This is a genomic window from Billgrantia gudaonensis (assembly GCF_900100195.1).
GTDB classification, from domain to species: domain Bacteria; phylum Pseudomonadota; class Gammaproteobacteria; order Pseudomonadales; family Halomonadaceae; genus Halomonas; species Halomonas gudaonensis.
The window spans coordinates 113,702-170,397 of sequence record NZ_FNES01000007.1 but is presented as its reverse complement, the minus strand read 5'-3'; the positions used below and the strand labels follow the sequence as shown (position 1 = coordinate 170,397).

The following is a 56,696-nucleotide window of genomic DNA, read 5'->3' as shown; positions in this document are numbered from 1 at the left end:
TGTCGGGATTCTGGACGTAGTGGTCCGGGTAATAGGTGATGTTGTCCGGGTCGATCCAGCAGGTGCGCAGCGCCCCATTGGCATCCATGCGCCGCCCGTACCATACCGGCTCGCCCTCCAGACCAACCAGCACGCACTGATGCACGTAGAAGGACCAGCCATCGTAGCCAGTCAGCCACGCCATGTTGGAGGGATCGCTGATGACCAGCACGTCGATCCCGCGACTGGCCATCTCGGCGCGCACTTTCCACAAACGGCTGGCGTATTCCTCTCGCGTGAAGGGCAGGTTTACCTGGGTCATGGGGCCACTCGCCAAAGCAACATCAAGAAAATCGGCCCTCTCGACGAGGAGAAGGCCGGGCCAGGGTGACGGTCACTGACGAGATGCCTGAACGGGTCGCGGGCCGAACAGTCGCACCAGGCAGTGGAGAAAGCTCCCTTTGAGTGGAGGTTACTGCCAACCCACGGTAGGCGGTCAAGCATTTCGTGACGCCATGTAACGCATATGCCGGTCATACTTGTTCACGACCCCAGCCCAGCGCCATGATGAGCTCTCTAACGCGAAGGAGACGACATGAAGATCCTGGTCCATATCGACGATGCCGAGCAGTGGCGGAAGGCCCTCGCCGAGCGCCTCCCCGAGGCCGAGGTCTTCACCAGTGCGGCACCCGCCGAGCAGCGCCGCCAGGCCGACTACCTGGCCGTGTGGAAGCCTCCCGAGTGGCTGCTGCGCGAGCCCACCGACCCCAAGGGCATCGTCAACCTGGGTGCCGGCGTCGACGCGCTGCTGAGCAACCCCGGCCTGCCCGACGGCGTTCCCATCGTCAAGCTGCGCGACGCCGGCATGGCGGAACTGATCGGCGACTACGTGCGCTACGGCATCCTGCATTTCCAGCGCGATTTCGACCGCTACCGCCGCCAGCAGTCTCGAGCCGAGTGGCGCGAGCATGCCGTGGTCGACAAGACTGACTGGCCGGTGGGCGTATTGGGCCTGGGTGCCATCGGCGCCAAAGTGGCCGCCATGGTGGCCGCCGACGGTTTCCCGGTGCACGGCTGGAGCCGATCGCCCAAGTCATTGGAAGGCATTCACTGTCATCACGGCGATGCCGGGCTGGACGAGGTGCTGGCAGAGGCGCGCACCCTGGTTCTGCTGCTGCCGGACACCTCAGCCACGCACCACATCGTCAACGCCGAAACGCTGGCCGCACTACCCGACGCCGCCAGCCTGATCAACCCGGGCCGCGGCACGCTGATCGACGAGGCCGCCCTGCTCGATGCCCTGGGCGAGGGCGAGGTGGAAGGTCGTCTGCGCGGCGCCATCCTCGATGCGTTCACCGAGGAGCCGCTGCCGACGGCAAGCCCGCTATGGTCGCACCCACGGGTGTGGATCACCCCGCACATGGCCGGCCCTACTCCGCTGGGCGAGGCGCTGAACCAGGTCGCCGAAGCGCTGCGAGCTTTCGCGGCAGGCGACCCCATCGACACCGTCGACCCCGACGCCGGCTACTGATGGGCAACGCCATGGCAGCGAACGGCCGGGCACCGGGCCCGGCCGTTCATGACTGGCTAGCGACGAGAGTTCAAGCCGACGGCAACAGATTCGTCACGCTGCGTCCATAGAGCTCCGTGGCGACCTTGAAGCGCCCGATCAGCCCCGACATCTCGCCTGCCTGGCCGTCCAGCGAGCGGCTGGCAGCCGCCACCTGTTCGACCAGGGCGGCGTTCTCCTGGGTGGTCTGCTCGAGCTGAGAGACCGCCTGATTGACCTGCTCGATGCCCGCCGACTGCTCCTCGGTGGCGGCCGACATGTCGCTGACCAGGTCGGCGACTTGGCGCACCTCGCGGGTGATCTCCGCCAGGGCCTCATGGGTCTGGCTGACCAGGTCGTCTCCTTTGGCCACACGCTGGGCGTTGTCGCCGATCAGATGGCGAATGCGTTCGGCCTCTTCAGCACTGCGGCTGGCCAGTTTGCGCACTTCTCCGGCCACCACGGCGAATCCCCGTCCGTGTTCCCCGGCTCGCGCCGCTTCCACGGAAGCGTTGAGCGCCAGCAGGTTGGTCTGGAAGGCGATGCCGTCGATCGCCTCGACGATGGCATTGATCTGGCGATTGGCCTCGTGGATCTCGCGCATGGCCTCGCGAGCCTCGGCCGCCACATGGCTGGCCCGGTCGGCACAGCCCGCGGTCTGCTCGGTCTTGCTGCGCGCCTCGCGAGCATTGTCCGCCGACTGGCGCACCGTGGAGGTGATCTGCTCCATGCTGGTGGCGGTCTCCACCAGCGACGAGGACTGCTCCTCGGTGCGGCTGGCGAGGTCTTCGTTGCCCTGGGCGATCTCGCCGCTGGCCGAGGTGACGCCGGAGGCGCCTCGCTGAATGCTCGCCACCAGCGCCTCCATGCTCTCGGTCGAGGCATTGAAAGCAGCGTAGAAGCGCGAGAGTTCGTCGGTTCCCGGCACCGGCAGGCGCTGGGTCAGGTCGCCATCGCGCTCGGCAATCTGCTGCAGCGCATGGCGCAGGGGCACCACGATGCTGCGTACCAGCAGCATGGCCAGCACCAGGGCGACCACGACGGCCAGCACTGCGAACACCACGAAGCGCCACAGCTCATTGCGCGCCCCGGCCGCCAGGCTTTCGGCATCGGCCAGCACACCGCTGGCCATGGCTTCCTCCACGCCCTTGAGACGCTCGATCTTGGCGGTCTGGGCGTCGAACCAGCGTGCCGCATCGATGCCGTAGCCGCCGTTAATGCCCTGGTTGACGGCGATCTGGCGCATCATGGTCAGACGTCCGGCATCTTCGTGTTCCGCCGTGGCGTTTCGGTAGCGCTCGACCATCGCCGGCGAGGCCTGCATGCGAAAGCTCTCCTCGAAGGCCGATGCCTCGCCGAGGAGTTCCATGAAACGGTAGTAGGTTTGCGGCGCCATGCGGTTGGCCGAAAAGGCGCCGGCCAGCATGGCGCGCTCGATGCCCGCGGTCTCCTTGAGTTCCTTCAAGGCCGCATAGGCACCCAGGTCGCGCGAAAGCTCTCCCGCCGCGACGCGTGCGGTGAGTCGCCCGGCCATCTCCAGCAGAGTGCCGTTGAGACCGCTGTAGTAGTCCAGCGACTCCGTCGGCTTGACGTCCTGAGCGTCGATCGCCTCACGCATCGAGGGCAGTTCGTCCAGGGCGTCGTCGATCGCCTGGCCGAGTTCTGCGATCCGCGGGTCGTCGTCGGCATCCACCGCCGACCGGGACGCCTGGAACGCCTGCAAGCGCTCGTCGGCCTGGCGGCGCCGCTCGGCGAGGCGCTCGCCGAACGCCTCGCCTCCGCTGCTCAGGTAGCCCGAGGAGAGGCCGCGTTCCACCTGGAGTTCGTGCACCAGATCGCCAGCGCGGTTGGAAAAACGGGTCATCTCCTCGACCTCGGCCATGTCGGCGGCCAGACGCTGGCGCTCGAGGATGCCGCTGGTGGCCAACCAGGCGATGACGAGAATGGGAAGTGCCAGCGCTAGCAGAAACTTGCGCGACATGGGTATGCGATGAAGGAAGTGGGTCATGGCGTATTTACCTGCCGAAGCTGAGTGGTGACAACAATATCGGGTGTCGTGAGTCTGGGTGGATGCGATTGTTGTTGTGCTATCAGCCGGCTGTCTTGCTAGGTAGGAACCGTCTACGGGCAGCAGTGGCTGCGCTGACAACAAAAATGTCGGCGTGCATGGCACCGGCTTGAATGCCACTGTCGTGAAATCGCCTGAAATTTGACGGGCATCATCTTTTTCTGTCCATCCGGTCAATTCCCGTGCTGGTCGACCGCGGGGGTTGTGCTCCGGCTACACGAACCGCACATCTACCGATAGGCTGATAGAGACTTACTCATCGCCACCACGGAGGTACGCCATGACAACGCACATCGACTATGGCCCGCAGGACGCCCTGCTGGTGGTGGACATGCAGAACGACTTCTGCGAGGGAGGCGCCCTGGCCGTATCCGGCGGCAGCGCGCTGGTACCCGGTATCAACGCCCAGATCGCGGCCGCCCGCCAAGGCGACGCCCTGGTGTTCGCCTCGCGCGACTGGCATCCCGTCGACCATGCGAGCTTCGAGCACCGCGGCGGCCCCTGGCCGGTGCATTGCGTGCAGGATACCCCTGGCGCAGCCTTCCACCCGGACCTCGTGCTGCCCGACGATGCCATTCGCGTCAGCAAGGCCACCGCCTTCGACGCCGACGCCTACTCGGCCTTCGACGGTACGGGGCTGGGCGGCTATCTGCGCGACCGCGGCATCCGCCGCGTGGTGGTGTGCGGCCTGGCCATGGATGTCTGCGTGCAGGCCACCGCCAAGGACGCTCGTACGGAAGGATTCGAGGTCGTGCTGCTCGGCTCGCTGACCGAGCCGGTCGACCCGCAGGGGCGGGAGCGCTGCCAAGAGGCGCTCGAGCAGGCGGGTGTCGAGGTCCGCGCATGAACCAGCACCCGCACTTTTCCGTCGACGATGGTGACCTGGCGCTGCTCACCGACCTCTACCAGTTGACCATGCTGCAGGCCTACTGGAAGGAGGGCATGGACGAGCGCGCCACCTTCAGCCTCTACTTCCGCAAGCTGCCGCCGACGCGGCGCTTCATGCTCGCCTGCGGCCAGCAGTACGCCGCCGAGCTGGCCACCCGACTGCGCTTCACCGATGCCCACCTCGCCAGCCTGGCCGAAACCGGCACCTTCGACGATGCCTTTCTCGACTGGCTGGGCAACTTTCGCTTCTCAGGCGATATCTGGACGCTCCCCGAGGGAACGCCGGTGTTCGAGAACGAGCCCTTCATGGAGGTGGACGCACCCATTGCAGAGGCGCAACTGCTGGAGAGCCTGGTCATGAACCTGGTACAGCTGGAGACCGTGCTGGCCTCCAAGGCGGTGCGCATCGTGAGCGCCGCACGCGGTCGGCCGGTGGTCGACTTCGGCCTGCGCCGCATGCACGGCATCGATGCCGCGGTGCGCGGGGTGCGCGCCTACCGCACCGCCGGACTCGCCGGCACCAGCAACGTGCTGGGCGGGCTGCGCCACGACCTGCCGCTGCGCGGCACCATGGCGCACAGCTACATTCTCGCCCACGACGACGAACGCGAGGCGTTTCGTGCCTTCGCCCGCCACTACCCCGACACCACCCTGCTGGTGGATACTCACGACACCCTAGCAGGCGTCGACAAGGTGATCGAGCTGATGGCCGAGGAACCTTCGCTTCGCGTCGCCGCCATTCGGCTCGATTCCGGCGATCTCGGCGAACTCGCCCACCGCTCCCGCGAGCGGCTCGACGCAGCCGGCCATGCGGACGTGAAGATCATCGCCAGCAGCGGCCTCGACGAACACGAGATCGCCGCTCTGCTGGACGACGACGCACCCATCGATGCCTTCGGCGTGGGCACCGAAATGGGCGTTGCCGCCGACGCCCCGGTGATCGATCTCTCCTACAAGCTCGTCGAGTATGCCGGCAAGCCTCGAGTCAAGCACTCCACGGGCAAGATCAACCTGCCCGGCCGCAAGCAGCTCTATCGGCATCACGACGACGCAGGCCGGATGACCGGGGACGTCATCGCCCGGCGCGACGACGTCATCGAGGGTGCCGAACCGTTGCTGGTGCCAGCGGTCAAGGAGGGACAGCTGGACACTGCCACCATGGCACTCGCCGACGGCGCCCGGGAGCGCGTCGAACGCGCGCTCGACGCCATGCCAGAAACCTTGAAGCAGATCGAGCCGGGCAAAGCCGACTATCCGGTCGAACTCAGCCCGGCGCTCGACCGGCTGCGCTCACGCACCTGACTGATGCCAAGCCACGACAGCCGGCCGTCACGTCACGGCCGTTCCTCAGCTCAGCAGGGCGTGGAACTGGCGTAGCCACTCCGGATGGGCCGGCCAGGCCGGTGCCGTCACCAGGCGCCCTGAGGTGACGGCCTGGTCGACGGCGATCTCCGCGTAGTCGCCGCCGGCCAGGCGCACTTCCGGGGCGCAGGCCGGGTAAGCGGAGACTCGATGCCCCGCGAGCGATACCGCTGCCGCCAGCAGCTGAGCACCGTGGCAGATAGCGGCGATCGGCTTGTCCTGTTCGACGAAGTGACGCACCTGATCGAGCACCCGCTCGTCGAGGCGCAGGTATTCCGGCGCCCGCCCGCCGGGAATCACCAGGGCGTCGTAGTCGGCCAGCTCCACCTCGGCGAAGGTGGCATTGAGGGTGAAGTCGTGTCCCGGCTTCTCGGAGTAGGTCTGGTCGCCCTCGAAGTCGTGGATGGCGGTACGCACCTTGTCGCCTTCACGCTTGTCGGGGCACACGGCATCCACGCTGTGCCCCATGGCCTGCAGAGCCTGGAAGGGCACCATGATCTCGTAGTCCTCGACATAGTCACCGGCGATGAGCAGTAGTCTAGCCATGGGGTTCTCTCCTTGCGCGGAAGCGCGTCGTGTATGAGGTGTCGGTCTGCAACCGCAAGCCTAGCCACGCCACCGAACAAATTCCACGCGGAACGGAACCGCCAACCGCCGAAGTGACTCTCACTTCCGACACCTCGCTCGTCGACGCCGGGAGTCCTCCATGCCATTCGCTCGCCTTCCTGGCCTCCCGCTGGCGGCCCTGATGCTGTTCGCAGCCTGGTCAGCGGACCTGGCGTTCGCCAGCAGCGAACCCACGCCTTTTTCCGCTCGCTATCACCTCGAGGTGAGCGGCTGGCCCGACGTCACCATCGAGCACCGGCTGGCTCAGGAGGGTCACTACTGGCTCAGCGAGATGCAGGCATCCATTGCCATGGCCAGCGGCGATGAGCGCAGCCGGTTCATGGTCGACGACACCGGTGTGCAGTCGCTGCATTACTCCAGCGGCTACTCGCTGCTGGGCATCGGCGACCGCTACTCGCTCGCATCCGAAACCCTACGCGAAATCCCCGACCGCCAGACGGCGCTCTTCGTTCTCTCGCAACGAGCCCATGACGACCAGTGCGCCGCCACCTGCCGGCTCACGTACCAGGACCACCGGGGCGACCGGGAAAGGCTGCAGTTCCGGGTGCTGCCTCGTCAGCGCCTGAGCGTCCCGGCCGGCGACTTCGAGGCGCTGACGATCGAGGCCACCAACCCCGACGAACCCGATCGACGCCTGATGCTGCGCTTCCATCCGGAGCTGCCGGGCCTGCTGCTGGCTGCCGACTACCATCGCGATGGCGAGCGCCGCAGCCGCCTGACTCTGACGTCGCTCGAGCACACCTCGCCTTGACACCACCTCGCCATTGGCCCGCCTCGTCGGTTCGGCTAAAGTGTGGCGGTTCGGGCTGCCCGCCGGCAGCCCGAAGACGCTTTGGAGAAGGGAGTCTCGATGCTGAGCGGTCTGCTGCTCGTCCTGCTGCCGTTGCTGCTGGGCTATCTGGTGCCGGTGCATCACACCGGCGCAATGGATGTCATCAACCGCAGCGTCAACGCCGCCATCTACGTGATCCTGCTGTTGATGGGTGTGGGCCTGGCCGGCCTCGACGACCTGGCCAGCCAGCTCTCGCGCATGGGCAGCCAGGCACTGCTGCTGTTCTTGCTGCTCTCCGCCTGCAACCTGGCGGCATTGGCCTGGCTGGCCCGACGCCTGCGGATGCGCATCGAACCCGGCCGCTCGGTGGCCGACGCGCCGACCAGCAAGCTCGCGGCCCTGGCCGGCTCGCTGGCACTGGTGGGGGTGGTGATCGGCGGCGTGCTGACGGGGCTGGTCGCCAGCGGCCTGAGTGCGGGTGAAGGGTTTTTCAGCGGTGCCGAAACGCTGGCCGAAGGTGTGCTCTACCTGCTGTTGGCGCTGATCGGCTGCCAGCTGCGCAACTCCGGCATGCCACTGCGCCAGATTCTGCTCAACCGCCGCGGCCTGGCCATTGCCGCCACCCTGGCGGCCAGTTCGCTGGTGGGTGGGCTGGTTGCCGCGCCACTGCTCTCCCTCGCCTGGAACGAAGGGCTGGCGCTGGCTGCCGGCTTCGGCTGGTACTCGCTTTCCGGCATCCTGATCGGCGACGGGCTGGGCGCCCAGATGGGCGGCGTGGCCTTCTTCAACGACCTGCTGCGCGAACTGGCAGCCTTCGTGCTGATCCCGCTGACCATCCGCCGCCACGCCCCGCTGGCCATCGGCTACGGCGGCGCCACGGCCATGGATTTCACCCTGCCAGTGATTCAGCAGCACGGTGGCGTGGCTTGCGTACCCGTCGCCGTGGTCTCGGGCTTTCTGCTCTCGCTGCTATCGCCGCCGTTGATCCTGTTTTTCCTGTCATTGTGAGAGCACGGGCTTGCACCGAACGTGCACCTTTGCTGACCATTGGCTGCATCGCCGTCGGCGACACTGCCCCGACCACCTCACCGCCGAGAGCCGTCCATGGCCCCACGCCTGCCCCGCCCTACCGTCTCGCGCCTGGGCATCAAGCTGTTCCTGATCATCCTGCTGGTCAACGTGGTGATCGCCGGCCTGGTGTTCCTGTCGGTATCGCGCAGTCTCGACCGCGGCTTCATCGAATACCTGGAAACCACCCAGGCGAACCGCGCCGAGAGGCTCGCCGAAGGGCTGGGCGAGGAGTGGGCGCGACGCGGTGGCTGGCAGTGGCTGCGCAACTCACCGCCGGCATGGCATCGCCTGGTGCGTCAGCAGCTATGGCCCGGTGAACGTCGCCCACCCCACGGTATCGAACGGCGCCTGGGCGATGCCCGTGACTTCGTGCTCCACGATGCCGAGGGTCTGCCGGTGATCGGGCTGCCACCCGACAAGCGCGAGCATGGCGATGCCACCGATCTCGAGTGGCTACCCATCGTCCACGATGGCGAGCGGGTCGGCACTCTCGGCTACCGTCCACCCCGCCAGCTCCTGGCCCGCATGGAACATGTCTTTCTGAGTCGTCAGCAGCGCAACCTCGGCATCGTCGTCGCCGCACTGGGACTGGCCTCGCTGCTGCTGGCCGGCGGCCTGGCCTGGTGGCTGGGGCGCCGCACCCACGGCATGGCGCTCGCCACCCAGCGCCTGACCGAGGGCGACTACAGCACGCGACTCCCCGAGCGCGGTCGCGACGAACTCGCGCGACTGGCACACGACTTCAACGTCCTGGCCGCCACCCTCGAAGCGAGCCGCGAGGCGCGCAGCCGCTGGGTTTCCGACATCGCCCATGAGCTGCGTACGCCGCTCTCCGTGCTGCGCGGCGAAATCGAAGCGATGCAGGACGGCATTCGTACGCTCGATGCCAACGGCCTGCACTCGCTGGGCCAGGAGGTAGGTCAGCTCGAGCGTCTGGTGGCCGATCTGCGCCTGCTCTCGCAGAGCGATGCCGGCGCCCTTGAAGTCCAGTTGGCGCCATTGAACCTTGCCGACAGCCTGACGAGCCGCCTGGATGAGGCGCGTGGCTGGCTAGCCGACAGCGGCCTTACTCTGACCACCGACATCCCCGGTCCGGCGTGGATTCGCGGTGACGCTCGACGCCTGCGCCAGCTGTGGACCAACCTGCTCGACAACAGCTGTGCCTATACCCACTCGCCGGGGCGGCTGGAGGTACGCCTCGAAGGCCTGGCGGACCGGGTACGGATCGTCTGGGAAGACAGCGCTCCCGGGGTGCCCGAGGCGTCACTGCCCAAGCTCACCGAGCGTCTCTACCGCGTGGAGGACTCACGCAGCCGCGCCAGTGGCGGCAGCGGCTTGGGGCTTTCCATCGCCGGCGCCTTGATCAAGGCCCACGGCGGCACTTTGACGCCCTCGAACTCGCCGCTGGGTGGGCTACGCTGGACCCTGGAATTCCCGCGGCTCGACGCCGCCGGCTGACAAGGAAGAACGCCATGCAAGACGTTGTCCCCCACCACGACCGCGTGCTCATCGTCGAGGACGAACCCAAGATCGCCCGACTGGTTGCCGACTACCTGGAAGGCAGCGGCTATCCCAGCGAGCACCTGGATCACGGTGACGCCGTGCTGCCCTGGCTGCATCAGCAGGCCACTGCCGATGACCTGCCTGCCCTGGTGCTGCTCGACCTGATGCTGCCGGGCAGCGACGGCCTGACGCTATGCCGCGAGATCCGCCAGCGCTGGCCGGCCGTCGCCATCATCATGCTCACCGCCCGCGTCGAGGAGGTCGACCGCCTGCTCGGCCTCGAACTGGGCGCCGACGACTACATCTGCAAGCCGTTCAGCCCCCGCGAGGTGGTGGCCCGGATCCGCGCCGTGCTGCGCCGCAGCCACGCCAGCGCGGAACCCGCCAGCACCAACGGACTGGAACTCGACGACGCCGGCTGGCGGGCACTGGCCGACGGCCGGGATCTGGGGCTGACCGCCGTGGAGTTCCAGTTGCTCAAGGTGATGATGCACTCGCCGGGGCGCATCTTTTCCCGCGAGCAGTTGATGGATCACATGTACCGCGACCACCGCATCGTTTCCGAGCGCACCGTGGACAGCCACGTCAAGAAGCTGCGGCGCAAGATCGCCGAGGCGTGGCCCGAACGCGAAGTGATCCGCTCGGTCTATGGCGTCGGCTACAAGTACCAGCCCGACGAGTGAGAGCGTCGTCACCGGCGATGGCCGGTGACGCATGCACCACCTTTGCACACTCCCTGCAAGGGCGTTGCACAACTCGGCGAGAGACTGAGAACGTCAATCCAACCGCCAGGAGCCATGACATGACCTTCTCTGCTTTCTCACACCGTTTGCTGATGCCCACCCTGTTCGCCGTGGCCATCGCCCCGCTGGCCCTTTCCGCCAACGCCTTCCCGGGCAAGGGCGGTGAGTGGTCCGAACAACGTCAGGAACAGTTCGAAGAGCGTCGCCAGGCACTGTTCGAGCGCGCCGGGATCGACGCTGCAACCCGCGAGGCGCTGACCGAAGCCCGCGAGACGCATCGCCAGGCCATGCGCGACCTTCACGAGCAGCACCAGGAACGTCTCGACGAGCTCCTCAGCGACGAGCAGCGTGACGCCTTGCAGGATGCCCGCCGCGAAATGCGTGACGAGTGGCGCAGCGAGCGCCGCGAAGCCATGCAGCAGCGCCTGACCGAACTGGTCGACGGCTGGGAGCTCAGCGACGCCGAACGCGACGAACTCACCGAGCTTCGCGAATCGCTCTACGCCGACATGCAGGACCTGCGCGACCAGGAGTTCGACTCCCGCGAGGAACGCCGCGAGGCGTGGCAGGCACTGCGCGAAGAGCACCGTGCCGCCCTGGGCGAACTGCTCTCCGACGAGCAGATCGCCGAGATGCAGGCGACCATGGCTCCCCACGGCAAGCCGGGCTACGGCAAGCATTGCCGCGGCAACCGTCAGGGCGAGCAGTCTGGAAGCAAGCTCGACCGCCGCTGAGCCAGCTTCCATCGCATCCATCTGGCCCACCCTTGCGGTGGGCCTTTTCGTCACCCGTTGCGGGTTACTCGAAAACGGCGGGGTACTGCCGTGCTGAAAGCGTCGATCATGCGCAGGCCGGCTCATCGCGGCGAACGAAGCGTGCCAGTTGGGTCGGCTGGCCCAGCTCCGAATGCCACTCACCGATGCCGGACACGGTAACGCGGTAGCCGTTGCGCTTCGCCACTCCCTGGACCCAGTGGCGAAAGCGTGCCCGGTCCCATTCGAACTGGTGGTCGGGATCGCGAAACTCGCCCGGTGCCATGTCGAACAGCGGGTTATACTCGTGGTTAGGCGTGGTCATGACCAGCAGGCGGGGGCGCAGCTCGGCGAAGACCACCTTCTCGACCCGCGACAGGGAAGCTGGCGGCACATGCTCGATGGTCTCGACCATCGCGGCGGCATCGAAGCCGGCCAGCCGGGGCTGGGATTCGGCATAGGAGCCACACACCAGCTCCACGCGCCCCTGCTGAGCCACTCCCGAGGGCTCGAGTCGCAGCTTGGCCTGAGCCAGCAGCTCACCGGACTGCTCCAGTCCCACCAGGGTGTCGAATTGGGGCTCACGCAGCAGGTAGTGCAGCAGCCCCCCAGTGCCACAACCCAGGTCGAGAACGCCGCGGGCGCCGCTCGCCTTGAGCAGGGACAGCACCTCTTGCAGCCGCTGCTGGTGAAGGTCGGGAGCCTCGCGGTGCATCGCGTAATGTCCTTCTCATCGAATGGGGGGCCACGATGATGCCGCAAAAGCCGGCGAAGGTGTAGATGAAAGACGGGGCGCGACTCTCGTCGCGCCCCGCGTTTCAACAGACGCTTCCGGTTCAGCCCATCATGTCCAGCACGATTCGGCCCTCGATCTTGCCATCGATCATGCGCTGGAAGACGTCGTTGATGTTTTCCAGCTTCTCGGTGGCGATGGTGGCTTCGACCTTGCCTTCACCGGCAAAATCCAGCGCCTCCTGCAGATCCTGGCGAGTGCCGACGATGGAGCCGCGAACGGTGATGCCATTGAGCACCGTATCGAAGATCGGCAACGGAAAGTCGCCGGGCGGCAAGCCGTTGAGCACCAGGGTTCCGCCGCGACGCAGCATGCGCTGAGCCTGATCGAAAGCCTTGGGCGACACCGCCGTGACCAGCGCGCCATGGGCACCGCCGATCTCGCGCTTGAGGGTCTCGGCCGGATCGGCCTTCAAGGCATTGACGACGACGGTGGCTCCCAGGCGCTCGGCCAGCGCCAGCTTGCCGTCGTCGATATCCACCGCGGCCACGTTGAAGCCCATGGCCTTGGCATATTGCACCGCCATGTGGCCGAGACCACCGATACCCGAGATCACCACCCACTGGCCAGGACGGGCATCGGTCATCTTGAGTCCCTTGTAGACCGTCACGCCGGCACACAGCACCGGAGCGATCTCCAGGAAGTCGACGTTGTCGGGCAGTCGCCCCACGTAGCCGGCATCGGCCAGGGTATAGTCGGCGAAACCGCCGTTCACGGAGTAGCCCGTATTCTGCTGCGACTCGCACAGCGTTTCCCAGCCGCCCAGACAGTGCTCGCAGTGGCCGCAGGCGGAATAGAGCCAGGGTACGCCGACACGGTCGCCCTCCTTGACGTGCTTGACGCCCTCGCCTACCGCCACGATATGGCCGACGCCCTCGTGGCCGGGAATGAAGGGTGGGCTGGGCTTGACCGGCCAGTCGCCATGGGCGGCATGCAGGTCCGTGTGGCAGACCCCGGAGGCCGCCACCTGGACCAGGATTTCACCCTGCTGCGGCCGCGGTGTAGCGACCTCCTCGATCGCCAGCGGTTCGCCGAACTGGCGCACCACGGCGGCTTTCATCGTCTTGTCCATATTGTATCTCCTCGGTTGGCGGGCAGTCGTATACCGCCCGCGTGCCCTCAGGCTCGCCGGGGGATCGTGGAGCGGTGAATCCGCTCTCGCTTGAGTGGGAATGGATAGGAAGCCGCCCGTGCCGGGGCAGGGGCGGCTGAACGCTGGCTTAGAAGAAGCCCATGGGGTTGGTGTCGTAGCTCACCAGCAGGTTCTTGGTCTGCTGGTAGTGCTCGAGCGCCACCTTGTGGGTCTCGCGACCCACCCCGGACTTCTTGTAGCCGCCGAAGGCGGCATGCGCCGGATACTGGTGGTAGCAGTTGGTCCACACCCGACCGGCCTGGATACCACGGCCCATGCGGAAGGCGACGTTGATGTCGCGACTCCAGACACCGGCGCCGAGGCCGAACTCGGTGTCGTTGGCGATGGCCAACGCCTCGGCCTCGTCCTTGAAGGTGGTCACCGCCACCACCGGGCCGAAGATCTCCTCCTGGAAGACGCGCATCTGGTTGTGCCCCTTGAGCAGGGTCGGCTCGATGTAGTAGCCCTTGTCATAGGCCGGATCGAAGCTCGCCTTGTCGCCGCCGGTGAGGAACTCGGCGCCTTCCTTCCTGGCGATCTCCATGTAGGACATGATCTTGTCGAACTGCTCCTGGGAGGCCTGGGCGCCCACCTGGACGTCTGTGTCCAGCGGGTTGCCGCGCTGGATCTGCCCCACTTTCTCCATGACCTTGGCCATGAAGGCGTCGTACATGGATTCCTGGATCAATGCCCGGGACGGGCAGGTGCACACCTCGCCCTGGTTGAAGAAGGCCAGCACCAGGCCTTCGGCCGCCTTGTCGATGAACTCCGGCTCGGCATTCATGATGTCGGCGAAATAGATGTTGGGCGACTTGCCGCCCAACTCCACGGTGGACGGGATGATGTTGTCGGCGGCGCACTTGAGAATGTGGGCGCCCACCGGGGTGGAACCGGTGAAGGCGATCTTGGCGATGCGCTGGCTGGAAGCCAGTGCCTGGCCGGCCTCGGCACCGTAGCCGTTGACCACGTTGACCACCCCCGGCGGCAGCAGGTCGCCGACCAGCTTCATCAGCTCCAGGATCGAGGCCGGGGTCTGCTCGGCGGGCTTGAGCACCACGCAGTTGCCGGCGGCCAACGCCGGGGCGAGCTTCCAGGTGGCCATCAGCAGCGGGAAGTTCCAGGGAATGATCTGCCCCACCACGCCCAGCGGCTCGTGGAAGTGATAGGCCACGGTGTTGGCGTCGATATCGGCCGCCGTGCCCTCCTGGGCGCGGATGCAGCCGGCGAAATAGCGGAAGTGGTCCACGGCGAGCGGGAGGTCGGCGTTGAGCGTCTCGCGCACTGCCTTGCCGTTGTCCCAGGTTTCGGCCACGGCGAGCATTTCCAGATTCTGCTCGATGCGCTCGGCGATCTTGAGCAGGATGTTCGAGCGTTCGGCGGCCGAGGTCTTGCCCCAGGCCGGGGCGGCGGCGTGGGCGGCATCGAGTGCCTTGTCGACATCCTCCGCGGTGGAGCGCGGAATCTGACAGAACACTTCGCCGTTGACCGGACTGACGTTGTCGAAATACTGGCCCTTGACCGGCGCGACGAACTCACCGCCGATGTAGTTGCCGTAACGTTCATCGAAGCGCGCAACGGCACCGGACTGGCCGGGGTTGGCATAGATCATGGCGTGTCTCCAGCTGTTGTGGTTGTATTGGTGCACTACCCAGTCTTGGCGAACCGGAGGGGCAGCGCCATCCTGCCGTGGCAGGAGAGCGGCTCGTCCCTTGGTAGGAGACGACAGGGAGATTCACCATGCCTACCTTGATGGTCGCCGATGACCATCCGCTGTTCCGCGAGGCCATTGCCGCCGTGATCGATGCGGGGCTTCCCGGCAGCCGAATGCTGGAAACCGACAGCCTGGAAAGCACCTTGCACCAGGCCGAGCGGCATGCCGAAGAGCTGGATCTGCTGCTGCTCGACCTGGGGCTCCCCGATGCCGACGGGCTGGCGGGGCTCGCCCGCCTGCGGCAGGCCCTGCCGCGTCTGCCGGTGGCCATCGTTTCGGCCGAGCAGGATCGCCGCGTGGTACTGGAAGCCATCGATCTGGGCGCGGTGGGCTACATCCCCAAGTCCACGCCGCGCGAGGCCCTGCTGGCCGCCTTGCAGCGCATTCTGGAAGGTCAGGTCTACCTGCCGCCGGACATCATGCGCCGCCCCCGTGAGGCCGCCACGCCGACGCCGGGCTCCACTCCTGATGCTACGCTGAATGCCCGCCTCGGCCGTCTCACCGACAAGCAGCTCGAAGTGCTCGAACGCATGACCCGCGGCGAATCCAACAAGCGCATCGCCCTGGCCCTGGACATCGCCGAAACCACCGTGAAGACGCACGTATCGGCCATCCTGCGCAAGCTGGAGGTGGCGAGCCGCGTACAGGCCATCCTGGTGGCCGGCGAGATCGACCTGGCCGAGCAGATCGCTGCCCGCCGTCAGCGCTGAGCGAGCAGGCTGGTCAGCAGCATGCGCAAACGCAGCGGCTTGACCGGCTTGAGCAGGCAGTCGTAGCCGCGCCGCCGCGCCTCGGCCGTGACCCCGGCGTCGTGATTGGCGGTCACCACCACCACAGCCAGCTGAGACTGGCGGCGCTGCAGTTCGGCAGCAATGGCCAGCCCGTCGCCCATGGCCGAACCGAGATGGTAGTCGACCAGCAACACATCCGCCGGCGCCGCACCGATCTCCGCCTCGAGTTCGGAAAGCGAGCGGGCGGTGACCACGCGGCACCCCCACCCCTCGAGCAGCGCCCGCATGCCGTCGCCCACGTCTGGGTCATCGTCGATCACCCAGATGCGCGCACCGGCCAAGGCGTGAGACGCCGGGTCTGCCTCGTCGGCCTGACGGCGAGCCGTCAGTGCTGCAGGCGAACCGTATGGCACCCGCACAGAGAAGCAGGCACCGTGCCCCGGCTGTGAGGCCAGCGCCAGCGGATGGCCGAGCATGCCGCTGATACGATCGACGATGGCCAGCCCCAGCCCCAGGCCCCGATCCTGTTCGCGGCGCGGACCGACACGGCGGAACTCCTGGAAGATCGCTTCGCGCTGGGCCGGCTCGATGCCGGGACCGGTATCGCCCACCACGATCTCCAGCCCGTCGGGCCGGCGCCGACAACCGAGCAGCACCCGCCCCCGTTCGGTATAGCGGATGGAATTGCTGAGAAAATTGCGCACCACCCGGGCCAGCAGCGCCAGGTCGGACTCGACCACAACGCTGCTGGCCACGTAGTGCAACGCGAGCCCACGCGCCGCCGCCATCTGCCGGTACTCTTCGGCCAGCGCATCCAGTAGTTCGCCCACCCGAAAGGTGGCCACATCGGGCGCGAGCACGCCGGCATCGAGCCGTGAGATATCCACCAGGGTACCGAGCAGCGCTTCGACGTCCTTGAGCGAACGACCGATCTGGCCGACCAGGCGCCGTGACGGCTCGGGCAGCCGCTGATCGTCGAGCGCGCTGGCGAACAGGCGTGCCGCATTGAGTGGTTGCAGCAGATCGTGGCTCACCGCCGCGAGGAACTTGGTCTTGGACAGATTGGCCGCCTCCGCCTCGGACTTGGCCCGATGCAGCGCATCCAGAGTGTGCTGCAGCTGTTCGGTGCGCTCGCGCACCTGTTCGGCCAGCAGCACGGAGTGCTCGAAGGCGGCGTAGGGCGCACCGCCGCCCATGCCGCCGGCCTCGACCCGCTCCATCAGCGCCTGGCAGATGCGCCGCAGACGGGCGTTCTCCTCACGCAGCGCGTCTTCGCGAGCCGTTGGATCGGCAGGCCATTCAGTCTCGCGGGCGAGATCCAATGGCAACGCCGGTGAAGGTCTGGTTGACGTGTCGGCCATGGTGCTGTTCCCCGTAGGTATTGAAGCCGATGACGCCCTCACGGCCCAGCAGCCGCGAGGCCTGAGCCACCTGGCCGAGGGACTCCAGTTCGAGCCGACGCAGAAAGCAGTCGCAGCCGATGATCAGCGCCGGCTCGCCGAGCCGCTCGTGCAGCCCGGCCAGCACGTCGCGCAGGTCGTCGAGCAGCGGCTCAGGCTGCATGGCGGTGAGCACGATGCCGTTCTCCACCGCACAGTAGAAGCTCAGGCTGCCATCGGCATTGACGCACTGAATGGAGCGCACGTAGTGCGCTTCGCCGAGGCGCACGGCCAAGGGGTGGCGAGCGAACACGGCCGGTGTCAGCTCCGCCACCGGCAACCCCACCAGGCGGGCATACTCCTCGGCGGCGGGGGCGGCATTGAGTTCCAGAACACGGCGGCGGTCGCGGTCGACTCGGGTCACCACCAGCTTGGTGTCGCGCGGACGCAGATGGTGGGTGGTGAACACCTCGAAGGGCAGACGCGTCTCGACCATCACCACCACGGCGGCCTCGCTGTGAAAGCGTCCGCCACTGTAGACGTGGGTGTGGGCCAGGCGGTTGTCGTCGCCGGCGCTGCCGCCGAAGCTGGGAATCGCCCCCAGGGCCGCATCGAGGGTGGCCAGCACCTGCTCCTCGCTGCTGGAAAGACCATCGAGCAGGGTCAGAACGAAACGGTTGCCGCCTTCGCCATCCCGCGCGACACGCCGACAGGCGGCCAGCAGCTCGCCGGTGAGACGCTGAGCCTGCAGCAGATCGAAGCCTTCCAGGTCGTCGATCAGCGCCTGAGCGACGGCGAAAGCACGCCGGTCGAACCCGATGGCCACTACGCAGCCACGGCAGTAGCCGGCCGGAGTGATCTCCCCGGCGGTGGTGCAGCCCGAGACGGTGACGCCGGCAAAGGCCGCTTCCAGGGCCTCGCCCAGCTCGGCCAACGGATACTCGGCACTGCAGAAGAAGAGCACGAACCCCAGGTCGGCGTGATACAAGGACCGCGCCAGCTCGGCAGCGGCGCCTGCCGGCTCCCGGCAATGGCTGCTGGCCGTGCGCAGCGGCTGCTGCCGCACGGATGTCGCTTCGATCTCATCGACGACGGACGATGGCATGGCGCTTTCCGATGGCTGCATGATCCCTGGCAGTGTAGGCGCCTCGACATGGCAGCCACAACGCGGCTTTAGGGCAAGTCATGGCGATGGCGAACGGGCCCGGCGAGCCGCAAGCCAGCGCTCCAGGGCATCGAGAGCCATGGGCAGGGCCGCCTCGAGCTCACGCACACGCTGCATGGCGCGGTCATGCTGCCCCGCCCGGGCACTCGCTTCCAGGCGTCGCGCACACGCCGACAGGCGTTGCACACCGAGGCTTACCGATTCGCCCTTGAGGCGATGCGCCACATCGCCCAATGCCGCCATGTCACCTATGGCTGCGGCGTCATGCAGGGTCGCACCGTGACGTTGCAGCTCGCGGCAGTGGGTGACGATCAACGAAGCCAACTGCGCTTCGCCCAGCGCCTCTCCCAGCGCCTCCAGAACGGATACGTCGAGCTCCGGCTCGCCTGCCGCAACGCACGGAGCCGGTGCGGCATCGGCGCTCGCTGCCGTGGTAACCGGCAACCTGCGTGCCAGACAAGCCTCCAGCTCCCGGCGAACGAGCGGTTTGCCCAGGTAGTCGGTCATTCCGGCAGCCAGACAACTCGCTGCATCGGCCCCAGGCCCTCCCGCCGTCATTGCCACGATGGGAACCTCGGCGCGCCAGCCGCCGGCCGCGCGCAGGCGCTGGGTGACGGCCAGGCCATCCATGCCCGGCATCTGTACGTCCATGAAGATCACCGCGAAACGCTGTCTGTCGGTCAACGCCAGTGCCTCGGGGCCGCTTTCGGCCAGCGTTACCTGGCAACTGAGATGTTCGAGCAGCGCCTGGGCGACCTGCTGATTGACGGGATTGTCCTCGACCACCAGCACCTGCCCCGCAAAGACCGGCGACGCCGTGCCGACCACGGCTGTGCTGCGAGGGAGAGCGGCAGCTTCCAGCGGCAGACGAACCCAGAAACGACTGCCCTCCCCGGGACGGCTATCGACGCCGATGTCGCCGCCCATGGCCGCCACCAGGCGACGGCAGATCGCCAGTCCCAGCCCCGTACCCCCATAGCGGCGCGCGGTAGAGGCATCCCCCTGCCGGAAGGGTTCGAAGAGGCGCTCCTGCTGGCCGGACGCAATGCCCGGGCCGGTATCGCTCACCGCCAGGCTCAGTTGCCCATCCTCTGCCACTCCCGCCTCGACGCGGACTTCTCCCTGCTCGGTGAACTTGATGGCATTGGCCAGCAGATTGAGAATCACCTGGCGAAGGCGGGCTGGATCGCCCATGACGGCAGGTGGCAGCTCCCGGCCCAGGCGGGTGACCAGGGCGACTCCCTTGGTTTCGGCGCGCGGCGCGAAAAGCTGGCGCGACTCCTCGATCAGGGCTGGCAAATCCACCGCCTGATACTCCAGCTCCAGCCGTCCCGACTCGATCTTGGAGAAATCGAGTATGTCGTTGATCATCTCCAGCAGGCGCTGTCCGCTGGCACGCAGCGTCCGCGCATATTCGTTGGCACGTTCGCTCAGCGGCTGTTCCAGCAGCAGCTCGCTCATGCCGATGACACCGTTGAGCGGTGTGCGGATCTCGTGGCTGACCGTGGCCAGGAACTCGGACTTGGCGCGACTGGCCGACTCGGCGCTGCGCGCGGTGGCCTGAAGCTCGCGGCTGAGCGACTCCAGGGAGTGCCGGGCCGTGGCGTTGTCGCGCGCCTCACGGATCAGGAAAGCCACCACCAGCAGGCCGGCCAGACTCATGGCCAGGATCAGTGCCAACAGCAGGGCATAGAGCCCCTGCAACACTTCCCGGTCGCGGGTCGCCTGCTCGGCCAGGTGCCCATTGATGGCAATGATCAACTGCTCGGTCATGCCCCCCAGCGGTTCGAGGCGCTCGCCGAGATTGCGCCGCTCGATGCCGCTCAGGCTACCCATGGCATCCAGCTCGGCCTCCACGCTGTCCAACGCCTCGACGAGAGCCGGCAGCAGGCGGCGCGCCGAGGGAATCCGCTCGATGAGCGCCGTCACATCACCGCGCTGCAGCAAATTGACGCGGCTGTAGATGAGTTCGAAATGCAGGCGCAGCGCATCGAGGTTGCGCGCCGCACCGTCGGCATGGGCCAGATCGCTGCGCAGCTCCACGATGTCGCGATCCAGCTTGTAAGCATGCCAGGCCGTATCCCCACCGACACTCTGGTGCAGGCCCTCCTGGCGCCACGCCGCCAGCCCCACCACCACCAGGGCGGCGGTGAAAAACAGCAGCACCGCGATGGCGCCGGCCTTGAGTCGCAACGGATGACGCAACATGGCTCGTCTTGGCCCCGACGTCAGTACGGCTCATGGCACATGGATGCTCTCCACGTGCCACACCGAACGAAAGCGGATGCTTTCGGTGAGCAGTTCCGGATGCTCGTCGAAAGGATACAGCACCTGCAGGGGCCCGAAGTCTCGCACGGCGATGGGGGAGCCGTTGCGTTCCAAGGCGAGAATGACATCGTAGTCATGGAAATCCGCCACGGGAATTTCCGCTTCGTAGTCATTCAACGCCCGCACACGGACATGCTCGGCCCGTGCGCCAGCCGCCGCCAGCACGGCGCGCAGCAAGGGGCCTTCGAACCGGAACGTCCCCTGCGCCCAGGGAATTCGCGTCTCGATCACCCGCGAGGGCAACTGCATCAACTGCTCGCGATCGAGGTGCAGCTCATCCCCGACGTTGGGGTGAGCGATATCGCCTTCCACGCGCAGCAGAACATCGCCTTCGGGGGGCGGCAGGTCGGCCGCGATGGCCACGGCAGGTAAGAGGGCATACAGCAATACCGGTCCCACGAGTCGTCGCAGGCACTGGGGAAACTCTCGAAACATGGCGGCAGTTCCGGTGGCTAACGGAGTCTGCCGCCAAGGGTACGCGATCGGCCGGAAAAGGTCAGGCAGGGCCTTGGTAAGAGCCCAGCCCGACGCGAACGTCATCAGACAGTCGCGTTGTCCACGGGTTCGCAGCGCACCAGATCCTCATAGGCGTGCCAGCTGGCATGCCCCAGCACCGGCAGGATGAGCGCCAGCCCGATGTAGAAGGTCAACACGCCCACCAGTACGCACCCGGTGAGAATCGTCGCCCACAGCAGCATGGGCCGGAAATTGCGCGCCACGGCGCGCACGCTGGCTTCGATACCTTCCATGAAGGTGAGGTCCTGGTCCATCAGGGTCGGGATGGCCACCACGCTGATCGCAAAGGCACCGAAGGCCAGTACGGCACCCACGGCACTGCCGACGGCGATCATGCCCAACCCTTCGGGAGACGTGAGCAAGGCTGCGTAGAGATTGGTCGGGTCGGGCGCCTCGAAGCCGAAGAAGAGCGCAAACAACAGTGTGGCAACACGAATCCACGCCAGGAAGAAGATCATCATCATCACGCCCATCATCGCCAGTTGGCCCGCATGGGGCCGCCAAGCGTTGAAGGCATCGCCCAGGTGAGGCGCACGGTTGGCCTCCAGCGCACGGCTGATGCCGTACGAGCCCACCGCCACCAGCGGCCCCACGAACATGAAGCCGGCGACCATGGGCAACAACCAGTGCCACAGGTCGAGAGTGATGGCGCCGACGGTGACCGCAATGCTCAACCCGACCCAGAACATACCGTAGGCCAGGCTCACCGCCGTGGCCTGCCGAAAATCCTCGAAGCCGGCCGCCAGCCAGGCGCGGGGCCTGTCCATGCCGATCGGGTTGATGGTGATCCGCACGGTAGGAACCGCAGACTGCCGAGAGGAGCGTGTTGTTGCGTTCATTGGCATACCCCGTATTTCGTCTTGGGAGGGGACGAAGGAGAGCGTCATTCCAGCCAGCCGGCCGGACAACGTCTTGTTCTCTTCATGCATCACTACTGTAGTTGACCTGGAGCAAGCCTGCCGATAGGCAGCGTGGATACGACGACGCCCGCACCAACGGTAGGCGCGGGCGTCGCAACGGATGGCCAGCCCATGAGCATCAGCGCACGATCATCACCGATATCTTGGAATGGTGCACCACATGCTCGGCGTTGGGGCCGAGCACGTAGTCGGCGAACTTGCGCTTGTTGTGAGAAGCCATGACGATCAGGTCGGCATCGATCTTCTTGGCAACCTTGATGATCGACTCCCAGGGTGAGCCATCGACGATCACGCTCTGCACCTGGACGTCGTCCGGCACGTGCTCGGCAATGAACTGATGTTGCGCCTCGGAAACCGCCTCATGCGCCTTCTTGGCAAAACCGCTGGGAAAGTAGGAGCCCACCAGCGGCATGCGAAAATCCGGCAGCACGGTCACCACGTGCAGCGAAGCACCGAAGGTACGGCACAGCGTAATCGCGGTGGGCAGCGCCTTGTGCCAGGAGCTCTCTTCGTTGAGATCCACCGGCAATACGATCTTGTGATACATGGTCATCGCCTCCATCACGCCGCTTCGGCCATCGAGCCCGGTGTCTCACGGCGCCGTCGCTGCAGCATCACCACCAGGCCAAATATGAGGAAGCCCGGAATCCACATCAGTTCCTTCGGCCAGCGATCCACCGGCGCCATCACGGAGAGAATCTGCTGATCGAAAAAGACCGACCCAAGCCCGATCTGCTCGGCCTGGCTGCCAAACGTCACGTTGTCGACGTAGGTATTGCCGTCTTCGGTACGCAGCTCGAGGCCGAGATTCTCCATGCGCTCGCCGGCTGAATCGCCATCGGGCACCGGTATCAGCAGGAACTGGGTGAAGGTTTCCCCGAAGTCATTCTCATCGAGAATCTCCACGCGCAGGTTGCTGCCCTCATCCACCTGTCCCAGGGCCTCGGAGAATTCGCTGGGCGGTACCGACCGATAGGGATCGTGAACGATATCCATCCAGAAGCCGGGGCGGAACAGGGTGAAAGCCACCAGCAACAGCAAGAGCGACTCGTACCAGCGACTGCGCGTCAGCATGAACCCCTGGCTGCCGGCCGCGAAGATCAACATGGCGATGGTCGCCACCACGAAGATCAACAGCCCCTGCAGGAAGGTCACGTCGATGAGCAGCAGGTCGGTGTTGAAGATGAAGAGAAAAGGCAGTGCCGCCGTGCGAAGGCTGTAGTAGAAGGCCTGGAAGCCGGTGCGCAGCGGATCGCCGCCGGACACGGCCGCTGCAGCGAAGGACGCTAGCCCCACCGGCGGCGTGACGTCGGCCATGATGCCGAAGTAGAAGACGAACAGGTGTACGGCGATGAGCGGCACGATCAGTCCATTCTGCTGCCCCAGGGTGACGATCACCGGGGCCATCAGCGCCGAAACCACGATGTAGTTGGCAGTGGTCGGCAACCCCATGCCGAGGATCAGGCTGAGCACCGCGGTGAGCAGCAGAATCAGCATCAGATTGCCCATCGAGAGCACTTCCACCAGATCGGCGAGCACCAGGCCCACGCCGGTCTGGGAAACCGCCCCCACCACGATGCCCGCCGTGGCAGTGGCGATACCGATGCCGATCATGTTGCGAGCCCCGGTCACCAGGCCGTTCCACAGGTCGAAGAACCCTTCCCTGACGTCCTCGGCCGGCCGGCTGCGACCGCGAAACAGCGCCGTGATCGGCCGCTGGGTAATCATGATGAAGATCATGAACATCGTCGCCCAGAAGGCCGAGAGTCCCGGTGAGAGACGCTCGACCATCAGGCACCACACCAGCACGACCACCGGCAGAATGTAGTGCAGGCCAACCATCACGGTGGGACGGGTCTGCGGTAGCTTGACGACCGGCGAGGTCGGATCGTCGAGTTCCAGCACCGGGTAGTGCGATCCCACCTTGAGCAGCCCCACGTAAACGACCGTCAGAACCACGGCCACTATCCAGGGTGTCGCGTCGCCGAGCAGCGGCTTGAGCCAGCCCAGCCCGTAGTAGACGCCTAGTGCCAACCCCATCAGCAGTAGTAGCCCACCCAGGAAACCGATCACCTTGTTGAGCAGCGGCCGCGCCGGATTGCTCGATTCGAGCCCCTGCAGGTTGGCCTTGAGCGCCTCGAGGTGAACGATATAGATCAGAGCGATGTAGGAGATCAGTGCCGGCAGGAAGGCATGCTTGATCACCTCCACGTAGGAAATGCCCACGTACTCCACCATCAGGAAAGCAGCAGCCCCCATGACCGGTGGCATGATCTGTCCGTTCACGGATGATGCCACCTCCACGGCGCCGGCCTTCTCGGAAGAGAAGCCAACGCGCTTCATCATCGGAATGGTGAAGGTGCCGGTCGTTACCGTATTGGCGATGGACGAACCGGAAATCAGCCCGGTCATGCCCGAGGCCACGACGGCCGCCTTGGCCGGTCCGCCCTTGTAGTGACCGAGCAGTGAGAAGGCGACCTTGATGAAATAGTTGCCGGCACCCGCCTTGTCGAGCAGGGCCCCAAAAAGCACGAATAGAAACACGAAACTGGTCGAAACCCCCAGGGCAATGCCGAAGACCCCCTGTGTGGTCAACCACTGGTGGTTGATCAGACCATAGGGGCTCACCCCGCCATGGGCGAGAAACCCGGGCATCCAACGACCGAACAGACTGTAGGCGAGGAATACCGAGGCGACGATCATCAGCGGCGGCCCCAGTGCTCGCCGCGTTGCCTCGAGCAGTACCAATATCCCCGTCACGCCGACGATCACATCCTGAGTGATCGGTGCCCCCGGGCGTTGGGAAAGCTGATCGTAGAAAATGAACATATAAGCGGCGCAGAAGGCACCCACTGCCGCCAGCACCCAATCCTGGAGGGGAATGTGGTTGCGTGGCGAACGCTTCAGCGCCGGGTAGGCCATGAAGGCCAGAAAGATGGCAAAGGCCAGGTGAATGGAGCGTGCTTGGGTGGCATTGAAGACACCGAACCCTACCATGTAGGGCAGCGGCGACGAGATCCACAGCTGAAAGAGCGACCAAACCGCTGCAATGCTCACCAGTAGCTTGCCGGGGATCCCGGCGGGCTTGCGAGCCCCACTATCGCTCGAGGCGACCATATCCTCCAGGTCGGTCTCATGGCCGCGGAAAACCTCTTTGTCATCCGTCATCGGTTGTATCCTGCACTATCATTGGGACGACCGCTTCCGACTGCCTCTCAGCCTCGGCAACCTTACATGTCGCTTTCCCTACCAAGCAGATGCGCGGACCCTCCACAGGGTCCGCGCATCCAACTCAGTAGGCAAGGACCGTCAGCGACCTTGCACTGACATCACTCGATCCAGCCCTGCTCGCGATAGTAGCGCTCGGCGCCTTCATGCAGCGGTGCCGTGAGGCCCTGGGAGATCATGTCCTCGGGGTCGAGGTTCTCGAAGGCTGGGTGCAGACGCTTGTAGCGATCGAAGTTATCGAATACCGCCTTGACGGTTTCGTAGACGACGTCCGCATCGATGCCGGCATGAGTCACGAAGGTGGCCGAGACGCCGAAGGTTTCCACGTCCTCGTCGTTACCCCGATAGAGCCCACCGGGAATCACCGACTTGCTGTAATACGGATAGGTCTCGATCAGTTCGTCGATCTCGGGCCCGGTCACCGGAATGAGATTGGCTTCGACGGTGGTGGTGGCCTCCTGGATGGAGCCGTTGGGGTGGCCAACCACGTAGACCATGGCGTCGACGTTGTTGTCGGCCAGGGCTGCGGCCTGTTCGGCAGCATCCAGCTCCGAAGCCAGGGCGAAGGTGTCCTCATCCCAGCCCATGGCCTCCATCACCACTTCCATGGTGTTGCGCTGACCGGACCCCGGGTTGCCGATGTTGACGCGCTTGTCGGGAAAGTCGGAGAAGTGTTCGATCCCGGAATCGGCTCGCGCCACTACGGTCAGCGGCTCACCGTGCATCTTGAACACGGCGCGCATGTCTTCCCAGGCACCGTCGTCCTCGAAATTGGCTTCGCCATGGTAAGCACGGTACTGCACGTCGGACTGTACGACACCCATGTCCAGTTCGCCGCTCTTCATGCCGTTGACGTTGGCCACGGAACCGCCGGTCGAGGGTGCGTTGCAGCGAATGTTGTGGTCGTCGCTGCCGCGATTGACCATGCGACAGACCGACTGGCCGACGACGTAATAGACGCCGGTCTGGCCACCGGTACCAATGGTGATGAAGTTCTCTTCCTGGGCGACGGCCGGGGCCGAGACCATGGCAGCTCCCAGCAAAGCGCCGGAGAAAGCGGCCGCAGTGAATGCGTGGCGTTTCATGAACACACCTCTTGTATCGTTGGGCAATCAAACATTGCACGAGTCGACGGTGGAAACCGGCTTCAGCCGAATACCTTCTGGCAACGGCTTCCACCGCTCCTGACTACTTTAGCGAAAAAAACGCCTGCTTGATGAGGGATTTTTCAACACTCCTGATTCTAGCCGTGCCAAGCGTTTAGTGTGCGTTAATTTTAGGTCGCCTTTGGCGCGTCGCTCAGAGAGTTCGCCTCACAACGCAAGCGGGCTTCCCGCTGACCCACAACGGAAAGCCCGCCAATACCGTGCCATCGCTACCGGCTCACGACGCCTTCATGATCAGCGCCTGCTTCTCGTCCTTCATGGCGGCGAACTCGGCCTCATAGAAGAACTCGCTCTCGCCCAGCGCCGGTTCGAGGTGGTTGAGCCAGGTGGCGGCTTCGTCGTACTTGGCGAAGAACGGCCGCTGCACCCAGTCGTTGTCGCGCCCCTGGATGAAACGCAGCACGAAGACCTTCTCGCCGTGGATCTCGGCGACCCCCTGGATCTCCACCTTGCCGGGATCGGCGGACATTGAGGGCCCACGCGCCGTCCGCGCCAGCCCCGGCACCGCCTTGATCGCCTTGCGGTAGATCTCCCAGGCACGCACCAGCGGCACCTCGAAGTAGTGGCGGGCGCCGGTGTCGCGCTCGACGAACATGTAGTAGGGGATCATTCCCAGGCGCACCTGGGTGGTCCACATCCTCGCCCACTGATCGGCATCGTCGTTGATGTGTTTGAGCAGTGGCGCCTGGGTGCGGATCTCCGCCCCGGTGGCGCGGATGCGGCGGATCGCCTCGCGGCAGATGGGGGTGTCCATCTCCTTCCAATGGTTGAAGTGCGCCATGAAAGCCACGTGCTTGCCGGCCGCGGTCAGCTCGCGGAACAGCGCGAGGATGTCCTCGGCATCGGGGTCGGTGACGAAGCGGTAGGGCCAGAAGGTCAGGCTCTTGGTGCCAATGCGGATGTCCTGGACGTGGTCCAGCTCCGGTGCCATCAGCCCCTCCAGGTACTGACGCAGGTGCTTGGCCTTCATCACCATGGGGTCGCCCCCGGTCATCAGCAGGTCGGTGACCTCGGTGTGCTCGGCGAGATAGCGGTGCAGGGAGTCGGCCTCATTGGAAGCGAACTTGAGGTCCTTGTCGCCGACGAACTGCGCCCAGCGGAAGCAGAAGGTGCAATAGCTGTGACACACCTGGCCCTGGCTGGGGAAGAAGAGCACCGTCTCGCGATACTTGTGCTGCATGCCGGACAGCGGCTCGCCATCGAGCAACGGCAGGTTGAGGTCCATCTGCCCAGCCGGATGAGGATTGAGCTCGGAGCGAATGCGCTCGATCACCGGCTTCATCTCGGCCGCGGACGCCTCGCGGCGCATCATGTCAGCGACCGTGTCGAAGTGCTCGGGGCGCAGCATGCCACGCTGCGGAAAGGTGAGCTGGAAGACCGGATCCCCGGGGATGTTGTCCCAATCGATCAGCTCGTCGATCACATATTCGTTGACGCGAAACGGCAGCACCTGGCTGACCACCCGCATGTCGAAGCGCAGGTCGTCAGGTAGGTTCTGGATCGCCTCGATCTTGTCGAGCTGGCGATGGGTATAGACCTTGAACTGACGGGCCTCGAAGGCCTCCGCGTGCGGGTCGCCAAGATCGATGTTCACACGCTGGTTCATGCCACCTCCTAGCTACTGACACGGCATGCCGGGGGCGCCGACAGCATGACGACACCCACGACCGAGTCGCCGGATCAGCACTCGATAAGCCGTGGTCTTTTCGGGGGTGACTATTGGTACTGGCTTGGCGGGCTAGTTGCAAGCTTCTGCAGCGATTTGCAACGAATGTCACGCAAAGCAACAGCAACTGCAACAATCCAATCGTTCGCCGACGATCATTGAACCTGCCGCCGAACCAGCTTGCCGACCAGCCGCTGTAGGCGTGGTGCACCGATCCAGATCAGCGCGAAGGCCACCGGCCAGGCGATATAGAAAGCACGCCACCAGCGACCCAGGAACCCTTCTCCCAGGCCAGTATTGACCCAGGTGATCACCATGGTCATCAGAGTGACCATGTAGATCGACATCAGTACGGAAAAGAGCAGCGGAGCGAAGCGCGCAGGAATCATCGACCACTCCCAAAGCAACAAAAAAGAATTAGCTTATAACGGAATAGCAATTATACCGGACGGGAAGATCACCACCAGAGGGGCGCGCCATCCTGTCGCGGCAAGGTCGACCTTGAAGGGTGAGCCGAGCATGACCACACTGAATTCAGCGACTTGCCGGAAAATGGGGAGGACGCATGCCGAACTTGAATGCGCGCATTGAATGCCGACAAGGCGATATCGCCAATCAGCCGGACCTGGAAGCCGTGGTCAATGCCGCCAATGCGGAACTTCGCCCCGGCGGCGGCGTAGCCGGCGCGCTGCATCGTGCCGCTGGCCCGGCACTCGATAGTGCCTGCCGCCCTCTGGCTCCCATCAAGCCCGGCCAGGCGGTACTCACCGAGGGTTTCGAGCTACCCAACCGCTACGTGATCCACTGCTTGGGGCCCGTCTACGGTGTCGACGAACCGGCCGACGAACTGCTGGCCGCCTGCTACCGCCATGCCCTCGAACTGGCCGAAACCCATGAGATACGTCGCCTCGGCTTTCCGGCCCTTTCTGCCGGCGCCTTCGGCTATCCCGCTGCGGAAGCCGCACGCATTGCGCTGGCCACGGTGGTCCAGACGCTACCGACCTGCCCGCACGTCGAACGGGTGCGCTTCGTGCTCTTCGACGCCGCCAGCCACGACCTCTTTCAACACACCCTTGAAAGTCTCAAGCCCAGAACCTGACAGCCACGGGCTACGGGCCTCGAGCTCAAGACGGCGGGCGCCGCAGCCCGCAGCCAGTCTAAACGTTATAGCCGAGCACCCTGGGCAACCACAGAGCGATTTCCGGGAAGATAGCCACCACCGCCAAGGCCGAGGCCATGGCCACCACGAAGAGCAGCGCCCAGCCCAGAGTCTGCTCGAGGCGAATCTTCGCCACTTCGGTGGTCACCATCAGGTTGACCGCCACCGGCGGTGTGAACTGCCCGATGGCAATGTTCATCGCCAGCAAGATGCCGAACCACACCGGGTTCCAAGCGAAGTGCTGCATCACCGGAACCAGGATCGGCATCATGATCAGGTAGATGGAGATGGCATCGAGCACCATCCCGGCGGCCAGCACCGCCAGCATGATCAGCACCAGCAGCAGGGTACCGTTGTCGGTGAGAGCGATGATCCACTCCGCCAGATGACGGAAGGTGCCGAGCATGGTGCCGGCCCAGGCGAAGATACCGGCCAGGGTGATGATCAGCATCACCACCCCGGCGATCACCGCCGCCTCGCCGAACAACTCCCATAGGTCGCGCAGCGTAATCTCTCGCGTCAGGAAGAGCCCCACCAGGGCCCCGTAAGCCACCGCCACCACCGCCGCTTCGGTGGGCGTGAAGAGCCCCGAGCGCAGCCCACCGAGTATCAGCACCGGCGCGAACAGCGCCGGCAATGCCTGCTTGAAGGTCGCTCCTACCTCGAGACGTTCGGCACCCTCCACCGGCGTGCCGCCCTCCCATCCGTAGCGCTTCGACACCAGCAACGCCGGCACCAGCAGCGCCAGGCCGGCCAAGACGCCGGGAAAGAGCCCCGCAGCGAACAAGGCCCGCAAGTCGACCCCCGGCACCACGATGGAGTAGAGGATCAATGCCACCGAGGGCGGAATCAGAATCGCAGTGGAGGCCGAGGCAGCGATCAGCGTCGCCGAGAAGGGCCGGGGATAACCGGCCCTGGTCATGCTGGGCAGCATCACCATGGCCACCGCGGCGGCATCCGCCGGCCCGGAGCCACTCATGCCGCCCATGATCATGCACACCAGCACCGCCACCAGGGCGAGCCCCCCGTGTCGCGGGCCGATCAGCGCCTGGGCGAAGCGCACCAGCCGCGCGGCGACACCCGCGCGCTCGAAGATCAGCCCGGTCATGATGAACAGCGGGATGGCGATCAACGGATACTTGGCAATGCTGTTGTAAGTGTTGGTGCCCAGGGTGGCGAGCATCGCCGGCGACAGCCCGGTGAGGATGCCCACGACCCCGGCCAGCGCCAGCGAGAAAGCCACCGGCACGCCAACGATCAGCAGGCCGGCGAAGGCCAGCAGCATCCACAGGTCAGGGCTCATCCTCGAGCCTCCCCGTCAGGCGGTCGCGAGTCTGCTGCACCTGGCGCACCAGCATCACCGCCGAGAGCAGCGGCAGCCACACCAGATACCACCACTGCGGCACTCCCAATCCCGGCGACAACGACTCCCAATGGTACTCCTGCCACGCCATGCGAGCACCGAACCAGGTGATCAGGCCCAGCACCGCAACGCCACACAGCCCCTGGAAGAGAATCAGCACCCGCCGCGGTGCACCAGGCAGAGCGCGTTCCAGCAAGCCAATGCGGATATGCCCATTGCGGCGCAGTGCCACGGCAGCACCGGCAAAGGTGAGCACCACCAGCAGGAACACCGAGAGCTCCTCGGTAAAGGCGAAGGAGCCCCCGGTGAGATAGCGGGTGATCACGTTACCCAGGCTGATCAGCGCAATGACCACCAGGGCCAGGGCGCCTAGCCAGCGCTCAGGGCGCGCATCGGGAGATGGTTTCATGAGGGATCAGCGCGCCTCGATGGCCTCGCGGGCAGTGTCGACGAGCTCCTCGCCGATGCGCGAGGTCCACTCCTCATGAACGTCGGCGGTCGCCTCGACGAAGGCCTGATGCTGCGCCTCGGTGAGCTCCGTGACCTCCACGCCACGCTCCTGAATGGCGGCCAGGCGTTCGCTCTCCTCCTCGCGAGTCATGGCGATCTCCCACTCACCGGCCTCGACGGCCGTCTCGCGCAGCACGCTGCGGTCTTCCTCGGAGAGGCTGTCCCACACCTGCTGGTTGACGGCAAACACCAGTGGATCGTTCATGTAGTTCCACAGCGTCAGGTACTCCTGGCCCACCTGATCGATGCGCGCCACGTCGAACACCGACAACGGGTTTTCCTGGCCGTCCACGGCGCCGGTGGTCAACGCCGGCTTGGCGTCGGCCCAGCTCATCTGAGTGGGGTCGGCGCCCAGCGCCGTGAAGGTGTCCTGGAACAGCGGCGAACCCACCACGCGGATCTTCAACCCCTCGAGATCGGCCGGCTCGTCGATGGGCCCTTGGGAATTGGAGAGCTGGCGGAAACCGTTCTCACCCCAGGCCAGCGGCACCACCCCACGCGACTCGATGGCCTCGAAGACCATTTCGCCGGCTTCGCCGCCAGTCACGGCATCCACGGCCTCTACGTCGGGCATGAAGAAGGGCAGCGAGAAGAGGTTGAGCTGTGGCACCTGGGGCGACCAGTTGATGGTCGACCCCACGGCCGCGTCGATCAGCCCGGATCGCATGGCGGAGAATTCCCGGGTCTGGTCGCCGTTGACCAGTTGGGAGTTGGGGTAGACGCGCAGCGTTAGACGCCCCTCGGTGCGCTCTTCGACCAGTTCGGCCCACTTCTCGGCCGCCTGCCCCCAGGGAAAGGCATCGGGCAGCACGGTGGAAACGGAGAGTTCGCGCGCCTGGGCGGAGAGTGCCGTGGTGAGCACGGCGGCACCGGCCAGTGCGGCGGCGATTCGGGTGAGTCGGCGTGTCGCAATCATGACGTGTCCTTGACAGCAGGGGCGGTCGATTCGACCGCTCGTTATGGTTTTCGAAGCCTGGCTCGACGCGGCAAGGTGCAGCGAGGCGGCTCTCCCTATTCTACGAAGCGCGGCGTTGAATGATAGCCCGATAACGGATATCGCGACGGAAGGGTGGCCTTCCTGCTACCCTCACGGCGCCATGTCAGGGGAAGGAAGGCTGTCACGTGCCACCACGCGACCTGCTGCTGGGCCTGTTGGTCGTCACGCTCTGGGCCCTCAACATCATCGTCATCAAGCTCGGCGTTACGGAACTGCCACCGCTGATGCTCACGACCCTGCGCTTTGCGCTGGTGGCCGCCCTGCTGGTGCCCTTCCACCCGGTGGCCCGCCATCAACTCCCCTTCCTGGCCCTGCTCTCGGTGACCTTCGGCACGCTGCATTTTGCCCTGTTGTTCATCGGCCTGGGCCAGGCGGAAGCCGGAACCGGTGCCCTGCTTGTGCAGATGGGCACCCCCTTCGCCACTTTGCTGGCCGTGGTTTTCCTCGGCGAACGCCTGGACGTCCGCCGCGTGGCAGGACTGGCACTCTCCTTCGGCGGGGTGGCGGTGCTCTCCGGCGGACCCAGCCTGCCCTCGGCACTGCCTCTGGTGCTGCTACTGACTAGCGCCATGGGCTGGGCGGTATCACAGCTGCTGATCAAGCATGGGCCACCGTTGGCACCGATGGCACTGGCCGGCTGGGTGGCGCTATTGGCCGTTCCGCAGGTAGCGCTGGGATCCTGGTGGTTCGAACGGGGGCAGCTCGATGCCCTCGCCCAGGCCGGTTGGCTGGGCTGGGGTGCCGTCTTCTATACCGCTGTGATGTCTTCGATAGCTGCCTATGGCCTGTGGTATGGCCTGCTGCGCCGTCATCCGGTCAACCGCCTGGCACCGCTCAGCCTGCTGGTGCCGGTGGGCGCGGTGTTGCTCGGAGCACTGCTGCTCGGTGAAACGCTCGACCCGCACAAGCTCACCGGCGGCGCCCTGGTGGTCGCCGGTCTGGCGCTGATCGTGGTGCGCCTAGGGCGTCGGCAACCACCGACCGCAGAGAACGACGGAGCGTGAACGCCCCTTCAGTCACGCACTGGCTCGGCCGCGCAGCCGTCGTCCTGGCCGGCCCAGGCAACGCAGTCGCCGATTTCGATGCCGCGTTCGGCAAAGTAGCCGGCGTTGACCTCCAACGCGGCCCGGTAAGGGACGCCAGCCCTAGTGCTCGGGCAGTCGCCGGGATCGCTGGAGTCGCAGGGCTGCATGGTGTGGATGGCGGCGATGCGCCCCTCGGCGTCGAGGAAGGCGATATCCAGCGCGATGCGCGTGCGATACATCCAGAAGCTGCCCCAAGGCGGCTGAAGCCGGTCATAGGAGAACAGCATGCCGGCATCATCGGCCAGCGAATCGCGTGCCATCAGCCCACGGCTGCGCTGGGCCGGGGTGCGTGCCACCTCCACCGTCAGGCGGTGCTGCGTTGCGCCGGCATGGATGACCAGCGGCACGCGCTCGAAGGTCACCGACGCGGCCGACACGCTCATGGCCACCGCCATCAGCCAGACAGCGGCAACCGGCCAATACCGGCGGCCGGCACCGCGCCGTTGGACGCTTTCGCTCATGCCCGCTCCTCGTCAATCGTCGGGTCGACATCCGGCATCAGATGGATGCCGCCGGCGAGCAGCGATACCGTAGCCTGCTCACCGCGTGCCAGGCCGTTGCGCCGCGCCGCATGGGTGGCGATATCGAAACGCAGCGTCTCGCGGCCGTGGTCGAAGCCCAGGGTGATGGAGGTCATGCCACCCAGAACCACCATTTCGATGACCTGACCGGTCACGGGGTTCTCGCGCTCCCCGCGCGAGGGACGACCGCGCCGATGCAGCACCACATCGGAGTCGGGAAGATACCAGGCTATCCGGCTCCCTTCGGCCAGTGCCTCGAGTCCTTCGGCCACCTCCAGCCGGTAGGGGCCCCACTGTAGGTAGCGTTGCCCCGCAACGCTGACCACCTCGCCCTCGAAGACGTTATGGCGGTCGAGCAACCGCGCCACTTCCGGGCTCACCGGATGGCGCAGCAACTCCCCCGGGGCACCGGCCTGCAACGTGCGGCCGCCGTGCAGCACGCACAGCCGGTCGGCCAGCATTACTGCCTCATCCAGGTCATGGGTGACCAGTATGATGGGAATGCGGATTGCCTCGCGCAGCAGCGCCAGTTCGCGCTGCAGGCGCCGCCGGGTTACTTGGTCCACCGCCGAGAAAGGCTCATCCAGCAGCAGCACCTGCGGCTCGCGTGCCAGGGCTCGCGCCAGGGCCACGCGCTGGCGTTGACCGCCGGACAGCTCGACCGGATAGCGGTCGGCGAGCCCATCGAGGCGTACCCGGGCCAGCCACTGTTCGGCACGTGCCGGTCGTGTCTGCGGCTCGAGATGACCCAGCGCGAGACGCACGTTGTCGCGCGCGGTGAGGTGGGGAAATAGCGCATAGTCCTGAAAGACGATGCCTACGCGGCGTTGCTGAGGACGGCACATGATGCCGCTGCCGGTGTCGAGCCATCGCTCGCCGTTGCAGGCGATCACGCCATTCAGGGGACGGTAGAGCCCGGCAATGGCACGCAGCAGGGTGGTCTTGCCGCTGCCCGAAGGCCCCACCAGCGCAAGAAGCTCTCCTGCCGCGCAGTGGAAGTCCGCCGCCAGCGGTATCGGTCCGGGCTGACGAACACTGACCGCCAGGCGCTCTCCTCCCGTCAGCCGCTCAGCCACGACGCCACCGCCTTCGGCCCGCCAGGCCGTAGACCACGCCGATGGTCAGGAAAGAGACCGTGAGCAGCATGGCAGACATCGCCCCCGCTCCGGCTTCGTCGAAAGCCTGCACCCGGTCATAGATGGCGATGGCCAGGGTTCGCGTTTCGCCGTCGATGGCGCCCCCCACCATCAGGATGACACCGAACTCACCCAGGGTGTGGGCAAAGGTGAGCGCCAGCGCCGAGATCACCCCCGGCCACACCAGCGGCAGCTCGATGCGCCACAGGGTCTGCCAGGGCGAAAGGCCGCTGCACCACGCCGCTTCGCGGAGGTTGGGGGGAATCGACTCGAAGGCGCGCTGCACGGGCTGCACGGCGAACGGCAGGTTGGCCACCAGCGAGGCGAGCAGAATGCCGGTGAAGGTGAAGTTGAGTCCCTCTCCGGTCACACGCTGCCACAGCGTTCCCAGCGGCGCTTCGCTACCGAAGCTCATCATCAGGTAGAAGCCGAGCACGGTGGGCGGTAGCACCAGGGGCAGGGCCACGATGGCCTCACACAGCGGTTTGGCATGGAAGCGGGCCCGCGCCAGCCAGCGCCCCAGCAGCAACCCCACCGGCAACAGCAAGAGACAGGTGAATGCCGCCAGCCGCAGCGAGACCGAAAGTGCCGTCCAATCCATCAGTGCGTATCGCCCTCTGCATCGGGCCCGCTGAATCCATAGCGGGCCAGAATCACCTGCGCTTCCTGCTCCTGCAGCCAGGCGTAGAAGGCTCGCGCCGTCTCGCCGGCGCCCTCGATCAATGCCATGCGCTGGACCAGCGGGGCATGCCAGTCGGCGGGGATCAGTACATGCTCGCTGCGCTCCGCCACGGTCGGTGCCAGGGCTAGCGAGTAGGCCACCAGACCGCCGCGCGCGTCGTCGGAGAGCGCGAACTGTGCCGCTTGGGAGACGTTCTCGCCCATCACGCGCAGCGGCGCACTGGCTTCCCACAGGTCGGCGTGCTCGAGAGCCTGGCGCGCCGCCATGCCGTAGGGGGCATGTTCGGGGTTGGCCAGTGCCAGGCGCGGGCGACCCTCCCCGGCTGAGTGGCGTGCGATGGCCTGGCGGACCGCTGCCAGCGGGTCATCGGAGGCCGGCAGATCGCCCCGTCCGACACGTTGCAGCCACGCCAGACGACCCTTGGCGTAAACGACTCCCTCGTCTTCCGTGAAGCCCTCCTCATGGAGAGCCAGAATGCTGACTTCATCGGCGGACAGGAACAGCTCGAACGGTGCCCCCTGGCCAATCTGGCGGCGGAAATTGCCCGATGCGCCGTAATTGATGCGTACGTCGAGCCCGGTTTCGTCGTGAAAGGCCGCCACCAGCTCGGGAAACGCGAATTGCAGCGAGGATGCCACCGCCACGACGGGCATCCCCGCCTGGACAGTGCCGGTCAGCAGTAGCAGCGACAGGGCCAGGCCCCAATGGGTCAGTGCACGCATCACAGCATCCCTGTTCAGAGAAGAAGATGACGCATTGTCGAGCAGCAGACGCAAGGCGTAAAGCCGATTACACGGCGGCGTGGCGTGCGAAAATCGACATCAGGTCGGGGCTGGCATCGCGGCTGCCCAGCTCGAGCCGTTCCTCCAGAGCGTGCAGGTGCCCATGGATGCCCTGCCGCGCTGCCTCGGCCTCGCCGTTGCGTAGGTGGGCAAGCAGTGCCGGATGGTCATCGGGCAGGTAGCAGCTGGCCACCCGCGGGTGCTTGTAAAGGGCGATGACGATGGAGGTGCGCAGGATCAGGTCGGTCAACATCGTGCCCAGCACGCGGTTGGGGGAGCGCTCGGCCAACAGGTGATGGATGGCCAGGGAGTGCTCGATGCGCGCCGTCTCGTCGCTCGCCGCATAGGCCTCGGCTTCGTGCGACACGCGAGCCTCGAGGGTGTTCAACGCTTCGGCATCGAGCCGGCCGGCCAGCAGCGCGACGACCTCGCCCTCGACCAGACGGCGTGCCGCGAACGTATCGCGCGTCTCGGCGACGCTCGGCGCCCGCACGCGGGCCACCTGATTGGGCCGCTGACTGACCACGTGCTCCGCGGCCAGCCGAGTCAGCGCCTTGCGCACCACCGAGCGACTGACGCCGAAGACTTCGCCGAGGGTGGTTTCGGGTAGGCGGGTACCCGGCGGCAAGCGCTGAGCCAACACCGCCTGACGCACCTGCTCGACGATGATTCGGTCGGCGCTCCGACGATCCCGACCCGCGCGGCTGGCGGCCGCTGCGTCCTCCTGCCAGGCACGACTCATGATGGGGGTTCTCCCGCTCTGTCACGAACGCGCACAGCTTGGCAGGTTTCTCGACAGCTGGCCACACCTTGCCACCTTATTGTATACAAAAATCAATTCACGCGATGCTGCTCGCCAATGTCGAGAATCTTCAGGGTATTGGTGCCGCCATGGGCGTTCATGTGATCGCCGCGGGTGAGGATGACATGATCGCCCGGCTCGGCGATGCCGTGCGCCACCAGCCGCGCCAGCGCCTGGTCGTTGAGTTCGTCGGCGGTCATCTCGCTGGTGTCGAAGGGCAGCGATACCACGCCACGGTAGAGTGCCATGCGCCGCTGGGCGATGGCGCTGTGCGCCAGGCCGACGATGGGCAGCCCCGAGCGAATCCGCGAGGCGATCAGCGGCGTGTACCCGGAGGCGGTCATGCAGGCGATGGCCGCCACCCCTTCCAGATGGTTGGCGGCGTACATGGCGGAAAGCGCGATGGTCTCGTCGATCTGCGAAAAGCCCTCGTGGATGCGATGGCCGGACTCCTGGGCAATGCGCTCGCGCTCGGCGCCCAGGCAAACGCGATCCATGGCCTCGATCGTCTCCACCGGAAAGTCGCCGGCTGCGGTCTCGGCGGAGAGCATCACCGCATCGGTACCGTCGAGCACGGCGTTGGCGACATCGAACACTTCGGCGCGAGTGGGCAGGGGCGATTCGATCATCGACTCCATCATCTGGGTGGCGGTGATCACCGCCCGGTTGAGCGTGCGGGCACGCTTGATGATGCGCTTCTGGGTGCCGATCAGCGCCTCATCGCCGATCTCCACGCCCAGGTCGCCGCGCGCCACCATCACCGCCTCGCTGGCCTGGATGATGGCGTCGAGGGTGGCCTCATCGGCCACCGCCTCGGCGCGCTCGAGTTTGGCCACCAGGCCGATGTCTTCTCCCGCTTCGCCGAGCAGACGGCGCGCCTCCTGCATGTCCGCCGCGCTGCGAGGGAACGATACCGCCAGGTAGTCGACACCGATATCCATGGCAGTGGCGAGATCGGCACGATCCTTGTCGGTGAGCGCCGGAGCGGAAAGCCCGCCACCCTGCTTGTTGATGCCCTTGTTGTTGGAGAGCGTGCCGCCCACCGTCACGGTGGTATGGATTTCACGCCCCGCCACTCGGGTCACATCCAGCACCACCCGGCCGTCGTCGAGCAGCAGACGGTCGCCGGCACTGACGTCGTCGATCAGCTGCTGGTAGTCGCAGCCCACTCGTTCGGCATCGCCGTCCTCGCTGCCCAGTGCCATGTCGAGGATGAAGGGCTGGCCTTCTTCCAGCTCGATGGGCCCGTCGCGGAAGCGGGCGATGCGGATCTTGGGGCCCTGCAGGTCCCCCAGGGCAGCGACGCTGCGGCCGAGTCGAGCGGCGATCTCGCGCACCTGGGTCAAGCGTCGGCGATGATCGTCGGCGGAGCCGTGGGAGAAGTTGAGGCGCACCACGTCGACACCGGTGCGAATCATCGCTTCCAGAACGCCCTCGCGGTCGCTGGCCGGTCCCAGGGTGGCAACGATCTTGGTACGACGAATGGGCTCGTGGATGGGGGCGTGGGGGGGATGGTTCATGGTGTCCTCGGTAACAGCAGAATGGCACGAAAGTCGTTGACGTTGGTACGGGTCGGGCCGGTGGCGATCAACCTGCCCAACGCCTGAAAGAAAGTATAGGCATCGTTGCGCGACAGGAAATCGAGCGGATCGAGACCCAGCTCGCGGGCTCGCTGGAAGTCCGGCGGAGAGAACAACGCTCCGGCATTGTCCTCCGAACCGTCGATGCCGTCGGTGTCGATGGCCAGCGCATGGATGCCCGGCGCTCCCTGCAACGCATCGAAGAGGCCCAGCAGGTACTCCACGTTACGCCCTCCGCGCCCATCACCGGCCACGGTGACGCTGGTCTCGCCGCCGGAGACCAGCAGCAGCGGCCTGCGGATTTCCGACTGAGCGGCAAGCGCCTGGCGCCCCTGCTCACGCCCCAGCTCGCGGGCCTCGCCTTCCAGGTCGTCGCCCAGCACGCGCACCGTTACGCCGGCGGCCTCGGCGGCGCGGCGTGCCGCCTCGAGCGCATCGGCGGCGCGGGCGAGCAGCACCGTCTCGTCACGGGCGAATGCGGCATCCGTGGGTGCCGGCGCCGCATGATCGCCGCTCAGGTGGCGACGCACCGCCTCGGGTACCGCGATGGCGTAGCGTTCGAGCACCGCCAGGGCATCCGCTGGCGTGGTGGCATCGGGCAGCGTCGGTCCGGAAGCGACCAGCGAGGGCTCGTCGCCCGGCACGTCGGAGATCAGCCAGGTGATCACCTGGGCGGGGTGGGCCGCCGCGGCGAGTCGCCCGCCCTTGATGGCCGAGAGGTGGCGGCGCACGGTGTTGATGTCGCGAATCGGCGCCCCGCAGCGCAGCAGCTCGCGGTTCAGCGCCTGCTTGTCGGCCAGGGAGATTCCCGGCGCCGGCAGCGTCATCAGCGCCGAGCCGCCGCCGGAGATCAGCGCGATCACGCGGTCATCCTTGGAGAGGCTCCCGACGGCCTCGAGCATCCGCCGCGCGGCCTTCTCGCCCAGGTCGTCGGGCATGGGATGCGAGGCCTCCAGCACTTCGATGCGCCGACACGTCTCCCCATGGCCATAGCGGGTGACGACCAGGCCTTCGAGCGGCGCTTCGGGGCAGCGTGTCTGCCAGGCGCGCTCCAGCGCGGCGGCCATGGCCGCTGCCGCCTTGCCGGCCCCGACCACCACGGTGCGCCCTGGCGGCGGATCGGGCAACTGGTCGGCCACCAGAGTCTCGGGGTGCACCGCGGCCACCGCCACGTCGGCCAACTGGCGAAGCCAGGCAGCGACGTCCGCCGTGGGCTCCAGTTCCGGCAGGGAAGGAAGTTCGCTCATCGGGGAAACACTCCTTGCGAATGGCCGGGAAGTCCGATGATGGACGGTTCGGCACTGGCAAGTCCAGCGCCTACCCTTCCACCTCGTGGTTGGCCAGCCCTTCCAGCGCACGCAGGATGCCGGAATGATCCCAGTCGGCGCCGCCGTGGGCCGCGCAGGCCTGGAACAGCTGCTGGGCGTTGGCGGTACCGGGCAGCGCCAGATCGAGGCTGCGCGCCCCTTCCAGCGCCAGGTTGAGGTCCTTCTGATGCAGCTTGATCTTGAAGCCCGGGTCGAAGGTGCGCTGGATCATGCGCGCGCCGTGCACGTCGAGAATCTTCGACTGGGCCAGACCGCCGAGCAGCGACTCGCGCACCTTGGCCACGTCGGCGCCGGCCTTGGAGGCGAACAGCAGCCCTTCGGCCACCGCCTCGATGGTCAGCGCCACCACGATCTGGTTGGCCACCTTGCAGGTCTGGCCGTCGCCGTGGCCGCCGATGTGAGTGATCGTCTTACCCATCACTTCGAGAATCGGGCGGGCACGCTCGAAGCCTTGGTCGGTGGCTCCCACCATGATGGTGAGGGCCGCGTTGATGGCGCCGCCCTCGCCGCCGGAAACCGGCGCATCGACGTACTCGCCGCCGGCCTCGACGATGCGCCTGGCGAATTCGCGGGTCGGCACGGGCGCGATGGAGCTCATGTCGATCACCAGGGTGTCCGGCTGCAGGCCCTCGATGACGCCGTTCTCGCCGAACAGCACCTGCTCCACGTCCGGGGTATCCGGCACCATGGTGATGACCACTTCGGCCTGCTCGGCCACGGCCTTGGGATGGACGAGCGTCTGCATGCCCTTGTCGGCCAGTTCGCTGGCCAGCGGCTTGCTGCGCTCGACGGTAACGAGCTCGTGCCCGGCGTCCAGCAGATGGCCCGCCATGGGGCGGCCCATGATGCCCAGGCCAATGAATCCGATCTTGCTCATGATGCTTCTCCTTTCAGCTTGTCTTTATGCTTTCTGTACTAAGGCACGTTTTCCACCGGCTTGGGAGATGAGCGCCGGGGGCAAGTCGCAGCGAGGGTCATTTGCCATGGATGGCAAATGTAGCGCCCAGGGATGGGTTCACAGCGCCCTCGCACAGACTTGCCGCCGGGACAGCTCATCGGGCCAAATGCCTTCCGCTCCTCTCAGCGAACGCTATCCAGCCAGCCCAGGCCTTCCTTCGTTGTCGCCGCCGGCTTGTACTCGCAGCCGACCCAGCCGTCGTAGCCCAACCGGTCGAGGTGGGCAAACAGGAACGGGTAGTTGATCTCGCCGGTGCCCGGCTCGTGGCGCCCCGGGTTGTCGGCCAGTTGCACGTGGGCGATGCGATCCAGGTGCTTCTCGATGGTCGGCGCCAGATCGCCCTCCATGATCTGCATATGATAGATGTCGTACTGCAGCTTGAGGTTGGCGCTGCCTACCTCGTCGAAGATCGCCAGGGCCTGCTCGGTGCGATTGAGGAAGAAACCGGGGATGTCGCGAGTATTGATCGGCTCGGCAACCAGCAGAATGCCCGCTGTCTCGAGCCTGTCGGCAGCATAGCGCAGGTTGTCGGCCAGCGTGCGGCGGGCCTCGGCGGCGCCGACGCCGGCGGGCTGGATGCCGGCCAGGCAGTTGACCTGGGTGTTGCCCAGCACCTTGGCGTAGTCGATGGCGCGGTCGACGCCGGTGCAGAACTCCGCCACGCGATCCGGGTGGCAGGCGATGCCGCGCTCGCCGGCGCCCCAGTCGCCAGCCGGCAGATTGAACAGCACCTGGGTCAGGCCGTGTTCGTCGAGCCGGGCCTTGATGTCGGCGGCCGGATAGTCGTAGGGGAAGAGGTACTCGACGCCTTTGAAGCCGGCCTTGGCGGCGGCCGCGAAGCGATCGAGGAAGTCCACCTCGGTGAACAGCATGCTGAGGTTGGCGGCGAACTTGGGCATCTCGAACTCCTTTGGGTCGCTAAACATGTAACGGGGCTTGGTGCAAATGTCAGACGAGGGCAGCGATCGAGGTCGGCGCGTCTTGCTGGTTCTCGGCCAGCGCCTCGAACTCGTTGATGCCGTCCAGGTCGGTGCCCATGGCGATGTCGGTCACCCGCTCGAGGATGATCTCGACCACCACCGGCACCCGATACTCGGCCATCAGCGACCGCGCCTGCTCGAAGGCCGGGCCAATGTCCTCCGGCCGCGTGACGCGTAGCGCCTTGCAGCCCAGACCTTCCACCACGGAGACGTGGTCGACGCCGTACTCGTCGATCGCCGAGCAGTTGACGTTCTCGAAGGAGAGTTGCACCTGGTAATCCATGTCGAAGCCGCGCTGAGCCTGGCGGATCAGCCCCAGGTAGGCGTTGTTCACCAGGACGTGGATCCAGGGCAGCTTGAACTGCGCCCCCGCCGCCAGCTCCTCGACCATGAACTGGAAGTCGTAGTCGCCGGACAGGGCGACGATCTCGGCGTTCGGGTCGGCCCGCCGTACGCCCAGCGCCGCGGGGATGGTCCAGCCCAGCGGTCCGGCCTGGCCGCAGTTGATCCAGTGGCGCGGCTTGTAGACGTGCAGGAACTGGGCCCCGGCGATCTGCGACAGGCCGATGGTGCTGACGTAGCGAGTATTCCTGCCGAAAGCCTTGTTCATCTCCTCGTAAACCCGCTGTGGCTTGACCGGCACCTCGTCGAAGTGAGTCTTGCGCAGCAGGGTCCGCTTGCGCTCCTGGCAGGCCTCGGCCCAGGCACTGCGATCCTTGAGTTTGCCTTCGGCTTGCCACTCGTGGGCCACCTCGAGGAAGAGCTCGAGTGCCGCCTTGGCGTCGGAGACGATGCCGTAGTCCGGCCCGAAGATGCGCCCGATCTGGGTCGGCTCGATGTCCACGTGCACGAAGGTGCGTCCCTTGGTATAGGTCTCGAGGCTGCCCGTATGGCGGTTGGCCCAGCGGTTGCCGATGCCCATCACGAAGTCGGATTCCAGCAACGTGGCATTGCCGTAGCGGTGTGCGGTCTGCAGCCCCACCATGCCGGCCATCAGCGGATGGTCGTCGGGAATGCTGCCCCAGCCCATCAGGGTGGGGATCACCGGCACGCCGGTGAGCTCGGCGAACGCGACCAGCAGGTCGCTGGCGTCGGCGTTGATGATGCCGCCCCCGGCGACGATCAGCGGCCGCTCGGCCGCCTGAAGCATGGCAATGGCCTTTTCCGCCTGGGCACGGCTGGCGGCCGGCTTGTAGACGGGCAGTGGATCGTAGGTGTCGGGGTCGAACTCGATCTCGCTCATCTGCACGTCGATGGGCAAGTCGATCAGCACCGGGCCCGGCCGCGAGGAACGCATCAGTTGGAAGGCGTGCTGGAAGGCGCGCGGCACCTGTGCGGGCTCGAGCACGGTGATCGCCCACTTGGTCACCGGGCCCGCGATGGCCTGGATGTCCACCGCCTGGAAGTCTTCCTTGTGCAACCTGGCGCGCGGCGCCTGACCGGTGATGCACAGGATGGGAATGGAATCGGCGCTGGCCGAGTAGAGCCCGGTGATCATGTCGGTACCGGCAGGGCCGGAGGTGCCGATGCACACCCCGATGTTGCCGGCCTGGGTACGGGTATAGCCCTCGGCCATGTGCGAGGCGCCCTCGACGTGGCGTGCCAGGACATGGTCGATGCCACCGAGCTTTCGCAACGCGGCATAGAAGGGGTTGATGGCGGCGCCGGGCACGCCGAAGGCGACATCGATGCCTTCCTTGCGCAGCACGTGAACGGCAGCTTCGGCAGCGGTCATGCGAGCCATGACGGATCCTCCCGTGAGTGGTGTTGTTATGGGGAACCAGTTTGTGGAAATTATTTCTGAATCCTTTCTATATACGAAGCTAGACAGCCACTGCCTGGCTGTCAATTTTTTATGGAAAATATTTTCACATTATTGAAGAGCCGCAAAAAACCCAGGCTCTATCAACTGCCTGGGCATCGAATGAAGTTCAGAGGAAATCCTCTCGCGGGGTCACTCCAGGGTCACGCGGACCGCGAGTGGATGCTCGTCACAGTTATGGCCCTCGCCGCCGCGGTCGACGACCAGGAACTCGCCCTCGCGCTCCAGCACCGACTGAATGGCGTGCCAGGTCCCGGTGCGGTAGTTGACCCCCTGGCGGCCATCGGTGACGAAGGCGCGCACCTCGCTCGGGTCGATGCTGTCGCCCGGTGGCGCGACAACGATCACGAAGCGCTCCTCGTGCAGCGGCATGAAGGCCTGGCTGCCCAGCGGATGACGCTCGAGGAAGTCGAGTTCCAGGGGCAGCGTCACCGGCCGGCTGACGAAGATGCTGATCAGCGTGCGAGCCTCTTCGCCCAGGGTCTCGACCCTGGCCAGGTCGTGGTAGCGCCGGGTACGTCCGGCGTTGATGTGAAAATAGTCGGCGGTACGCGTGTCGATGACGTCGCCGAAGGGAGCGAAGGCCTCCGGCGTCAGCGGCGCGGCTTTGAGTTCCAACATATAGACTCCATTTCCCAGGCCTTATTGAAACCTTGGATGGCGGAGCGATGCAGCCATCCGAGCGAGAGGCGCCGGGGACAGGGTGGAGAGGGGGTCCGATGCCATGGGTGAGAAGCACTGCTTCGAACGGGCTGGCCATGGATGGCCAGCACCGGTCCTGCAAGCGGAGCAGGACGCGAGAGCGAAGCAGGGCATCGGTAGCGCCCAGGGAGGGGTTCATAGCGCCCCCCTCGAAACCCTGTCGCCGGATCAGCCTCGAGCGGCGAAGCTACTGCAAGCCTCCCACGTCTCAGCGAGCACCCAAGCGCAGCGCCGCGTGGCGGTTCACGTCCTTGTACAGCAAATAACGGAACGGCCCCGGGCCGCCGGCGTAGCAGGCCTGGGGGCAGAAGGCGCGCAGCCACATGAAATCGCCGGCCTCGACCTCGACCCAGTCCTGGTTCAGGTGGTAGACCGCCTTCCCTTCCAGCACGTAGAGGCCGTGCTCCATGACATGAGTCTCGTCGAAGGGAATCACTGCCCCCGGCTGGAAGGTGACGATGTTGACGTGCATGTCGTGACGCACGTCTTCCGGGTCGACGAAGCGCGTGGTGGCCCAGCGCCCCTCGGTGTCCGGCATCTCGTTGGGGGCGATGTCATTCTCGTTGACCACGAACGCTTCCGGCACCGCGATGCCCTCGACGAACTCGTAGGCCTTGCGCACCCAGTGGAAGCGCACCGGGGCTCCGGACTCGTTGCGCAGCTGCCAGTCGCTGCCCGGCGGCAGGAAGGCGTAGCCGCCAGGCACCATGCGGTGGCGCTCGCCGCCGACGGTCAGGGTCATCTCGCCTTCCACCACGAAAAGCACGCCCTCGGCAGCGGAATCGAGCTCGGGGCGTTCGCTGCCGCCATCGGGGCCGACCTCCATGATGTACTGGGAGAAGGTCTCGGCGAAGCCGGAGAGCGGGCGCGCCAGCACCCACAGCCGAGTGTTCTCCCAGAACGGCAGGTTGCTGGTGACGATGTCGCGCATCACCCCCTTGGGGATGACGGCGTAGGCCTCGGTGAACACCGCCCGGTCGGAGAGCAGCTGAGTCTGGGGCGGGTGGCCGCCGTGGGGGGCGTAGTAGGTGCGTTGGCTCATGATATGTCCTGGCAGAAAAATGAAGACCGGAAAAGTCACGTGCTTTGAATCGAGCGGCTCACCGCTCTCGAGGCCGACTATGCCACCCAAGCGAGAGGCGCCGGGGGACAAGGTCGCAGAGGGGGTCCGATGCCATGGGTGAGAAGCACTGCTTCGAACGGGCTGGCCATGGATGGCCAGCACCGGTCCTGCAAGCGGAGCAGGACGCGAGAGCGAAGCAGGGCATCGGTAGCGCCCAGGGAAGGGTTCACAGCGCCCCCTCGTAGACCTGTCGCCGGATCAGCCTCGAACGAGACGTCCGGCTACGATAAAGCTAGCATTCAACGTCCAGGCGCCGGGTGATGCTCCACCCAGTGCCGCGCGATATCGACGCGCCGCGCCACCCAAACCCGGTCGTGCGCCTCGATGTGGTCGAGGAAGCGCTGCAGGGCGCGGAAACGGCCGGGGCGACCGAGCAGGCGGCAGTGCATGCCCACCGAGAGCATCTTGGGCGTCTCCTCACCCTCTTCATAGAGCACGTCGAAGGCATCGCGCAGGTAAGTGAAGAAGTGCTCGGCGGTATTGAAGCCCTGCGGTGCGGCGAAGCGCATGTCGTTGCTGTCCAGGGTATAAGGCACGATCAGGTGGTCGTGTGCCCGGCCCTGGCTGTCCGTCGCGCGCGTCCAGAACGGCAGGTCGTCGCCGTAGTAGTCGCTGTCGTAGAGGAAGCCGCCCTCGTCGAGCACCAGTCGGCGAGTGTTGGGGCTGTCGCGGCCGGTGTACCAACCCAGCGGCTTCTCGCCGTAGAGGCGCTGGAAGATCGCCATGGCCTTCTGCAAATGCTCGCGCTCGACCGCCTCCGGGACCTCCTGATAGTGGATCCAGCGATAGCCGTGGCAGGCGACCTCATGGCCCAGTTCCTTGAAGGCATGGGCCACCTCGGGGTGGCGCTCCAGCGCCATGGCCACGCCGAACACGGTGAGCGGCAGGCCGCGGCGCTCGAATTCGCGCAGGATGCGCCACACCCCCGCCCGCGAGCCGTACTCGTAGATCGACTCCATGCTCAAGTGACGGTCGGGAAAGGCCGGCGCGCCGATGATCTCGGAGAGGAACTGCTCGGAGCCGGCATCACCGTGCAGCACGCAGTTCTCGCCCCCCTCCTCGTAGTTGAGCACGAACTGCACGGCGATGCGGGCATTGCCGGGCCAGTTGGCATGGGGTGGCGTACGGCCGTAGCCGATCAGGTCGCGGGGATAGTCACTGGGAACGGGAAAGACGGGCGAAGAAGACGACATGGCGACGATCCAGATTGTTGTTGACTCGTGCCGCTCTCGGGAAGCGACACGACAGCTCGTGTATACAATACACGCTATGCCGCCTCCCGATGCATTGCAAGACCTGCCGATGTTCCCGCCCCACCCAGCCATCACCCGACCGGCCTGACGTCACGGCACGGTTGGCCGCACGCGCCGGTCCGGCAGTTGCAGCACGCGAAGAGAGCTCCATTCGGCAAGCGCTCGCTAGAACTCCAACCCACTGTTTTCATTTGTCAAAAAACTGATGACGAAGCCCTGCAAAAACGTCCTTGCACTCCAGAGGTCGGCACTCTATCTTTGTGTACAAAACCATCGAATCCTTGTCCACAAAGAACCGAGAGCCCTTGCCATGCGAATTCGGGTCATCAATCCCAACACCACTCACGCCATGACCGCAGCCATGGGAGAGGCCGCTCAGAGCATCGCCGCCCCCGGCACACGGATCATCGCCACTCAGCCGGACAGCGGCCCAGCGTCCATCGAGAGCCACTTCGACGAAGCGGTCGCAGCAGTGGGAGTGATCGATGAGATCATCGAGGGCGAGCGCGAGGAAACGGACGCCTACGTGATCGCCTGCTTCGGTGACCCGGGGCTGCTGGCCGCACGCGAACTGACCCGCGCGCCGGTGATCGGCATCGCCGAGGCGGCCTTCCACATGGCGACCCTGATCAGCACCCGCTTCTCCATCGTCACCACCCTGGGGCGTACCGGCATCATCGCCGAGCACCTGCTGGCGCAATACGGCTTCACCCACCACTGTCGGCGGGTACGTGCCGCGGAGATCCCGGTGCTCGATCTGGAGGAGAGCGGCGACGCCGCCCTCGGACGCATCATCGACGAGAGCCGCCGCGCCCGAGACGAGGACGGCATCGGCGCCATCGTCCTCGGCTGCGGCGGCATGGCGAAACTGACCGGCGAAATCAGCGAAGCCGTGGGCCTGCCCGTGGTGGAAGGCGTCACCGCTGCCATCAAGCTGGCCGAGGCGCTAGTCGGCCTGGGGCTAGGCACCAGCAAGCACGGCGATTTGGCCTTTCCCCGTCCCAAGACCTTCACCGGCCATTTCGAACGCTATGCCAACTCGTCGGCACTCCGCTGACGACGTTTGCACGACCTCAGCGCGCCGTCCGGCGCCCTGCCACGACAACCACAACCGACCCGCGAACACGCCACGCCGCACCAGCAACCGAAGCCCAGCTTCGGCGCATAACCACAACATCCAGCAACGACGTGCGAGGTCTCCGACATGACCACACCCACTACCCATGACACGGCCGCCGAGCCGGCCGCTCACGCTGCCGGCTCGGCCGGCATCACCAAGGCACCCGGCGACGAAAGCCTTGCGCCCCAGCAAACCCGCATCATGGGGCGCTCCTCCTACTTCCTGGCCTGGTTCGGCGGCTGCGTGTCCATCGGCACCTTCGCCATGGGCTCCAGCGTGGTGGGCACGCTGAACCTGATCCAGGCCACCCTGGCCATCGCCATCGGCTGTTTCGTCATCGGCATCGCGCTCGCCGTCAACGGCGCCGCCGGCTACAAATACGGCATCCCCTTCATGGTCCAGGCGCGCAGCGCCTTCGGTTTCGCCGGCACGCGCATTCCAGGGCTGGTGCGTGCCGTGCCGGCCATCGTCTGGTATGGCTTCCAGAGCTGGATCGGCGCCGGCGCCTTGAACATGGTCTCCGCCACCCTGTTCGGCTTCGACAATCTGGTGTTCTACTTCATGGGGTTCCAACTGCTGCAGATCGGTCTCTCGGTGACTGGTTTCCAGGGCATCAAGTGGCTGGAGAACATCGGCAGCGCTTTCATCCTCGCCTCGCTGGTCTACATGTTCTACGCCACGGTGCAGCGCTACGGCGACGAACTCTCGGCGAGCCTGCTGACCATGGAAGGCTCCTGGGGCATGCCGTTCTGGGGCGCCACCATGCTCTTCCTGGGCATCTACAGCACCATGATGCTCAACGTCAGCGACTACTCCCGCGAGCACAAGCACGGCACCGGGCCGGGACTGCTGACCACCATCTACGCCATGTCGATCCTGCCCTGCACGCTGTTCATGGGGTTGATCGGCTTCATGGTCTCCGAGGCCACCGGCACCGCGGATCCGATCCAGGTGTTCGCCAACGCCGTGGACAACACGCCGCTGCTGATGACCACCCTGCTGTTCATCGCTTTCGCCCAGGTGACCACCAACGTGCTCAACAACGTGGTGCCACCGACCTACGTGCTGATGGACGTTTTCAAGATGAAGTATCCGGTCGCTACCGTGATCGTCGGTCTGCTGGCCTTCGCCACCTTCCCCTGGAAGCTGGTGCAGCCGGAATCCGCAGCGGGCCTGCAGCTCTTCGTGCAGACCTACTCCGCCTTCCTCGGCCCGATCTTCGCCGTGCTGGTGGTCGACTACTACGTGATCCGCCGCCGCACCCTGGATCTCGACAAGCTCTACGACGCCACCGGCCCCTACCAGGGCGTCAATCTCGCCGCGGTGATCGCCACCGGCGTGGGCATCGTCGCCGCCCTCGCCTTTTCCGCCGTCTCCTGGTACGCGAGCCTGATCCCGGCCGGCCTCACCTACTACCTGCTGATGAAGCATTGGGCACCCTGCCAGCGCTTCTGCCAGTGATCCAGGCCCGCCGTCCCACCGGACGGCGGGTAGCGTCCGTTCCATACAACGACAAGAGTGACGACCATGAAAGTGAGCGAACTGGACATCCAGACGACCGACTCGACGCTGTACAACGAGGACCTGGCACCGCTGAAGCCCAAGGACCGCAACTGGGGCGCCTTCGAGATATTCAACGTCTGGTCCAACGACATCCAGAGCCTGTTCGGCTATACCCTGGCCGCCTCGCTGTTCCTCAGCTACGGCCTCAACGGCTGGGCGGTGATGGCAGCGATCATCCTGGCCGGGATAATCGTCATGGTCCTGGTCAATCTGACCGGTAAACCCAGCGTCCGGTACGGCATACCCTTCCCGGTGATGGTGCGCGCCAGCATGGGCGTGCGCGGGGCCAACCTGCCGGCCATGCTGCGCGCCATCGTGGGCATCTTCTGGTACGGGGTGCAGACCTACTTCGCCTCCACTGCGGTAACGCTGCTGATCACCGCCCTGGTCGGCGGCGGCGAAGGCGCCACTTTCCTGGGCCTCACCGGGGTCGCCTGGCTGTCGTTCGTGATCGTCTGGGTCTTCCAGATCGCGATCTTCTGGCAGGGGATCGAACGCATCAAGCACTTCCTCAACTGGGCCGGTCCCCTGGTCTATGCCGTCATGCTGGTGCTGATGGCCATCGTCTGGTTCCAGGCCGGTGGCGAGCTGCTGCCAGCGGTGGACACCATCTTCAGTGGCGAGGCGGGAGACGGCGGCACCAACCCGGTCAACGCCTTCCTGGCCATCGTCGGCACCATGGTCGCTTACTTCGCCGCGGTGGTGATCAACTTCGGGGACTTCACTCGCTTCGTGAAGACCGAGCGCCAGATGAAGCGGGGTAACCTCTTGGGTCTTCCGCTCAACGTGGCCTTCTTCTCCTTCATCGCCCTGATCATCACGGCCGGCACCCTGGTGCTGTTCGGCGAGGCGCTGACCAATCCGTCGGACATCGTCGAGCGGGTCGACTCGCTGCCGCTGACCATCGTCGCCGCCCTGACTTTCTTCGCCGCCACCGTGGGCATCAACCTGGTGGCCAACTTCATTCCACCGGCCTATGACCTCGCCAACCTCTTCCCCAGCCGGATCAGCTTCAAGGTGGGCGGGCTGATCACCGCCGTGATCGCCTTCTTCGTCGGGGCGCTATGGATCTCGGTGATCAGCCGGATCGGTGTGCCGGGCTTCGTCAATGCGCTTGGCGCGGTGGTCGCCCCCTTCTACGGCATCATCGTGGTCGACTACTACCTGATCAAGCGCCAGGAACTGGACATGCAGCAGCTGTTCTCGTCCGAGCCGGGCGGCACCTACTACTACAGCCACGGCTGGAACACCCGGGCCCTGCTCGCCTTCGGCGTCGCCGCGGTCTTCTCGCTGTCCACGGTGCTGGTCCCGGCCCTCTCCGACCTGAACGGCTACGGCTGGATGCTGGGTGCCGCGCTCGGCGGGCTCTTCTACTATGGCCTGATGCGCCACCAGGCCGCACCGGCCGCCGCCGCCGGTTGACCCCACCTCCAACCGCCTGCGATGCGACCCCGGGCCGATGCCCGGGGTCTTCGTGCCGGGCTTGCCAAAATGTCAGACATTTAATAGGCTAACCACGACATCACGCTCAGGACCGCTTAGCCATGTCCCTGGATGGCCTTCCCCATCATCGCGGCGGCGCCGAGGCGCTGGCCCGGCTGCTGGCCCGGGCGCTGCTGGCCGGCCGCTGGCAGCCCGGCGACGCCTTCCCGCGGGAGCTGGATCTCTGTACCCACTTCGCGGTGAGCCGCAATCAGGTGCGCAATGCGCTGGCCAGCCTCACCGCCACCGGCCTGATCGAGCGCACCGCCGGGCGTGGCAGCCGGGTGCGCGAGGTCTCCGAGTGGCACCTGCTCGACCCGTTGATCAGTGACTGGATGACCGGCATCGAGAGCCTCGACCCCAAGCTGGTGCGCGAGATTTTCGCCTTCCGCTACTCGGCCGAGCCGGTACTCGCCCGCCTTGCCGCGCAGGCCGCCGAGGAGGCGGACCTCGAACGCCTGGAGGCCGCCTTCCACGGCATGACCCGCACCGCCGCCTCGCCCGAGGCCCGAAACCAGCACGTGGAGTACGACGTGGCTTTCCACGACGCCATCTACCGCGCCAGCCACAACCTGGTATGGCGTCAGATGGGCCACCTGCTGCGCCCCTCGATCATCGCCCTGATCCAGGGTTCCCAGGCCCAGGTCCATCGGTTTCACGACGGGCTGGACGACAGCCTGACGCGCCATGGCCGAGTGCTGGAGGCCATCCGTCGTCATGCCCCGGACGCCGCCGAACGTGCCGCCCGAGAGGTGCTGCGGCGCACCGCCATCGACTTGGGCATCGTCACCGACACCCACCCCGTCATCGCCTCGGCGACCGAGCCCGAGAGCTGAACCGGAGGGAGACACCATGAAGATCACCCGACTCAAGACCTGGCAGGTCCCGCCGCGCTGGCTGTTCCTCAAGATCGAGACCGACGCGGGCTGTTTCGGCTGGGGCGAGCCGGTCGTCGAGGGTCGCGCCGCCACCGTTGAGGCAGCCGTCCATGAACTCGCCGATTACCTGGTCGGTCAGGATCCGCACCGCATCGAGCACCTGTGGAACACCCTGTACCGCGCCGGCTTCTACCGCGACGGGCCGATCCTGATGAGCGCCATCGCCGGCATCGACCAGGCACTGTGGGATCTCAAGGGACGCGACCTGGGCGTACCGGTGCACCAGCTCCTGGGCGGCGCAGTGCGCGACCGAATGCGCATGTACGCCTGGACCGGCGGCGATCGCCCCAGCGACGTGGGTGCCGGCGCCAAGGCCCTGGTGGAGCAGGGTTTCACGGCCTTCAAGATGAACGCGACTCCGGAGCTGCAGATCGTCGACAGCCACCGCAAGGTCGACGAAGCGGTGGCGCGCGTGGCGGAAGCCCGCCATGCCGTGGGCCCCGACGTCGGCATCGGAATCGACTTCCACGGCCGGGTGCATCGCCCCATGGCCAAGGCGCTGCTTCGCGAGTTGGAACCCTTCCACCCGATGTTCGTCGAGGAACCGGTGGCGCCGGAGCACCTGCCCTGCCTGGGACAAATCGCCGGCGGCCTGGGCTACCCCCTGGCCACCGGCGAACGGCTGCATAGCCGCTTCGCGTTCCGCGACCTGCTCGCCGACGGCATGATCGACATCATCCAGCCCGACCTCTCCCACTGCGGCGGCATCAGCGAGGGCTTGAAGATCGCCGCCCTGGCCTCTGCCCACGACGTGGCGCTGGCCCCGCACTGCCCGCTCGGCCCGCTGACGCTGGCCGCCTCGCTGCAGCTCGACGCGGTGTGCCACAACGCCTTCATCCAGGAACAAAGCATGGGCATCCATTACAACCGCGACAACGACGTGCTCGACTACCTGGTCGACAAGACGGCGCTGGCCATCGTGGACGGCTTCTGCGCCATCCCCCAGGGCCCCGGGCTCGGGGTGGAGATCGACGAAGCCTTCGTCGAGGAGCGCGCCAGAGTGGGGCATCGCTGGCGCAACCCGGTATGGACCCACGAGGACGGCTCCATCGCCGAATGGTGAACGACATGCTACCGATTGCCGAGCGACTCGGCTGGGTCGCCGTCGACTGGGGTTCGAGCAACCTGCGTGCCTGGGCCCTGACGAAGGAGGGCCGGGTGCTGGCCCGCGCCACATCCGACCGCGGCATGCTCTCGCTGGCGCCGGCGGACTACGAGGCCGCTCTGCTGACGGCCATCGGCGACTGGCTGCCCGCGAACGGGCGCATCGCCGTGCGGGTCTGCGGCATGGCCGGCGCCCGCCAGGGCTGGCGGGAGGCCGCCTACCTGCCGGTACCGACACGGCTGGACGGTCTGGCCTCGGGGGCGGTCGGCCCCACCGTCGAGGACCCGCGACTCGACGTCACCCTGCTGCCGGGACTCTGCCAGCGGTCCGATGATGTCGGCCGCCGATTCGACGTCATGCGCGGCGAGGAAACCCAGCTCGCCGGCCTGGCTGTCCATGAGCCCACGGTTTCCGGGCTCGTCTGCCTGCCCGGCACCCATGCCAAGTGGGCCCGCCTCGAGGACGGCGCCGTCACGCGCTTCGCCACCTTCCTCACCGGGGAGCTCTATCGGTTGCTCGCCGAGCGATCGGTGCTCAAGCACTCCATCGGCCTGGACGACCTGGCCGAGCCCGGCTGCCGCCAGACCTTCGTGACGGCGGTGCAGGAGTCGACCGAATCACCCGAAGCCCTGGGCACCCGGCTGTTCGGACTGCGCGCCCAGGACCTGCTGGACAGCGACCTACCCGCCGGCGACGCACGCGGCGCACGGCTGGCAGCACGCCTCTCGGGCCTGGTGATCGGCCTGGAACTGGCCGGCGTCCGCACCGACTTGGCCCACGGCGAGCCCGTCACGCTGATCGGCACCGAGTCACTGTGCACGCGCTACGCCTTGGCCCTGGAAACACTGGGCATCGACGGCCGCCGTATCGACGGCGAAGCCGCCACCGTCGACGGTCTGCGGCTGGCCCACGCCGCTCTGAACCACGAACATCTCGCCACCTGACGCCACCTGGAGCCCTGACCCATGACCCTTCCTCTGATCGGCATACTGCGCGGCATCTCTCCCGGCGAGGCCGTCGACGTCGGCGAAGCGGTGCTGGCCGCCGGCATCGAGCGCATCGAAGTACCCCTCAACTCCCCCGACCCGCTGCGGAGCATTGGCCGTCTCGCCGAGGCGCTGGGCGACCGAGCCCTGATCGGTGCCGGCACCGTGCTGACCCCAGCCCAGGCACGCGACGCCTTCGCCGCCGGCGCACGCCTGATCGTCTCCCCCAACTGCCGCCCGGCGGTGATCGAGGAGACCCGACGGCTGGGCATGGAGAGCTGGCCCGGCGTGGCCACGCCCTCCGAGGCCTTCGACGCCCTGGATGCCGGCGCCTCCGGCCTCAAGCTGTTCCCGGCGGTGCAGATCGGCATCGAGGGCATGAAGGCCACGCGTGCGGTGTTGCCTCCCGGCACGATGCTGCTGGCGGTCGGTGGGATCGGCGCGGACGACTTCGCCGACTGGCGAGCCGGCGGCATCGACGGCGCCGGCCTAGGCAGCGCCCTCTACACCCCGGGCCTCACCGCCGCCGAGGTCGGCGAACGCGCTCGGTCACTGGTTGCCGCCTGGCGCGCGGCCGGTGGGGAGTGAAGGGTCGCCGAGTGGCGGAGGTCGTCAAACCGGCCCTCAGCGGCCGAAGATGCGGTGCAGGTCGGGCACCTCGTCGACTTCCTCGACGATGGAGAGCGACGCCTCGATGGCCTTGAGATGGCGGCTCATGAAAGCTTGGGCGCGATCTCCGTTGCCGGCCGCCAGGTAGGCGATCAAATCCTCGTGGTCGTGGGATTCGCAGCCCAGGTGGCCAGGGCTGCCATAGACCGCCAGAATCAGCGAGGAGCGCGAGCAGAGTCGCCCCACGAACTCGGCCAGGGTGGCGTTGCCGGAGAGCCCGGCCAGGCGCTCATGGAAAGCGGCCGATAGCTTGATCGCCGTGCTCTGCTCACCGGTGCGCAGCGCCTCGCGCTCGCGCTTGGCCATGTCGCGCAGCTCCTCCAGGTCCGCATCGCTGATGCGCCGAGCCACGGCCGGCATTAGCCCGCACTCCACCATTTGGCGGGCGTCGAAGACGTCCTTGGCTTCGTCGGCAGTGGGCCGGGTGACGCTGGCACCGCGCCTCGGCGTGAGCGTCACCAACTGCTCCAGCGCCAGGCGCTGCAGGATCTTGCGAATCCCGGTACGGCTGACCCCGAACACCTCGGCCAGAGCGTCTTCGCGCAGGCGCGCGCCGGGCTTCAGCCGGTGCTCGATGATGGCATCGCTAATCGAGCGATAGATCGCCTCGTGCCGCTCGGCACCGTCGCCGTTCTTGCCCAGGCGCCGGGGGTGCCCCTTCCCGGGCTCGCCACGCTCCGCCGGCTGGCTCATGTTCCCACTCCTCGCTGCCCTGGATGACATGCCATTGTATACGCTAGCGGCAGACGCAATCGAATCCCGCAGGCGCCCCTCATTGGGAGCCTGACCAGGCGGCGATGGCCTCCCGCTCTTCGTCGGTCATGCCCGTCATGTTGCCGAGCGGCATGTAGCCGCTGGCCACCACCTCACGAATCTTGTCCTGCTGCTGAACGATCTGGTCGGACGTGTCGTACACGATGCCGGCCGGCGGCGCACCGAACCCCTCTTGCGTGGGGCTGCTCGAATGGCAGGCAACGCAACGATCCTCGACGATCGCTTCGATCTCGACCAGGCTGGTCGGCGCCTCCCCCGCGCCACCGCTCGATGCACCGCTCGGCATGGCCACCCAGAATGCCACGGCGATCAGCGCAGTACCGGCCACCGGATAGGCGGACTGGATCTTGCCCGCGTGCATCACCACGAAGAACTGACGGATCAAGGCCCCACCGAAGATGAACAGGGACATGATCGCCCAGGCATGGTCGTGGGAATAGGCAAAGGAGTAATGGTTGCTGATCATCAACAGCACCACCGGCAGAGTGAAATAGGTGTTGTGCACCGAACGCTGCTTGCCACGTTTGCCATCCAGCGGATTGGGCACCTCGCCAGCCTTCATGGCCGCCACCATGCGACGCTGGCCGGGAATGATCCAGAAGAAGACGTTGGCCGACATCGCCGTGGCCATCACCGCCCCGGTGAGCAGGAAGGCAGCGCGGCCCGAGAAGATCTGGGTACTGAGGTAAGCCACCACCACCATCATCACTGCCACTGCCAGGCTCAGCACGCCGTCGCGGGTCATGTCGGGGCTGATGCGCTTGCACAGCTCGTTGTAGACCACCCAACCGCCGAGCAGGAAGAGCAGCGCCACCACGTTGGCCTGCCAGCCGCTCAGGTTGGCGGCCCACTCCCAGTCGGCGTTGGGGTTGACCAGATAGACGTCCGGACTGGCCATGTAGAGGATCACGAACAGCGCGAAGCCCGACAGCCAGGTGGTGTACGCCTTCCAGAACGACCAGTGCAGGTCCTCCGGCAGCTTGGCAGGCGCCGTGGCGTACTTCTGATTATGGTAGAAGCCGCCACCGTGAACCGCCCACATCTCGCCGAACACGCCCTTGTCGCGGTCTTCGGCGGCCTTGGGCGTGCGCAGGCTATTGTCCAGCATCACGAAGTAGATCGACTCGCCGATCCAGGCGATGGCCGCGATGACATGCAGCCAGCGCAGCATGAAGTTGGCAAAATCGAGCAGATAGGCTTGCATCTGAGGGGTCTCGTCACGTGGTT

Annotated in this window: 52 protein-coding genes (1 of these 52 cut by a window edge); 18 read left to right on the top strand and 34 right to left on the bottom strand. The window is 66.1% G+C overall.

All coding sequences use genetic code 11. The features are described 5' to 3' along the window. Nucleotides 1–301: the 5' end (the start) of an ectoine hydrolase DoeA gene (gene doeA / locus BLP96_RS10395; protein WP_089685837.1), read on the bottom strand. It extends 899 nt beyond the left edge of the window; only the first 301 of its 1,200 coding nucleotides appear in the window; the start codon lies at nt 299–301; its stop codon lies off the left edge, out of view. Nucleotides 302–574: 273 nt separating this feature from the next. On the opposite strand from doeA, the gene BLP96_RS10390 reads away from it, so the two are divergent. Beyond that, nucleotides 575–1,510: a 2-hydroxyacid dehydrogenase gene (locus BLP96_RS10390; protein WP_089685835.1), complete on the top strand. Its 936-nt coding sequence runs from the start codon at nt 575–577 to the stop codon at nt 1,508–1,510. Between the two features lie 70 nt (nt 1,511–1,580). Here the strand turns inward: BLP96_RS10390 and BLP96_RS10385 are convergent, their stop codons facing one another. Continuing rightward, complete coding sequence (locus tag BLP96_RS10385; RefSeq protein ID WP_089685833.1) at nt 1,581–3,536, bottom strand: methyl-accepting chemotaxis protein; 1,956 nt, start codon at nt 3,534–3,536, stop codon at nt 1,581–1,583. A 340-nt stretch (nt 3,537–3,876) separates the two neighbouring features. Here BLP96_RS10385 and BLP96_RS10380 point away from each other — a divergent pair, with 340 nt between their 5' ends. Beyond that, the gene (locus BLP96_RS10380) at nt 3,877–4,443 is read left to right on the top strand and encodes a nicotinamidase (protein ID WP_089685830.1); all 567 of its coding nucleotides are present in this window, start codon (nt 3,877–3,879) and stop codon (nt 4,441–4,443) included. Continuing rightward, the gene (locus tag BLP96_RS10375) at nt 4,440–5,786 is read left to right on the top strand and encodes a nicotinate phosphoribosyltransferase (RefSeq protein WP_089685828.1); all 1,347 of its coding nucleotides are present in this window, start codon (nt 4,440–4,442) and stop codon (nt 5,784–5,786) included. Before BLP96_RS10380 ends, BLP96_RS10375 begins: the two co-directional genes overlap by 4 nt. A 45-nt stretch (nt 5,787–5,831) precedes the next feature. Here BLP96_RS10375 and BLP96_RS10370 read toward each other — a convergent pair whose 3' ends face one another. Continuing rightward, entirely contained in the window at nt 5,832–6,392 is a 561-nt protein-coding gene (locus BLP96_RS10370) for a DJ-1/PfpI family protein (RefSeq protein WP_089685826.1), read from the bottom strand. Between the two features lie 160 nt (nt 6,393–6,552). On the opposite strand from BLP96_RS10370, the gene BLP96_RS10365 reads away from it, so the two are divergent. The 5 genes from BLP96_RS10365 (at nt 6,553) to BLP96_RS10345 (ending at nt 11,296) form a co-directional block, all read left to right on the top strand. Beyond that, nucleotides 6,553–7,224 carry a hypothetical protein gene (locus BLP96_RS10365; RefSeq protein WP_089685824.1) on the top strand — a complete coding sequence of 224 codons (672 nt, stop codon included), beginning with the start codon at nt 6,553–6,555 and terminating at the stop codon, nt 7,222–7,224. A gap of 99 nt (nt 7,225–7,323) precedes the next feature. Beyond that, nucleotides 7,324–8,253, top strand: a complete 930-nt coding sequence (locus BLP96_RS10360) for a LysO family transporter (protein ID WP_089685822.1) — start codon at nt 7,324–7,326, stop codon at nt 8,251–8,253. A gap of 96 nt (nt 8,254–8,349) precedes the next feature. Further along, complete coding sequence (locus tag BLP96_RS10355; protein WP_089685820.1) at nt 8,350–9,774, top strand: ATP-binding protein; 1,425 nt, start codon at nt 8,350–8,352, stop codon at nt 9,772–9,774. Between the two features lie 14 nt (nt 9,775–9,788). After that, on the top strand, nt 9,789–10,502 hold the full coding sequence (locus BLP96_RS10350) for a response regulator (protein WP_089685818.1): 714 nt from the start codon (nt 9,789–9,791) through the stop codon (nt 10,500–10,502). 119 nt (nt 10,503–10,621) lie between these two features. Continuing rightward, nucleotides 10,622–11,296 (top strand): hypothetical protein, encoded by a 675-nt coding sequence (locus tag BLP96_RS10345; RefSeq protein ID WP_089685815.1) that lies wholly within the window; start codon nt 10,622–10,624, stop codon nt 11,294–11,296. A 106-nt stretch (nt 11,297–11,402) separates the two neighbouring features. Here the strand turns inward: BLP96_RS10345 and BLP96_RS10340 are convergent, their stop codons facing one another. The 3 genes from BLP96_RS10340 to exaC form a co-directional block, all read right to left on the bottom strand. After that, complete coding sequence (locus tag BLP96_RS10340) at nt 11,403–12,029, bottom strand: methyltransferase domain-containing protein (RefSeq protein ID WP_089685813.1); 627 nt, start codon at nt 12,027–12,029, stop codon at nt 11,403–11,405. 121 nt (nt 12,030–12,150) lie between these two features. Further along, on the bottom strand, nt 12,151–13,179 hold the full coding sequence (gene adhP, locus BLP96_RS10335) for an alcohol dehydrogenase AdhP (RefSeq protein WP_176761506.1): 1,029 nt from the start codon (nt 13,177–13,179) through the stop codon (nt 12,151–12,153). A gap of 148 nt (nt 13,180–13,327) precedes the next feature. Beyond that, nucleotides 13,328–14,848 (bottom strand): acetaldehyde dehydrogenase ExaC, encoded by a 1,521-nt coding sequence (exaC, locus tag BLP96_RS10330; RefSeq protein ID WP_089685812.1) that lies wholly within the window; start codon nt 14,846–14,848, stop codon nt 13,328–13,330. A 128-nt stretch (nt 14,849–14,976) separates the two neighbouring features. Between exaC and BLP96_RS10325 the strand changes: the two genes are divergently transcribed. Next, nucleotides 14,977–15,660 carry a response regulator transcription factor gene (locus BLP96_RS10325; protein ID WP_089685810.1) on the top strand — a complete coding sequence of 228 codons (684 nt, stop codon included), beginning with the start codon at nt 14,977–14,979 and terminating at the stop codon, nt 15,658–15,660. Here BLP96_RS10325 and BLP96_RS10320 read toward each other — a convergent pair. From BLP96_RS10320 to BLP96_RS10275, 10 genes are all read right to left on the bottom strand, one after another. Continuing rightward, the gene (locus BLP96_RS10320) at nt 15,651–17,042 is read right to left on the bottom strand and encodes an ATP-binding response regulator (protein ID WP_089685808.1); all 1,392 of its coding nucleotides are present in this window, start codon (nt 17,040–17,042) and stop codon (nt 15,651–15,653) included. The two genes, BLP96_RS10325 and BLP96_RS10320, sit on opposite strands and share 10 nt — an antisense overlap. Beyond that, nucleotides 16,981–18,165, bottom strand: a complete 1,185-nt coding sequence (gene nosP / locus BLP96_RS10315; RefSeq protein ID WP_089685806.1) for a nitric oxide-sensing protein NosP — start codon at nt 18,163–18,165, stop codon at nt 16,981–16,983. The genes BLP96_RS10320 and nosP overlap by 62 nt, the downstream gene beginning before the upstream one ends. A gap of 78 nt (nt 18,166–18,243) precedes the next feature. Continuing rightward, complete coding sequence (locus BLP96_RS10310) at nt 18,244–20,433, bottom strand: ATP-binding protein (protein ID WP_089685804.1); 2,190 nt, start codon at nt 20,431–20,433, stop codon at nt 18,244–18,246. Nucleotides 20,434–20,463: 30 nt separating this feature from the next. Beyond that, nucleotides 20,464–20,988, bottom strand: a complete 525-nt coding sequence (locus tag BLP96_RS10305) for a putative pterin-binding protein (protein WP_089685802.1) — start codon at nt 20,986–20,988, stop codon at nt 20,464–20,466. A gap of 104 nt (nt 20,989–21,092) precedes the next feature. Further along, complete coding sequence (locus BLP96_RS10300; protein WP_089685800.1) at nt 21,093–21,908, bottom strand: DUF2189 domain-containing protein; 816 nt, start codon at nt 21,906–21,908, stop codon at nt 21,093–21,095. 199 nt (nt 21,909–22,107) lie between these two features. Beyond that, on the bottom strand, nt 22,108–22,536 hold the full coding sequence (locus BLP96_RS10295) for a universal stress protein (protein ID WP_089685914.1): 429 nt from the start codon (nt 22,534–22,536) through the stop codon (nt 22,108–22,110). Between the two features lie 14 nt (nt 22,537–22,550). Further along, nucleotides 22,551–25,157 carry a TRAP transporter permease gene (locus BLP96_RS10290; RefSeq protein WP_089685798.1) on the bottom strand — a complete coding sequence of 869 codons (2,607 nt, stop codon included), beginning with the start codon at nt 25,155–25,157 and terminating at the stop codon, nt 22,551–22,553. Nucleotides 25,158–25,318: 161 nt separating this feature from the next. Further along, nucleotides 25,319–26,302: a TAXI family TRAP transporter solute-binding subunit gene (locus BLP96_RS10285; RefSeq protein ID WP_089685796.1), complete on the bottom strand. Its 984-nt coding sequence runs from the start codon at nt 26,300–26,302 to the stop codon at nt 25,319–25,321. A gap of 298 nt (nt 26,303–26,600) precedes the next feature. Further along, nucleotides 26,601–27,989 carry a KamA family radical SAM protein gene (locus BLP96_RS10280; protein WP_089685794.1) on the bottom strand — a complete coding sequence of 463 codons (1,389 nt, stop codon included), beginning with the start codon at nt 27,987–27,989 and terminating at the stop codon, nt 26,601–26,603. A 215-nt stretch (nt 27,990–28,204) separates the two neighbouring features. Continuing rightward, nucleotides 28,205–28,438, bottom strand: coding sequence for a DUF2798 domain-containing protein (locus tag BLP96_RS10275; RefSeq protein ID WP_089685792.1), 234 nt, complete (start codon nt 28,436–28,438; stop codon nt 28,205–28,207). A 176-nt stretch (nt 28,439–28,614) separates the two neighbouring features. Between BLP96_RS10275 and BLP96_RS10270 the strand changes: the two genes are divergently transcribed. Then, a complete protein-coding gene (locus tag BLP96_RS10270) occupies nt 28,615–29,148 on the top strand; it encodes a macro domain-containing protein (RefSeq protein ID WP_089685790.1) in 534 nt (177 codons plus the stop codon). A 58-nt stretch (nt 29,149–29,206) separates the two neighbouring features. Here the strand turns inward: BLP96_RS10270 and BLP96_RS10265 are convergent, their stop codons facing one another. Genes BLP96_RS10265 through BLP96_RS10255 form a run of 3 tightly spaced genes read right to left on the bottom strand, consistent with a single transcriptional unit; the run spans nt 29,207 to nt 31,997 of the window. Beyond that, nucleotides 29,207–30,511: a TRAP transporter large permease gene (locus tag BLP96_RS10265; RefSeq protein ID WP_089685788.1), complete on the bottom strand. Its 1,305-nt coding sequence runs from the start codon at nt 30,509–30,511 to the stop codon at nt 29,207–29,209. Next, nucleotides 30,501–30,980, bottom strand: a complete 480-nt coding sequence (locus BLP96_RS10260) for a TRAP transporter small permease (protein ID WP_089685786.1) — start codon at nt 30,978–30,980, stop codon at nt 30,501–30,503. The genes BLP96_RS10265 and BLP96_RS10260 overlap by 11 nt, the downstream gene beginning before the upstream one ends. Nucleotides 30,981–30,986: 6 nt before the next feature. After that, the gene (locus BLP96_RS10255; protein ID WP_089685784.1) at nt 30,987–31,997 is read right to left on the bottom strand and encodes a DctP family TRAP transporter solute-binding subunit; all 1,011 of its coding nucleotides are present in this window, start codon (nt 31,995–31,997) and stop codon (nt 30,987–30,989) included. 206 nt (nt 31,998–32,203) lie between these two features. Here BLP96_RS10255 and BLP96_RS10250 point away from each other — a divergent pair, with 206 nt between their 5' ends. Next, the gene (locus BLP96_RS10250) at nt 32,204–33,082 is read left to right on the top strand and encodes a DMT family transporter (protein WP_089685782.1); all 879 of its coding nucleotides are present in this window, start codon (nt 32,204–32,206) and stop codon (nt 33,080–33,082) included. 8 nt (nt 33,083–33,090) lie between these two features. Here BLP96_RS10250 and BLP96_RS10245 read toward each other — a convergent pair whose 3' ends face one another. The 13 genes from BLP96_RS10245 to puuE form a co-directional block, all read right to left on the bottom strand. Continuing rightward, complete coding sequence (locus BLP96_RS10245) at nt 33,091–33,624, bottom strand: DUF192 domain-containing protein (protein WP_176761505.1); 534 nt, start codon at nt 33,622–33,624, stop codon at nt 33,091–33,093. Beyond that, complete coding sequence (locus tag BLP96_RS10240) at nt 33,621–34,760, bottom strand: ABC transporter ATP-binding protein (protein ID WP_245682221.1); 1,140 nt, start codon at nt 34,758–34,760, stop codon at nt 33,621–33,623. The genes BLP96_RS10245 and BLP96_RS10240 overlap by 4 nt, the downstream gene beginning before the upstream one ends. After that, entirely contained in the window at nt 34,753–35,421 is a 669-nt protein-coding gene (modB, locus tag BLP96_RS10235; RefSeq protein ID WP_089685780.1) for a molybdate ABC transporter permease subunit, read from the bottom strand. Before modB ends, BLP96_RS10240 begins: the two co-directional genes overlap by 8 nt. Next, the gene (gene modA, locus BLP96_RS10230; protein ID WP_089685777.1) at nt 35,421–36,224 is read right to left on the bottom strand and encodes a molybdate ABC transporter substrate-binding protein; all 804 of its coding nucleotides are present in this window, start codon (nt 36,222–36,224) and stop codon (nt 35,421–35,423) included. The genes modB and modA overlap by 1 nt, the downstream gene beginning before the upstream one ends. Nucleotides 36,225–36,291: 67 nt before the next feature. Continuing rightward, entirely contained in the window at nt 36,292–37,026 is a 735-nt protein-coding gene (locus BLP96_RS10225) for a GntR family transcriptional regulator (RefSeq protein WP_089685775.1), read from the bottom strand. A 92-nt stretch (nt 37,027–37,118) separates the two neighbouring features. Next, on the bottom strand, nt 37,119–38,606 hold the full coding sequence (gene pyk / locus BLP96_RS10220; protein ID WP_089685773.1) for a pyruvate kinase: 1,488 nt from the start codon (nt 38,604–38,606) through the stop codon (nt 37,119–37,121). Beyond that, a complete protein-coding gene (locus BLP96_RS10215; protein WP_089685772.1) occupies nt 38,603–39,913 on the bottom strand; it encodes a glycerate kinase type-2 family protein in 1,311 nt (436 codons plus the stop codon). Before BLP96_RS10215 ends, pyk begins: the two co-directional genes overlap by 4 nt. Before the next feature lie 70 nt (nt 39,914–39,983). Beyond that, nucleotides 39,984–40,871: a 2-hydroxy-3-oxopropionate reductase gene (locus BLP96_RS10210; protein ID WP_089685770.1), complete on the bottom strand. Its 888-nt coding sequence runs from the start codon at nt 40,869–40,871 to the stop codon at nt 39,984–39,986. A 203-nt stretch (nt 40,872–41,074) separates the two neighbouring features. Next, nucleotides 41,075–41,851 (bottom strand): hydroxypyruvate isomerase, encoded by a 777-nt coding sequence (hyi, locus tag BLP96_RS10205; protein ID WP_089685767.1) that lies wholly within the window; start codon nt 41,849–41,851, stop codon nt 41,075–41,077. Between the two features lie 49 nt (nt 41,852–41,900). Continuing rightward, nucleotides 41,901–43,676 (bottom strand): glyoxylate carboligase, encoded by a 1,776-nt coding sequence (gcl, locus tag BLP96_RS10200; RefSeq protein WP_089685766.1) that lies wholly within the window; start codon nt 43,674–43,676, stop codon nt 41,901–41,903. Between the two features lie 210 nt (nt 43,677–43,886). Then, nucleotides 43,887–44,375: an ureidoglycolate lyase gene (locus BLP96_RS10195; protein WP_089685764.1), complete on the bottom strand. Its 489-nt coding sequence runs from the start codon at nt 44,373–44,375 to the stop codon at nt 43,887–43,889. A 289-nt stretch (nt 44,376–44,664) separates the two neighbouring features. Beyond that, a complete protein-coding gene (locus BLP96_RS10190) occupies nt 44,665–45,498 on the bottom strand; it encodes a bifunctional allantoicase/(S)-ureidoglycine aminohydrolase (protein WP_089685762.1) in 834 nt (277 codons plus the stop codon). 320 nt (nt 45,499–45,818) lie between these two features. After that, entirely contained in the window at nt 45,819–46,772 is a 954-nt protein-coding gene (gene puuE / locus BLP96_RS10185; RefSeq protein WP_089685760.1) for an allantoinase PuuE, read from the bottom strand. Between the two features lie 370 nt (nt 46,773–47,142). On the opposite strand from puuE, the gene BLP96_RS10180 reads away from it, so the two are divergent. From BLP96_RS10180 to BLP96_RS10150, 7 genes are all read left to right on the top strand, one after another. Beyond that, on the top strand, nt 47,143–47,889 hold the full coding sequence (locus BLP96_RS10180; protein ID WP_089685758.1) for an aspartate/glutamate racemase family protein: 747 nt from the start codon (nt 47,143–47,145) through the stop codon (nt 47,887–47,889). 147 nt (nt 47,890–48,036) lie between these two features. After that, entirely contained in the window at nt 48,037–49,413 is a 1,377-nt protein-coding gene (locus BLP96_RS10175; protein ID WP_245682220.1) for an NCS1 family transporter, read from the top strand. Between the two features lie 66 nt (nt 49,414–49,479). After that, on the top strand, nt 49,480–50,937 hold the full coding sequence (locus tag BLP96_RS10170) for an NCS1 family nucleobase:cation symporter-1 (RefSeq protein ID WP_089685756.1): 1,458 nt from the start codon (nt 49,480–49,482) through the stop codon (nt 50,935–50,937). A gap of 122 nt (nt 50,938–51,059) precedes the next feature. Continuing rightward, nucleotides 51,060–51,833 (top strand): FadR/GntR family transcriptional regulator, encoded by a 774-nt coding sequence (locus BLP96_RS10165; protein ID WP_089685754.1) that lies wholly within the window; start codon nt 51,060–51,062, stop codon nt 51,831–51,833. 16 nt (nt 51,834–51,849) lie between these two features. Continuing rightward, complete coding sequence (dgoD, locus tag BLP96_RS10160) at nt 51,850–52,998, top strand: galactonate dehydratase (protein WP_089685752.1); 1,149 nt, start codon at nt 51,850–51,852, stop codon at nt 52,996–52,998. Between the two features lie 5 nt (nt 52,999–53,003). Beyond that, nucleotides 53,004–53,984, top strand: coding sequence for a 2-dehydro-3-deoxygalactonokinase (locus BLP96_RS10155; RefSeq protein WP_245682219.1), 981 nt, complete (start codon nt 53,004–53,006; stop codon nt 53,982–53,984). Nucleotides 53,985–54,005: 21 nt separating this feature from the next. Further along, complete coding sequence (locus BLP96_RS10150) at nt 54,006–54,614, top strand: 2-dehydro-3-deoxy-6-phosphogalactonate aldolase (RefSeq protein ID WP_089685747.1); 609 nt, start codon at nt 54,006–54,008, stop codon at nt 54,612–54,614. 36 nt (nt 54,615–54,650) lie between these two features. Here BLP96_RS10150 and BLP96_RS10145 read toward each other — a convergent pair whose 3' ends face one another. Together BLP96_RS10145 and BLP96_RS10140 are read right to left on the bottom strand one after the other, a co-directional pair. Further along, a complete protein-coding gene (locus BLP96_RS10145) occupies nt 54,651–55,388 on the bottom strand; it encodes a GntR family transcriptional regulator (protein ID WP_089685745.1) in 738 nt (245 codons plus the stop codon). A gap of 79 nt (nt 55,389–55,467) precedes the next feature. Then, the gene (locus tag BLP96_RS10140; RefSeq protein ID WP_089685743.1) at nt 55,468–56,673 is read right to left on the bottom strand and encodes a urate hydroxylase PuuD; all 1,206 of its coding nucleotides are present in this window, start codon (nt 56,671–56,673) and stop codon (nt 55,468–55,470) included. Nucleotides 56,674–56,696: the final 23 nt, after the last annotated feature.

Excerpts from the sequence above, each read along its gene's own strand:
- BLP96_RS10390 (WP_089685835.1), top strand. The coding sequence starts at position 575 with ATGAAGATCCTGGTCCATATCGACGATGCCGAGCAGTGGCGGAAGGCC.
- BLP96_RS10385 (WP_089685833.1), bottom strand. The coding sequence starts at position 3,536 with ATGACCCACTTCCTTCATCGCATACCCATGTCGCGCAAGTTTCTGCTA.
- BLP96_RS10380 (WP_089685830.1), top strand. The coding sequence starts at position 3,877 with ATGACAACGCACATCGACTATGGCCCGCAGGACGCCCTGCTGGTGGTG.
- BLP96_RS10375 (WP_089685828.1), top strand. The coding sequence starts at position 4,440 with ATGAACCAGCACCCGCACTTTTCCGTCGACGATGGTGACCTGGCGCTG.
- BLP96_RS10370 (WP_089685826.1), bottom strand. The coding sequence starts at position 6,392 with ATGGCTAGACTACTGCTCATCGCCGGTGACTATGTCGAGGACTACGAG.
- BLP96_RS10365 (WP_089685824.1), top strand. The coding sequence starts at position 6,553 with ATGCCATTCGCTCGCCTTCCTGGCCTCCCGCTGGCGGCCCTGATGCTG.
- BLP96_RS10360 (WP_089685822.1), top strand. The coding sequence starts at position 7,324 with ATGCTGAGCGGTCTGCTGCTCGTCCTGCTGCCGTTGCTGCTGGGCTAT.
- BLP96_RS10355 (WP_089685820.1), top strand. The coding sequence starts at position 8,350 with ATGGCCCCACGCCTGCCCCGCCCTACCGTCTCGCGCCTGGGCATCAAG.
- BLP96_RS10350 (WP_089685818.1), top strand. The coding sequence starts at position 9,789 with ATGCAAGACGTTGTCCCCCACCACGACCGCGTGCTCATCGTCGAGGAC.
- BLP96_RS10345 (WP_089685815.1), top strand. The coding sequence starts at position 10,622 with ATGACCTTCTCTGCTTTCTCACACCGTTTGCTGATGCCCACCCTGTTC.
- BLP96_RS10340 (WP_089685813.1), bottom strand. The coding sequence starts at position 12,029 with ATGCACCGCGAGGCTCCCGACCTTCACCAGCAGCGGCTGCAAGAGGTG.
- adhP (WP_176761506.1), bottom strand. The coding sequence starts at position 13,179 with ATGGACAAGACGATGAAAGCCGCCGTGGTGCGCCAGTTCGGCGAACCG.
- exaC (WP_089685812.1), bottom strand. The coding sequence starts at position 14,848 with ATGATCTATGCCAACCCCGGCCAGTCCGGTGCCGTTGCGCGCTTCGAT.
- BLP96_RS10325 (WP_089685810.1), top strand. The coding sequence starts at position 14,977 with ATGCCTACCTTGATGGTCGCCGATGACCATCCGCTGTTCCGCGAGGCC.
- BLP96_RS10320 (WP_089685808.1), bottom strand. The coding sequence starts at position 17,042 with ATGGCCGACACGTCAACCAGACCTTCACCGGCGTTGCCATTGGATCTC.
- nosP (WP_089685806.1), bottom strand. The coding sequence starts at position 18,165 with ATGCCATCGTCCGTCGTCGATGAGATCGAAGCGACATCCGTGCGGCAG.
- BLP96_RS10310 (WP_089685804.1), bottom strand. The coding sequence starts at position 20,433 with ATGTTGCGTCATCCGTTGCGACTCAAGGCCGGCGCCATCGCGGTGCTG.
- BLP96_RS10305 (WP_089685802.1), bottom strand. The coding sequence starts at position 20,988 with ATGTTTCGAGAGTTTCCCCAGTGCCTGCGACGACTCGTGGGACCGGTA.
- BLP96_RS10300 (WP_089685800.1), bottom strand. The coding sequence starts at position 21,908 with ATGAACGCAACAACACGCTCCTCTCGGCAGTCTGCGGTTCCTACCGTG.
- BLP96_RS10295 (WP_089685914.1), bottom strand. The coding sequence starts at position 22,536 with ATGTATCACAAGATCGTATTGCCGGTGGATCTCAACGAAGAGAGCTCC.
- BLP96_RS10290 (WP_089685798.1), bottom strand. The coding sequence starts at position 25,157 with ATGACGGATGACAAAGAGGTTTTCCGCGGCCATGAGACCGACCTGGAG.
- BLP96_RS10285 (WP_089685796.1), bottom strand. The coding sequence starts at position 26,302 with ATGAAACGCCACGCATTCACTGCGGCCGCTTTCTCCGGCGCTTTGCTG.
- BLP96_RS10280 (WP_089685794.1), bottom strand. The coding sequence starts at position 27,989 with ATGAACCAGCGTGTGAACATCGATCTTGGCGACCCGCACGCGGAGGCC.
- BLP96_RS10275 (WP_089685792.1), bottom strand. The coding sequence starts at position 28,438 with ATGATTCCTGCGCGCTTCGCTCCGCTGCTCTTTTCCGTACTGATGTCG.
- BLP96_RS10270 (WP_089685790.1), top strand. The coding sequence starts at position 28,615 with ATGCCGAACTTGAATGCGCGCATTGAATGCCGACAAGGCGATATCGCC.
- BLP96_RS10265 (WP_089685788.1), bottom strand. The coding sequence starts at position 30,511 with ATGAGCCCTGACCTGTGGATGCTGCTGGCCTTCGCCGGCCTGCTGATC.
- BLP96_RS10260 (WP_089685786.1), bottom strand. The coding sequence starts at position 30,980 with ATGAAACCATCTCCCGATGCGCGCCCTGAGCGCTGGCTAGGCGCCCTG.
- BLP96_RS10255 (WP_089685784.1), bottom strand. The coding sequence starts at position 31,997 with ATGATTGCGACACGCCGACTCACCCGAATCGCCGCCGCACTGGCCGGT.
- BLP96_RS10245 (WP_176761505.1), bottom strand. The coding sequence starts at position 33,624 with ATGAGCGAAAGCGTCCAACGGCGCGGTGCCGGCCGCCGGTATTGGCCG.
- modB (WP_089685780.1), bottom strand. The coding sequence starts at position 35,421 with ATGGATTGGACGGCACTTTCGGTCTCGCTGCGGCTGGCGGCATTCACC.
- modA (WP_089685777.1), bottom strand. The coding sequence starts at position 36,224 with ATGCGTGCACTGACCCATTGGGGCCTGGCCCTGTCGCTGCTACTGCTG.
- BLP96_RS10225 (WP_089685775.1), bottom strand. The coding sequence starts at position 37,026 with ATGAGTCGTGCCTGGCAGGAGGACGCAGCGGCCGCCAGCCGCGCGGGT.
- pyk (WP_089685773.1), bottom strand. The coding sequence starts at position 38,606 with ATGAACCATCCCCCCCACGCCCCCATCCACGAGCCCATTCGTCGTACC.
- BLP96_RS10215 (WP_089685772.1), bottom strand. The coding sequence starts at position 39,913 with ATGAGCGAACTTCCTTCCCTGCCGGAACTGGAGCCCACGGCGGACGTC.
- BLP96_RS10210 (WP_089685770.1), bottom strand. The coding sequence starts at position 40,871 with ATGAGCAAGATCGGATTCATTGGCCTGGGCATCATGGGCCGCCCCATG.
- hyi (WP_089685767.1), bottom strand. The coding sequence starts at position 41,851 with ATGCCCAAGTTCGCCGCCAACCTCAGCATGCTGTTCACCGAGGTGGAC.
- gcl (WP_089685766.1), bottom strand. The coding sequence starts at position 43,676 with ATGGCTCGCATGACCGCTGCCGAAGCTGCCGTTCACGTGCTGCGCAAG.
- BLP96_RS10195 (WP_089685764.1), bottom strand. The coding sequence starts at position 44,375 with ATGTTGGAACTCAAAGCCGCGCCGCTGACGCCGGAGGCCTTCGCTCCC.
- BLP96_RS10190 (WP_089685762.1), bottom strand. The coding sequence starts at position 45,498 with ATGAGCCAACGCACCTACTACGCCCCCCACGGCGGCCACCCGCCCCAG.
- puuE (WP_089685760.1), bottom strand. The coding sequence starts at position 46,772 with ATGTCGTCTTCTTCGCCCGTCTTTCCCGTTCCCAGTGACTATCCCCGC.
- BLP96_RS10180 (WP_089685758.1), top strand. The coding sequence starts at position 47,143 with ATGCGAATTCGGGTCATCAATCCCAACACCACTCACGCCATGACCGCA.
- BLP96_RS10175 (WP_245682220.1), top strand. The coding sequence starts at position 48,037 with ATGACCACACCCACTACCCATGACACGGCCGCCGAGCCGGCCGCTCAC.
- BLP96_RS10170 (WP_089685756.1), top strand. The coding sequence starts at position 49,480 with ATGAAAGTGAGCGAACTGGACATCCAGACGACCGACTCGACGCTGTAC.
- BLP96_RS10165 (WP_089685754.1), top strand. The coding sequence starts at position 51,060 with ATGTCCCTGGATGGCCTTCCCCATCATCGCGGCGGCGCCGAGGCGCTG.
- dgoD (WP_089685752.1), top strand. The coding sequence starts at position 51,850 with ATGAAGATCACCCGACTCAAGACCTGGCAGGTCCCGCCGCGCTGGCTG.
- BLP96_RS10155 (WP_245682219.1), top strand. The coding sequence starts at position 53,004 with ATGCTACCGATTGCCGAGCGACTCGGCTGGGTCGCCGTCGACTGGGGT.
- BLP96_RS10150 (WP_089685747.1), top strand. The coding sequence starts at position 54,006 with ATGACCCTTCCTCTGATCGGCATACTGCGCGGCATCTCTCCCGGCGAG.
- BLP96_RS10145 (WP_089685745.1), bottom strand. The coding sequence starts at position 55,388 with ATGAGCCAGCCGGCGGAGCGTGGCGAGCCCGGGAAGGGGCACCCCCGG.
- BLP96_RS10140 (WP_089685743.1), bottom strand. The coding sequence starts at position 56,673 with ATGCAAGCCTATCTGCTCGATTTTGCCAACTTCATGCTGCGCTGGCTG.